42 protein-coding genes and 1 tRNA gene (1 of these 43 running past the window's edge) are annotated in these 57,671 nt (G+C 43.5%); 23 read left to right on the forward strand and 20 right to left on the reverse strand.

What is annotated here, in order from left to right:
- Window positions 1–1,121 precede the first annotated feature (1,121 nt).
- The 8 genes from ACYZZR_RS05790 to ACYZZR_RS05825 all read right to left on the reverse strand — a co-directional run bounded on the left by ACYZZR_RS05790 (window position 1,122) and on the right by ACYZZR_RS05825 (window position 12,487).
- A complete protein-coding gene (locus tag ACYZZR_RS05790; RefSeq protein WP_461533050.1) occupies window positions 1,122–3,104 on the reverse strand; it encodes a heavy metal translocating P-type ATPase in 1,983 nt (660 codons plus the stop codon).
- A 126-nt stretch (window positions 3,105–3,230) separates the two neighbouring features.
- Window positions 3,231–3,656: a Fur family transcriptional regulator gene (locus tag ACYZZR_RS05795; protein ID WP_461533051.1), complete on the reverse strand. Its 426-nt coding sequence runs from the start codon at window positions 3,654–3,656 to the stop codon at window positions 3,231–3,233.
- 19 nt (window positions 3,657–3,675) lie between these two features.
- Window positions 3,676–4,113: a hypothetical protein gene (locus tag ACYZZR_RS05800; RefSeq protein WP_461533117.1), complete on the reverse strand. Its 438-nt coding sequence runs from the start codon at window positions 4,111–4,113 to the stop codon at window positions 3,676–3,678.
- A gap of 115 nt (window positions 4,114–4,228) precedes the next feature.
- Window positions 4,229–7,519 carry a TonB-dependent receptor gene (locus ACYZZR_RS05805; protein ID WP_461533052.1) on the reverse strand — a complete coding sequence of 1,097 codons (3,291 nt, stop codon included), beginning with the start codon at window positions 7,517–7,519 and terminating at the stop codon, window positions 4,229–4,231.
- Window positions 7,520–7,792: 273 nt separating this feature from the next.
- Complete coding sequence (gene pgi, locus ACYZZR_RS05810; RefSeq protein ID WP_461533053.1) at window positions 7,793–9,436, reverse strand: glucose-6-phosphate isomerase; 1,644 nt, start codon at window positions 9,434–9,436, stop codon at window positions 7,793–7,795.
- Between the two features lie 39 nt (window positions 9,437–9,475).
- On the reverse strand, window positions 9,476–10,738 hold the full coding sequence (locus tag ACYZZR_RS05815) for a peptidoglycan DD-metalloendopeptidase family protein (RefSeq protein WP_461533054.1): 1,263 nt from the start codon (window positions 10,736–10,738) through the stop codon (window positions 9,476–9,478).
- Window positions 10,738–11,706, reverse strand: a complete 969-nt coding sequence (locus ACYZZR_RS05820; RefSeq protein ID WP_461533055.1) for a tryptophan 2,3-dioxygenase family protein — start codon at window positions 11,704–11,706, stop codon at window positions 10,738–10,740. Before ACYZZR_RS05820 ends, ACYZZR_RS05815 begins: the two co-directional genes overlap by 1 nt.
- Window positions 11,707–11,710: 4 nt before the next feature.
- Window positions 11,711–12,487 (reverse strand): DUF3108 domain-containing protein, encoded by a 777-nt coding sequence (locus ACYZZR_RS05825; RefSeq protein ID WP_461533056.1) that lies wholly within the window; start codon window positions 12,485–12,487, stop codon window positions 11,711–11,713.
- Window positions 12,488–13,089: 602 nt separating this feature from the next.
- On the opposite strand from ACYZZR_RS05825, the gene ACYZZR_RS05830 reads away from it, so the two are divergent.
- Both ACYZZR_RS05830 and bioD read left to right on the forward strand, forming a co-directional pair.
- Window positions 13,090–14,247 (forward strand): aminotransferase class I/II-fold pyridoxal phosphate-dependent enzyme, encoded by a 1,158-nt coding sequence (locus ACYZZR_RS05830; protein ID WP_461533057.1) that lies wholly within the window; start codon window positions 13,090–13,092, stop codon window positions 14,245–14,247.
- A gap of 2 nt (window positions 14,248–14,249) precedes the next feature.
- Window positions 14,250–14,873: a dethiobiotin synthase gene (gene bioD / locus ACYZZR_RS05835; RefSeq protein ID WP_461533058.1), complete on the forward strand. Its 624-nt coding sequence runs from the start codon at window positions 14,250–14,252 to the stop codon at window positions 14,871–14,873.
- 162 nt (window positions 14,874–15,035) lie between these two features.
- On the opposite strand, the gene ACYZZR_RS05840 is transcribed toward bioD, so the two are convergent.
- Complete coding sequence (locus tag ACYZZR_RS05840) at window positions 15,036–16,532, reverse strand: ArnT family glycosyltransferase (RefSeq protein WP_461533059.1); 1,497 nt, start codon at window positions 16,530–16,532, stop codon at window positions 15,036–15,038.
- A 59-nt stretch (window positions 16,533–16,591) separates the two neighbouring features.
- Here ACYZZR_RS05840 and bioA point away from each other — a divergent pair, with 59 nt between their 5' ends.
- Together bioA and ACYZZR_RS05850 are read left to right on the forward strand one after the other, a co-directional pair.
- On the forward strand, window positions 16,592–17,866 hold the full coding sequence (gene bioA / locus ACYZZR_RS05845; RefSeq protein ID WP_461533060.1) for an adenosylmethionine--8-amino-7-oxononanoate transaminase: 1,275 nt from the start codon (window positions 16,592–16,594) through the stop codon (window positions 17,864–17,866).
- Window positions 17,867–18,069: 203 nt separating this feature from the next.
- Complete coding sequence (locus tag ACYZZR_RS05850; RefSeq protein ID WP_461533061.1) at window positions 18,070–19,239, forward strand: beta-ketoacyl synthase N-terminal-like domain-containing protein; 1,170 nt, start codon at window positions 18,070–18,072, stop codon at window positions 19,237–19,239.
- An 81-nt stretch (window positions 19,240–19,320) separates the two neighbouring features.
- Here the strand turns inward: ACYZZR_RS05850 and ACYZZR_RS05855 are convergent, their stop codons facing one another.
- The 3 genes from ACYZZR_RS05855 to ACYZZR_RS05865 all read right to left on the reverse strand — a co-directional run bounded on the left by ACYZZR_RS05855 (window position 19,321) and on the right by ACYZZR_RS05865 (window position 22,888).
- Entirely contained in the window at window positions 19,321–20,064 is a 744-nt protein-coding gene (locus ACYZZR_RS05855; RefSeq protein WP_461533062.1) for a succinate dehydrogenase/fumarate reductase iron-sulfur subunit, read from the reverse strand.
- A 142-nt stretch (window positions 20,065–20,206) separates the two neighbouring features.
- Window positions 20,207–22,216 carry a fumarate reductase/succinate dehydrogenase flavoprotein subunit gene (locus tag ACYZZR_RS05860; protein ID WP_461533063.1) on the reverse strand — a complete coding sequence of 670 codons (2,010 nt, stop codon included), beginning with the start codon at window positions 22,214–22,216 and terminating at the stop codon, window positions 20,207–20,209.
- Window positions 22,217–22,225: 9 nt separating this feature from the next.
- Window positions 22,226–22,888 (reverse strand): succinate dehydrogenase cytochrome b subunit, encoded by a 663-nt coding sequence (locus tag ACYZZR_RS05865; RefSeq protein ID WP_461533064.1) that lies wholly within the window; start codon window positions 22,886–22,888, stop codon window positions 22,226–22,228.
- 181 nt (window positions 22,889–23,069) lie between these two features.
- Between ACYZZR_RS05865 and ACYZZR_RS05870 the strand changes: the two genes are divergently transcribed.
- The 5 genes from ACYZZR_RS05870 (at window position 23,070) to ACYZZR_RS05890 (ending at window position 27,850) form a co-directional block, all read left to right on the forward strand.
- Complete coding sequence (locus tag ACYZZR_RS05870) at window positions 23,070–24,362, forward strand: aminopeptidase P family protein (RefSeq protein ID WP_461533065.1); 1,293 nt, start codon at window positions 23,070–23,072, stop codon at window positions 24,360–24,362.
- A 141-nt stretch (window positions 24,363–24,503) separates the two neighbouring features.
- Window positions 24,504–24,577, forward strand: a tRNA-Ala gene (locus ACYZZR_RS05875).
- Between the two features lie 291 nt (window positions 24,578–24,868).
- The gene (locus tag ACYZZR_RS05880; protein WP_461533066.1) at window positions 24,869–25,954 is read left to right on the forward strand and encodes an aminotransferase class V-fold PLP-dependent enzyme; all 1,086 of its coding nucleotides are present in this window, start codon (window positions 24,869–24,871) and stop codon (window positions 25,952–25,954) included.
- 62 nt (window positions 25,955–26,016) lie between these two features.
- Window positions 26,017–26,304, forward strand: a complete 288-nt coding sequence (locus ACYZZR_RS05885; protein WP_461533067.1) for a hypothetical protein — start codon at window positions 26,017–26,019, stop codon at window positions 26,302–26,304.
- A 205-nt stretch (window positions 26,305–26,509) separates the two neighbouring features.
- Window positions 26,510–27,850: a tetratricopeptide repeat protein gene (locus ACYZZR_RS05890; RefSeq protein ID WP_461533068.1), complete on the forward strand. Its 1,341-nt coding sequence runs from the start codon at window positions 26,510–26,512 to the stop codon at window positions 27,848–27,850.
- 13 nt (window positions 27,851–27,863) lie between these two features.
- Here ACYZZR_RS05890 and ACYZZR_RS05895 read toward each other — a convergent pair whose 3' ends face one another.
- Window positions 27,864–30,251, reverse strand: coding sequence for an Ig-like domain-containing protein (locus ACYZZR_RS05895; protein ID WP_461533069.1), 2,388 nt, complete (start codon window positions 30,249–30,251; stop codon window positions 27,864–27,866).
- Between the two features lie 706 nt (window positions 30,252–30,957).
- Between ACYZZR_RS05895 and ACYZZR_RS05900 the strand changes: the two genes are divergently transcribed.
- The 11 genes from ACYZZR_RS05900 (at window position 30,958) to ACYZZR_RS05950 (ending at window position 48,399) form a co-directional block, all read left to right on the forward strand.
- The gene (locus ACYZZR_RS05900; RefSeq protein WP_461533070.1) at window positions 30,958–34,074 is read left to right on the forward strand and encodes a SusC/RagA family TonB-linked outer membrane protein; all 3,117 of its coding nucleotides are present in this window, start codon (window positions 30,958–30,960) and stop codon (window positions 34,072–34,074) included.
- A 4-nt stretch (window positions 34,075–34,078) separates the two neighbouring features.
- The gene (locus ACYZZR_RS05905) at window positions 34,079–35,521 is read left to right on the forward strand and encodes a RagB/SusD family nutrient uptake outer membrane protein (RefSeq protein ID WP_461533071.1); all 1,443 of its coding nucleotides are present in this window, start codon (window positions 34,079–34,081) and stop codon (window positions 35,519–35,521) included.
- 90 nt (window positions 35,522–35,611) lie between these two features.
- Window positions 35,612–36,067 (forward strand): hypothetical protein, encoded by a 456-nt coding sequence (locus ACYZZR_RS05910; protein ID WP_461533072.1) that lies wholly within the window; start codon window positions 35,612–35,614, stop codon window positions 36,065–36,067.
- Complete coding sequence (locus tag ACYZZR_RS05915; protein WP_461533073.1) at window positions 36,054–36,593, forward strand: hypothetical protein; 540 nt, start codon at window positions 36,054–36,056, stop codon at window positions 36,591–36,593. The genes ACYZZR_RS05910 and ACYZZR_RS05915 overlap by 14 nt, the downstream gene beginning before the upstream one ends.
- Window positions 36,590–37,813 carry a M12 family metallo-peptidase gene (locus ACYZZR_RS05920; protein WP_461533074.1) on the forward strand — a complete coding sequence of 408 codons (1,224 nt, stop codon included), beginning with the start codon at window positions 36,590–36,592 and terminating at the stop codon, window positions 37,811–37,813. The genes ACYZZR_RS05915 and ACYZZR_RS05920 overlap by 4 nt, the downstream gene beginning before the upstream one ends.
- A gap of 28 nt (window positions 37,814–37,841) precedes the next feature.
- The gene (locus tag ACYZZR_RS05925) at window positions 37,842–39,419 is read left to right on the forward strand and encodes a sulfatase (protein WP_461533075.1); all 1,578 of its coding nucleotides are present in this window, start codon (window positions 37,842–37,844) and stop codon (window positions 39,417–39,419) included.
- A 24-nt stretch (window positions 39,420–39,443) separates the two neighbouring features.
- On the forward strand, window positions 39,444–41,156 hold the full coding sequence (locus tag ACYZZR_RS05930) for a discoidin domain-containing protein (protein WP_461533076.1): 1,713 nt from the start codon (window positions 39,444–39,446) through the stop codon (window positions 41,154–41,156).
- Between the two features lie 18 nt (window positions 41,157–41,174).
- A complete protein-coding gene (locus ACYZZR_RS05935) occupies window positions 41,175–42,782 on the forward strand; it encodes a sulfatase (RefSeq protein WP_461533077.1) in 1,608 nt (535 codons plus the stop codon).
- A 50-nt stretch (window positions 42,783–42,832) separates the two neighbouring features.
- Window positions 42,833–45,013 carry a S9 family peptidase gene (locus tag ACYZZR_RS05940; RefSeq protein WP_461533078.1) on the forward strand — a complete coding sequence of 727 codons (2,181 nt, stop codon included), beginning with the start codon at window positions 42,833–42,835 and terminating at the stop codon, window positions 45,011–45,013.
- A gap of 29 nt (window positions 45,014–45,042) precedes the next feature.
- Complete coding sequence (locus ACYZZR_RS05945) at window positions 45,043–46,776, forward strand: DUF885 domain-containing protein (protein WP_461533079.1); 1,734 nt, start codon at window positions 45,043–45,045, stop codon at window positions 46,774–46,776.
- A 30-nt stretch (window positions 46,777–46,806) separates the two neighbouring features.
- Window positions 46,807–48,399 carry a sulfatase gene (locus ACYZZR_RS05950; RefSeq protein WP_461533080.1) on the forward strand — a complete coding sequence of 531 codons (1,593 nt, stop codon included), beginning with the start codon at window positions 46,807–46,809 and terminating at the stop codon, window positions 48,397–48,399.
- A gap of 50 nt (window positions 48,400–48,449) precedes the next feature.
- On the opposite strand, the gene ACYZZR_RS05955 is transcribed toward ACYZZR_RS05950, so the two are convergent.
- Window positions 48,450–49,205, reverse strand: coding sequence for an AraC family transcriptional regulator (locus tag ACYZZR_RS05955; protein ID WP_461533118.1), 756 nt, complete (start codon window positions 49,203–49,205; stop codon window positions 48,450–48,452).
- Between ACYZZR_RS05955 and ACYZZR_RS05960 the strand changes: the two genes are divergently transcribed.
- On the forward strand, window positions 49,131–49,301 hold the full coding sequence (locus ACYZZR_RS05960) for a hypothetical protein (RefSeq protein ID WP_461533120.1): 171 nt from the start codon (window positions 49,131–49,133) through the stop codon (window positions 49,299–49,301). The two genes, ACYZZR_RS05955 and ACYZZR_RS05960, sit on opposite strands and share 75 nt — an antisense overlap.
- A 307-nt stretch (window positions 49,302–49,608) precedes the next feature.
- Here the strand turns inward: ACYZZR_RS05960 and ACYZZR_RS05965 are convergent, their stop codons facing one another.
- The 6 genes from ACYZZR_RS05965 to ACYZZR_RS05990 form a co-directional block, all read right to left on the reverse strand.
- On the reverse strand, window positions 49,609–50,589 hold the full coding sequence (locus ACYZZR_RS05965) for a hypothetical protein (protein WP_461533081.1): 981 nt from the start codon (window positions 50,587–50,589) through the stop codon (window positions 49,609–49,611).
- A 45-nt stretch (window positions 50,590–50,634) separates the two neighbouring features.
- The gene (locus ACYZZR_RS05970; RefSeq protein ID WP_461533082.1) at window positions 50,635–51,927 is read right to left on the reverse strand and encodes a hypothetical protein; all 1,293 of its coding nucleotides are present in this window, start codon (window positions 51,925–51,927) and stop codon (window positions 50,635–50,637) included.
- A 57-nt stretch (window positions 51,928–51,984) separates the two neighbouring features.
- Entirely contained in the window at window positions 51,985–52,530 is a 546-nt protein-coding gene (locus ACYZZR_RS05975) for a hypothetical protein (RefSeq protein WP_112371380.1), read from the reverse strand.
- 59 nt (window positions 52,531–52,589) lie between these two features.
- Window positions 52,590–52,919: a DUF4870 domain-containing protein gene (locus tag ACYZZR_RS05980; protein ID WP_461533083.1), complete on the reverse strand. Its 330-nt coding sequence runs from the start codon at window positions 52,917–52,919 to the stop codon at window positions 52,590–52,592.
- A gap of 11 nt (window positions 52,920–52,930) precedes the next feature.
- Window positions 52,931–53,770 carry a hypothetical protein gene (locus tag ACYZZR_RS05985; protein ID WP_461533084.1) on the reverse strand — a complete coding sequence of 280 codons (840 nt, stop codon included), beginning with the start codon at window positions 53,768–53,770 and terminating at the stop codon, window positions 52,931–52,933.
- A 61-nt stretch (window positions 53,771–53,831) separates the two neighbouring features.
- Window positions 53,832–54,371: an outer membrane beta-barrel protein gene (locus ACYZZR_RS05990; RefSeq protein ID WP_161554510.1), complete on the reverse strand. Its 540-nt coding sequence runs from the start codon at window positions 54,369–54,371 to the stop codon at window positions 53,832–53,834.
- A gap of 238 nt (window positions 54,372–54,609) precedes the next feature.
- Between ACYZZR_RS05990 and ACYZZR_RS05995 the strand changes: the two genes are divergently transcribed.
- Together ACYZZR_RS05995 and ACYZZR_RS06000 are read left to right on the forward strand one after the other, a co-directional pair.
- Complete coding sequence (locus ACYZZR_RS05995) at window positions 54,610–56,154, forward strand: histidine kinase (protein ID WP_461533085.1); 1,545 nt, start codon at window positions 54,610–54,612, stop codon at window positions 56,152–56,154.
- 133 nt (window positions 56,155–56,287) lie between these two features.
- A protein-coding gene (locus tag ACYZZR_RS06000; protein ID WP_146746580.1) for a histidine kinase crosses the window boundary here: on the forward strand, window positions 56,288–57,671 show its 5' portion. 545 nt of this gene lie beyond the right edge of the window; only the first 1,384 of its 1,929 coding nucleotides appear in the window; it begins with the start codon at window positions 56,288–56,290; its stop codon lies off the right edge, out of view.

Raw genomic sequence — 57,671 nt, forward strand, 5'->3', positions numbered from 1 at the left:
CTCTGATACTTTTAATTCTCCCTTTTCAATCTGACTTACCAAACTTAATTTTAAATCCAAGTCAAAAACTCGTCGGGTTCCTGATTTTTTCATGTTGTATTATCTTGCGAAAAAGGGCAACCTATTTCAGGCGTAGTCAGTGATTTTGTTTTTCTGTGTTTTTGTTTTTTCGTATTGTACGAACTATACTCCCGATATTTTCCAAGTTCGAAGCCTTTTCAGAAATAAGCTGAATTCCCACGGAATTGCGTTCGCGATAGCGAAAAGAGCATGGAGTGGGCATTCAGCTGGTTCGCCGGTGTGCCGGGGAAATTTCCTTAAAGGCTTCTTGACTTTTTGCTTCGTTTTGTGTCAAGACAAAATGAAGGAAGGGTTTTTGTTGACGCGGAGACTTGGTGATGAGTTATCACTCAATAACCCATTAACCCAATAACAATCCATTAGTTCATAGTTGTTTATTATGGCCTTACAACCTTATACAGGGCGATTAGTAGAACAGCGATATGACATAAACCAGACGCTGTAGAGACGCAAAATTTTGCGTCTCCCCCATAGACGAATTAGTGTGGTGAGATTTGTTGTTGATTAGTTCGTAGTTCTTAGTGTTTTTTTGTTTTTTTGTTTTGTACGACCTACATGTCGATATTTCCCAAACCCGAAGCCTTTTCAGAAATAAGCTTAATTCCCGCGGAATCGCGTTTGCAATAGCAAAAAGAGCGTGTAGCGGGAATTCAGCTGGTTTCCCGGTGTGCCGGGAAAATTTCCTCAAAGGCTTCTTGACTTTTTGCTTCGTTTTGTGTCAAGACAAAATGAAGAGAAATAATGTGTGGAGAAGGAATATTGTGCTGTTAAAGATTCTTTAATCTTGGGGAAAAATCTTTCCCAGCCGGGTTGGTAGGGACAAGCTCAGGTTTTGCAGCCGGAGTCTCTCGAATAGCACTAAGACTTGTAATATTGGGATAGTTAGGGTTTTCAAACCCTCCGTCATACCTCCAGTATGCCACCTCCTTTCGTCTGAAGGGAGGAGTTGATTGCAAATAGGGGGGAGAGTTTTCAGAACCACATTCTGTTTGTCAGTCAGCCTAATAAACCACCAACTAAGAACTAAAAAACTATTCCTATTACCCTTTATAAGCTAGCAATCTGAGTGCGTTGATGACGACCAATAATGTAGAGCCTTCGTGTAGGGCTACAGTGGAGCCGATTCCGGTAAATCCGATGATGGCCGAGGGGACGAGAAACAGCACCATACCCATACTGATCCACAGGTTTTGTCGGATGATCTTTTTGGATTTTCTACTCAGTGCTATCACAAAGGGAAGTTTTTCCAGTTTGTCGTTCATCAATGCGATATCTGCGGTTTCGAGGGCTACATCAGAACCCGCAGCTCCCATGGCTATACCTACGGTACTGTGTGCCATAGCCGGGGCATCGTTTACCCCGTCGCCTACCATGGCGATACGAGATTCTTCCCTGCGCAGTTTTTTGATAAGCTCTACTTTGTCTTCCGGAAGCAAATCGCCGTGGGCATCGGTAAGTCCGATCTGAGTGGCGATAGCATCTGCCACTCTCTGGTGGTCGCCGGTAAGCATAATCATTTTTTGAATTCCGATTCTCCTCAGCTTTTCAAGGGTTTCTCGCGCACTTTCTCTCGGACTGTCCATAAGGGTGATGATCCCTGTAAAAACACCCCTTTTATTCACAAGCATGGCGGTATGTCCTTCTTCTTGAAAGCTTGTTATCTGCTTCAGAACAGGTTTTGGAATCACCATTTTGGTCTCGTCTTTGAACAGAGCGAGGTTTCCTATGTAAACGGGCTCTCCTTCGTATACAGCCTTGATTCCTTTGCCTTGAATAGCCTCGATATCAGAAGCTTCGGGGATGTTTTTTGTCGCAGCCAAAGATAATTTTTCAGAGATGCCGGAAACTATGGCGCGAGCTAGGGGGTGGTCACTCTGTTTTTCTAAGGCAAGTACACAGTGGAGAAATGAGATTTCTTCTTCCTGATCAAAGGCGATTAGGTTGGTGATCTGTGGTTTTCCCTGGGTAAGGGTACCGGTTTTGTCGAGGGCTATTGCCGTCAAACTACCGAGGTTCTCTAGTGCCTTTCCTCCTTTGATGAGTACTCCGGATCGGGCAGCTCTCGCTACACCACTCAGCACAGCACTTGGCGTGGAAATAGCTAGAGCGCAAGGACTGGCAGCAACGAGTACGGTCATAGCTCGGTAGAAACTAGTGGAAAAAGCTTCGTCTATTACTAGAAAGGCAAAGCAAAGTACGACGACTAGAAGTATAACGGAGGGCACAAATACCTTCTCGAATTTTTTGGTAAAATGCTGGGTAGGTGATTGCTTCGATTCGGCTTCGTTCACCAGTTTTATCATACGCGACATGGTCGAATCTCGTGATAGTTTTAACACCTTTATTTCCAAGGCACCATTGCCGTTTACGGTACCGGCAAAAACCTTGTTTGGGGTGGGAATATTGGCGAAATCAGCGGTTTCTTTACCGCTTTCTACCGGATGTTTGTCTACCGCTATACTCTCACCGGTAATAGGGCTTTGATCTACACTGCTTTTCCCTCCCACAACAAGCCCGTCTGCTGCGATTCTGCTATTGGGTTTTACTATGATGATATCGCCTATCTCGAGTTGCTCTATGGGTATTTCTTCTATAGTGTCATTTCTCTTCACCACGGCTTTTTTTGGAGATAAGTTTCCCAAGGCTTTGATGGAGTTTCTCGCTTTGTTCATGGCATAGTGTTCCAAAGCGTGGCCCAGGCTAAAGAGAAAGAGCAGCAATGCTCCTTCGGTCCACTTACCGATAACAGCCGCTCCTACGGCGGCGACAATCATAAGGAAGTCTATTTCAAATCCGCCGCGGATTATTTTTTCAATCGCTTCTTTCAGGGCGAAATATCCTCCGAAAAAATAGGCTGAGATACAACAGTACAGGGCGTAATCGCTTTGTGGAACAAATTTGTCTAACAGGTAAGCCGCAAGTAGAAATACTCCGCAGAGGATGGAAAATACGAGCTCGGTATTTTTGCCGAATACACCGCTGTGTTCGTGATGACATCCGGTGTGATGGGTATGTGACTGCATCTTGTTGTCTTTTTAGGAATCCGGGTGGTGTCGGATTGATTTACGAACCAAAATTAGGAGATAAAAGATGTAACCCGGTTGCAAAGTTCAGATGTCAGAATACGGAGTAAAGCCGATAGGAAATTTTTAAGGTGTGTTCTCTCGACAGGAAGGGCAGCGTCCTTTGATAATTACTGCCACGCTGTTTACGGCGTGGTCTTCGGGGAATTGCAACAGGGATATTTTGGTTTCTTCAAGGCAATAGGTAGCACTGCACTTCTCGCATACAAAATGAGGGTGAGTATGAGTGTGTTCTTCTGCAGCGCAGTACGGGCTACACAGGGCGTATTTTACGGCATCACTGTCGGTGTCAATCGCGTGTATGATGCCGTGTTTTTCAAAAGTTTTGAGGGTACGATATATCGTGGCCTTGTCGACGGTATCTAACAATATCTGCAGTTCGGAAAGGCTTTTTGCATTGTGGTCTTTGCACAGTTGTTCCAGGGTGAGCATTCGCACCGGGGTGGCCTTAACGCCTTTTCTTTCTATGAATGAGACCCACTTTTCAAACAAGACGATATATTTTTTTAAGCTACAACCATTGATCCCAAGGGATTCTAGCGAGTAGTAGGACGAGACCGAGGGTATAGAAAAAGGCTATTTTTCCGAATTTTCCCTTTGCATTCTCTATTTTTTTGTGTTTCGACCATCCTATGGTAATGAGTATAATAGCGAGGATGTTGGTAAGAGGATGTTCGACCAGTAAAAGCCTTGCCAGTTCGTTTTTCATCACTCCTCCAACTCCGAGTTCGGACCAGAGTGAAAATCGTTCGGAAACGAAGTACAAAACTAAACCGATAAGGAATTGTATATGTGTAAAAATAAGTGCAAAAAGACTTATGCGGAGGTCTTTGCCCATGATGTAGGGTTTGCTGTTGAAATAGCCCATAATCGCGTTGATAGCAGCGATGACTAGCATGGCAAGAGTGAGGTATGCCCAGTAAGAGTGTAAGGTTTGAACGATGCCCATGTCTTTGTTTTTAAGTTTTATCAAAAGTAGTGATTTTTGAGATAAAGACGGGTGGTAAGGGGATATAAAAAAACCCCACCCGAAGGTGAGGTTTTTATACATTGTAAAGTTGCGATTAGTTAAACTTATACCTAACGCCAACTTGTAGTTGCCAAGTTTCGTTGTAGTTGTAGTAGTAATCGTAAGATTTTGTTGGGTAATCTCCATTAACTGTTGGGAAAGAGTAAGTAGGCTCGTTGTCGGCATTTACTCCTTCATAAGTTAAGACAGCGCTATTGTTGGATATGCTATTTGATTTTCTAACACCCCATTTGCTGTTGATAAGGTTTCCTATGTTGAGGAAGTCTAAGCTCAATTGCAAGGTGTTTGTAGATTCACCGATCTTGAAGTAGTACTCTCTCAGTAATCTAAGGTCGAATTTGTGAACCCAAGGAGCGCGAGCAGCATAGGCCTCTGCGTATTCTCCTTTGTGTTTTTTCAAATATTTATCCTGCTCCATAAAGTCGAAGAACGCATCTTCATCAGCTTGACTCACAAAGTTGATGTCTCCTCTTCCTTTTGGAATATAGATCAAATCTGTTCCGATACCATCTCCGTTCATATCGTTGGTGTAGGTGTAGCTATTTCCAAAAGGAGAATATCCAGAATAGAACAAACTCACGAAGGTAGATGATTTTAAGAAGTCGTTAGACCAAGGTAATTTATAAGAAGCAGAAGCGATAACTCTACTCGGAATTACGTATTGTGAACGTTGGAGTTTAGGCAAATGAGGTCCGTTTACTTGGATAAGTCCGTTATAAGCGGAGGCCGCGTTACTACCTGGCATACCTGAAATCTCTTTAGATTCGGTATAGGTATAAGAAGCCATTAAATTCAAGTCTTTTACCGGCTCAGCATTCAAAGTGATGTTCCCTATAGCTCCCCAACCTTCATTGGTGTTAGACAGCATATATGCAGCTCTATCCTGGTAAGAAATAGTAGAGAGATCAGAAGGATACATATAGCGGTTGTCGGGTCCGCTAAAACGCTCCCATGAATCGTCGGGCTGCATAAGGTTGTAGTTCTTGAGCATCACACCGTTTAAGGTTTTGGTGTAAATACCTTCTAAAGTCACCGAGAATGGGAATTTAGTAGGGATTTGATAGTCGAAAGCCAAAGAAGTTTTCCACACTTGTGGCATTTTGAAGTTGGGATCTACACCGTTGATATCACGTGGCAAAACACCATCTTCAGGAGTAATGGTATTGGGTAATCCCAACCTGTCTATCATTTCGTTTACGTCTGTAATCATCGGGCCCGCCAAATCTGCCAAGGCAGGATGTGCAACATTTACAGAACCGTCTGCATTATAGGTAGTGGTAGCGGCATAACTTCCTTGCACCATACCGGAGTTGGTAGGCATATTGGTGAAGAATACCAAAGGCAATCTTCCGGAGAAGATACCGGTTCCACCTCGGAGTTTCATAGACTGGTCTCCTTTTATATCCCAGATAAATCCTGCTCTTGGTGAGATTTGAACATTGGCATCCGGCCAACTACCAGTATCTATATGTCTACCTGCGAAATCCAAATCGTAGATGGCATTGTTTCTGAGTATATTGTCTTCGTATTTTAAGTAATCTGCACGAAGACCTACAGAGAGTTTAAACTTGCTGTTAATATCCCATTCGTCTTGAAGATATATTCCAAACTGGTTGAAAGCAACCTCTGCGGTAGGATCGGTTTCTCCATCATAACCGTAAGTTACGGCGAAGTCTCTCGGAGCGGCTTGATTGAGGAAGTCCTCCAAGCTGGCGTATCGGTAATACCCTGTACCGTTTCTCATATAGGAGTTGTTTGCCATTTGGTGCTCATAGCTCAAACCTGCAGTAATTTTGTGCTTGTCTGCGTAGTAAGTGAGGTTGTCAACAATGGTCAAAATATTGTTGTTTACCCCATTATTCCAAGTAAACAGTTCGTAACCTGCAGACATATAGGGCTCTATATTTTGAGTGCCATCAGCGTTCAATCCATTCATGATGTCGATGAAGGGGAAGGGCGATGAGTTTGTACCACGCATATCTTCTATTTTGGTATAAGTGGCCAAAAACTGATTCGAAATTTTGTCTGAGAATCTACTGTTTAAGTCGAAAGATACTGAGTTTACAATATTATTCATCGAGTACGTAGAATTGGAGAAGGCCATGGAGTACTGTGAAATACGATCCATAGTTCTATTTCGGTATCCGGCATCTGTAGAGTTTCCGTTTGTAGGGTTCCACGCCTCATTTTTAGTGTAGTTGTATCGAACGCTCAATTTGTGTGCGTCATTGATGTTCCAATCCAGACGGATCAACAATTTTTTGTTGGTTTCGTCCGCAGGATAGCTGTCATACGATCCGGGATCGTAACCGTAATTGTCGATCAAATGGTTTCTTACGGTTTCCATATCGGCAATACTGGTACGAGAACGCATTAAATCCAAGTCTGCAACTCCGTCTTCTGAAGGTCTCCAATCTACAACTTGCCCTGGTATTTTTACAGTTTCAGCATTGACAAAAAAGAATAATTTATCTTTTATAATAGGTCCGCCAACAGTGGCTCCAATAGTAGTTGTAGATGCTTTCGGACGCTCTCCGAAGTCGGTGTCTCCAATTCTGTTACCACGCATATCCTGATTGGTATACAAGGTGTATACAGAACCTTTAAAAGTGTTGGTTCCCGACTTTGTAATGGCGTTGATACCACCACCGATAAAGTTAGTCTGACGTACGTCGAATGGAGAAACAACTACTTGAACTTCTTCGATAGCGTCTAATGAGATGGGGTTTCCACCACCAGGCAAGTTAGCACTCAAACCAAAGTTGTTGTTGAAGTTGGCCCCATCTATAGTAAAGTTGGTCGAACGTCCGTCTCCGCCCGACATACTCATGCCGTTGGCATAAGGAGAAACACGAGCCATATCTGCAATACTCCTGCTGATAGTAGGCAGTGCAGTCATTTGCTCGTTGGAAATGTTGGTAGCGGCTCCGGTTTTTTGGGCTGAAAATTTTCCCCTTTGTGCGGTGAGAATTACCTGGTCTAACTCCATGCTTTCCTGAGTTAAAACCACATTGTGGATAAAGGATGCACCCAATCCAATAGTGATGTTTTTGGTAACATTGGTGCCGTATCCCATATAGGATATCTCTACGGTATACGGTCCGCCTACACGCATCCCGGGCAGTGTATAGCGCCCGTCTTCGTTAGTAACGGCGCCATAAGTAGTTCCGGAAGGGGTGTGCGTTGCGACAACGGACGCACCCATAAGCGGTCCGAGATCATCTGTAACCTGCCCGTTAATACTGGACGTAGTTACCTGCGCAAAGGTAGTTGTTGCCACAAGAGCAAAAACTACCGTAAAAAACACATTGTAAATTGTCTTCATCTGTGAGATTTATAAAAGATTTAGTTATGCAAAATTGATGTATCTGCCTATATTGAATATTAAGTCAATGTTAAATAAGTTAACATTCAAGTGTTTTAACGCTTCTCATAAAATTACTCATTAAATAAGTGGGTTTACTTGTGGAAAGTTTAATTTTTACACATATTTATTAACATAATTTTGTGATGAAAAGTTGTATCTATAACAAAACTTCCATAACTGAGCTCAAAAAGAGGTGCTGTGAGTGTTGTGCAATGTTAAAAAGTATGCTGTTTATTGTTTGGAGGTAAAATATTTTAGTAGTTGTGTGGTAGAACTGTCGTGTACTGTATTTTCCGGATGATCTATATCGTTTAAGATGGTATTGGCCAGTTGTTTTCCGAGTTCTACCCCCCACTGATCGTAGCTGAAGATATTCCAAACAACTCCTTGAACAAATATCTTGTGCTCGTAGAGGGCGATAAGCGCTCCGAGACTTTTGGGGGTAAGCTGGTCTATGAGTATAGTGTTGGTGGGTTTATTGCCTTCAAACACTTTAAAGGGAAGCAGTTGGTCGATCTCCTCTTGGGCTGTTCCCTTGGCTTTAAATTCGGCGATGACCTCTGCTTTGGTTTTTCCGTTGAGCAGCGCCTCGGTTTGGGCAAAGAAGTTGGCCATGAGTTTGTTGTGGTGACTGCTGTCTCCGTGTAGTGACTTTGCAAAACCGATAAAATCTGCAGGAATAAGTTTGGTTCCCTGGTGAATAAGCTGAAAGAAAGCGTGTTGCGAATTTGTTCCTGGCTCTCCCCAAATCAGGGTTCCCGTCTGGTAGTTTACCCGGTGACCGCTTCGGTCTACGCTCTTTCCGTTACTCTCCATAATTCCCTGTTGCAGATATGCTGAAAAGCGGTTTAAATATTGTGTATAGGGAATGATAGCCTCGCTTTCGGCTCCGTAAAAATTGTTGTACCACAGGCTGATAAGCGCCAAAATGACAGGGATATTTTTTTCAAACTCTTCCGATCTGAAATGCTCGTCCATTTTTCTAGCACCTTCCAATAGTTGTTCGAAGTGTTCATAACCTACAGCCAGAGCTATAGAGAGGCCTACAGCGCTCCACAGTGAGAAGCGCCCACCTACCCAATCCCACATAGGGAACACATTTTCATCGGCAATACCAAATTCTGTTATTTTGGGAAGATTGGTCGATACGGCAACAAAATGCTTAGCGATATCCTCTTGAGAGCCGTGTTTTAGGAACCAGTTTTTTATAGTATTGGCATTGCTGAGTGTTTCCTGGGTTGTAAAGGTTTTTGATACTACGACAAAGAGCGTAGTTTCAGGATTGAGGCCTTTTAGGCTTTCGTAAACGTGATCGCCGTCTACGTTGCTCACAAAATGTACTCGTAGGTGATTGTTATAAAATTTCAAGGCTTCGACCACCATGGCGGGTCCTAAGTCTGAACCTCCAATACCGATATTGACCACATCGGTAAACGCCTTTCCGGTATATCCCTTTTTTTCGCCTGAAATGACAGCCTCGCTAAATGTCTTTATCTTTTTTCTCACCTCTTGTATTTCGGGTACGATATTTACCTCGTCTACCCTGATATCTGCACTTTCCGAAGCGCGAAGTGCGGTGTGGAGCACTGCGCGGTTTTCGGTTTCATTAATAAGATCACCCGAAAAATATTTTTGTATAGCATCTTTCAGTTGTACCTCTTCCGCCAATGCCAAAAGCAGACTTAAAGTCTCTTCCGAAATGCGATTTTTGGAGTAATCGACAAAAAAATCGTTCCATTGTACCGCAAACTTAGAAGCTCTTTCGGGATCGGTTTCAAAGAGAGACTTCATTTCAGTGTTGCGAGTTTCTCGGTAGTGATCTGCCAGTTTTTTCCAGGTCTGAGTTTGAATAGGGTTTATTTTCGGTAAAGGCATTGTCAATACGTTATTAAAAGGTTTGGGTGCAGAAGGATCCTATTCGGCAGAGGTGATCAATTTTTCTTGATCCTCTTCAAAAATAATATTGTCCAGTCTCGACTTGAGTGGCTCTATATATGTCAGATAACTGTCTTTGAGTTCTTTTTTGATCGGCTCGGCAGAGGGGAGGTCCTGTTTGTAGGGATCTACCTGTTTTCCGTTTTTCCAGAAGCGGTAGCACACATGCGGACCGGTAGCCAGACCGGTGCTTCCCACATAACCTATCACTTCGCCTTGTTTTACGTATTGTCCTACTTTGGCAGCTCGCTTCGACATGTGTAGGTATTGTGTTTCGTAAGTGCTGTTGTGTCTTATTTTTACATAATTCCCATTGCCGGAAGTGTAGCTCGATTTGGTAACGGTGCCGTTGGCTGTAGCTTTGATAGGAGTGCCGTGCGGGGCGGCATAGTCGGTTCCGAGGTGGGCTTTCCAACGCTTTTGTACGGGATGGAAACGTCTCGGATTATATCGGGAGGAAATCCTGCTGTATTCCAGAGGAGCCTTTAAGAACGCTCTGCGAAGCGTATTGGCCTTCTCGTCGTAATAATCGCTTACCTTGTTTACAGAGTCGGTTTGGAATTTGAAAGAGTAAAAGGGTTTTTTGTTGTGTTCAAAATAGGCGGCCTTTACATTTCCAATGCCCGCGTAGATGGTGTCGTCTATATATTTTTCTTCAAAGATAATCTTAAACCGATCTCCGCTCTGAAGTCTGAAAAAATCGACAGTCCAAGCGTAAATATTAGAGAGTTCGTATGCGACTTGGTAATCTAACTTCTGATCCATGATGGCTTCAGAGAGCGAGCTGGTGATAACCCCTGAGGCTTCTCGTTCTACTACAGTGACCGGTTTTTTGTCTTTGTAAGCCTGTATGGAATCGGCAAAGTTGATCACTACATAATCTACCTTGTTGGGTTGATATATAAAGCACTGTGGTGTTTGTAAGGAGTCTTTGCTAAAGAGCAGGGTGTAGGGCTTGCCTACGCGGAGCCCTCTCACTATGTCGTAAGTGTCTTTGGCAACCTCGGTAATCTGATACACCTTGCTGTAATCTAGGTTGTTACTGGCGAGGATTTCCCCAAAGCTATCACCCGATTTTACAGTGTCACGGCGAACGATATAGTCGTTGAGGTTAAACCCGAATTCTGTAATTTCAATAGGCTCTGAAACTTCTCTCTCTACAGTTTCTACATTTTTTTCCTTCTCCTTTTTGCAGGCCATAAAAGTGATGACCAATGCAAGCAAAGCAACTTTTTTCAACATTAGTTTCTCGAGTTTTCCGGATTAAATCTGTGCTCCACCCATTCTTTTCCCCAATCTTCCCTTTCATCTTTGCTCCAAATTTCAGGAAAAAAGATGATTTTCTGAAATCCCGGAGGTAAAAATTCCCTCCAGTTGGTTCCACCTGAGGCTGCTATAGTAGTGTCGTCTTTTCTGAGGTATCGATACGCAGATCCCAGATGTACCAGAGGCCAGTTTACATTGGCATTGGTATCTAGTGACTTCATGCTCTCTATAATCTCCGGTCTGTTCCGATCTTCCAGAGGTAGCTGAAGGAATTTGTCGTATATGGTGGCATTTTTTACCACACTTGATATTCTCATAAATCTCGGAGTATAGCGATATTCAAACTGTTTGAGCGTAAGTGTCTTTTCTCTGGTGTCTTTGTCGGTTGCGCCTTTTTTCCAGTAGATGTTTTCATAGAGTACTTCTGTAGGCGTATCGGAAGAAAAGCGATCTCTTACTGAATGATGTACCAAATTTTCCATAGGAGTGGCATACAACTCTATCATTCTGTATTGGGCCGATTGGAAACCACTGGCGGGCAGCAGCGACATGCGGAATTGCATGAATTGTTCGGGGTCCATTCCGTGAACCATAACTTCAAACGAGGTGATAAGCGCCTTGAAGTAACGATTTATGCGGTCTATCTTTTTTATAAAAAAATCTGCGTCCTGCAGTTTGTCGTCTACGATTTGTTTTTGCTCGTGTATGATTAGCTTAAAGTAGAGCTCGGTAATCTGGTGATACATGATGAAGATCTCTTCATCGGGAAAGTGAGTGCGGGGAACTTGAAGGCTGAGCAGGGTGTCCAGTTGTACGTAGTCCCAATAAGTGAGATAGCGCTGGTGTAGCAGTCCGTCGAGATAGGCTCCAAGATCCTGTCCGGAATTCTTGTACTTTTCTTCTAATTTGTGAATTCTTTCCGCAATTTCTGGTTTTATTTCCATGATTTTAATCTGCTACTACTTTGAACGGGTGTTTCAAGCCTTTGAACTCCTCGAGATCCGCCTTGATAGAACCTACCTTCAACTCGGCTTTGATGCGAAGAGGAACCTTGTTGTCGTCGTCAGTAACCCAGAGCGTAAGGCTTTCTTTCTCCTTAAAAACCCTTCCTGCCTGAACGTAGGGGCGAAACTTGATACACGAAATTTTGCCAAATTTAGTCTTTAATACTTCTTTCCCCAAGAACTTGAGCTTAAACTTGAAGGTTTTATCATCGTCATAAAGCAGGTTGAGTTCCTTTTCGAGGCCTTGCTGCATGTCTTCGGAGGTGAAGTGGTTGCGTAAAAAATACACCGCAGAGAGCAGATCGTGAATGTCGCTATCCACTGCAATGGTGGTTGTTTTCTTATGTTTTTTATTGTTTACTATAGCTTGCCCTGAGGCGTAATCGAAATCTATCTGCAAATCTTTGGTATACCCCCCTTCGTCTATCTGACGGATAAAGCGGTAAGGATGTCCGCTGTCTCTGTCAAAATAACTCTCGTAATTGTCGTCCACTTTGAAAAACAGTCTAGCCAGTCCGGTAGTGCGCCCTTTGCCTACAACGTGAAATACCTGTTTTCCTTCAAAGGATTCTTCCTCAATTTCCAATGTGGCATAGCTCGCATTAAAGATACCGTAATGTACGCGGTACTGCAACCATTCGCCAGATGCAAAGGCATTGTGTTGTGCATTGGCGGTAACCAAGAGACAACAAACTATGAAGGTTAAGATGTGAGTTCTCATATACGGGCCAAAAATTATCTGTAAAAATAATAAAATGTTGCCACAATGCCAGAAAAACAACAGGCTATTAATTTTGATCGAAAGTTGTGAAATATTGTTTTGAGCCGTGATTACACACAACGAGGGTATAGCGTTTGTGCCGTTGAAAGAGAAAGGGGTATAAAAAACGAAAGGCCCGGATATCTCCAGGCCTTTCAATTAACCAACCAAAACTTTAAATTATGAAAACTTTACTTAAAGTTACAAAAGGGCACCACCCCTTTTGCTGAAGCAAAGATATGTCAGAAAAACACAATTGGAAATGCTTTTAAGAAACTTTAACGCAAAGGGGGGCAAAACAATAGTTTTTGTTAACGAAATTTAGTTTATCCGCAAAGAAAAACGATGCAAATTAACATGTTGTTATACTTTGTCAAGCCGCGTTATATAAGGGTTAATCTACGAAAACGTTTTCGTAGATTTGACGGAGATCAATTTGTGTTGAAACCCTAAATCGAAAAGCGGATTTTGAATTTCAAAAATAGCGTTTTTGAGGAAAATAACCGTGCTAAATCGTCTGTTTTTTAAGCCTGTGCTGTGCTGCTTTTTTATACCTTTGACTTATGTCATTACCTGAAAAACTATACAGGAGATTAAAAGATCGTGAAGAACACAATGCAATCCGGTCTTTGCCCCTACTTTTGGAAGGAGTGGATTTTTATTCTAACGATTACCTCGGACTTTCGAAAAACACTTCTCTCTTTTATCGGGCAGCTGATCTCGTAGAACGGCTCGGTAGACCTCAAAATGGAGGAACGGGTTCGCGACTTTTGTCGGGAAATCACGCCTGTTATGGCAGGGTAGAAGAAAAACTTGCCAAATTTCACAAGGCAGAAGCCGCTTTGGTGTTCAATTCGGGCTATGATGCCAATATCGGATTGTTTTCCAGTGTGCTTCAACGCGGTGATGTGGTGTTGTACGACGAATTGATACACGCCAGTATACGCGATGGGATACGTATGGGGCAGGGAAAGGGCTTTCGGTTTAAGCACAACGATATAGACGACTTGGAATCGCGTATTCGAAGGGTGAAAAACAATGCGGAACAACCCGTCGAAGGACATCTGTTTATTGTAACCGAGTCGGTGTTTTCTATGGATGGCGATATTCCTAACCTGGATAAGATGACCGCGCTTGCCGAACAGTATGGTGCATTTTTGATAGTAGACGAGGCTCATGCGATAGGGGTTTTTGGGCAGAGAGGAGAAGGATTGGTACAGGAACTCGACTTGCAAGACAGGGTATTTGCTCGTATTGCAACCTTCGGAAAGGCGGTAGGATGTCATGGCGCAGCTGTGCTGGGTTCAAATAGGTTAAAGGATTATCTCATCAATTTTGCACGTAGTTTTATATACACTACAGCTATGCCTCCTCATGCCCTAGCTGCGATTATGGTTGCTTATGACGAGATGACAGCAGCTGTGCGAAACGCCTTGATACACAATGTCGATTTCTTCCGAAGGCAGGTAGAAGTATTACAGCTGTCGTCCTGTTTTATAGAAAGTCGCTCTGCGGTACACTGCTGTGTGATTCCTGGAAACGACAGGGTGAAACACTTGGCACAGGAGCTGGAGAGACAGGGCTTTTTAGTTAAACCCATATTGTCGCCCACAGTACCTGAAGGTAGGGAACGACTGCGTTTTTGTCTTCACAGCTATAATACAGAAGAAGAGATCTCGACAGCCCTGCATCTGCTTTCTGAATTGCGTAAAAAAATTTAAACATGAAAAAGAAATTTTTTATTACCGGAATATCTACCGAAGTAGGTAAGACCGTAGTGTCGGCTGTGGTAGTCGAGGCGCTAAAGGCCGATTACTGGAAGCCCGTACAGGCGGGTGATCTGGATTATTCAGACACACATAAGCTGTCTGCGCTTATTTCCAATTCAACAACAAAAACTTACCCCAATGCCTATGCGCTGAATACGCCTATGAGTCCGCATGCGGCTGCCGATATAGATGGAGTACACATAGATGTAGGGGCAATATCGGAACCCCAAACTGACAACCATCTGGTGATTGAAGGTGCGGGTGGGGTGTTGGTGCCCTTAAATGAAAAGGATACCATTGCAGATCTAATCAGGCCAGACCATAAGGTGCTTTTGGTCTCGAGAAATTATCTGGGAAGTATTAATCATACATTGCTGACAGTAGAAGCACTGAAGCGTAGAAATGCGGATATAGCGGGAATTGTTATCAGTGGAGCAGAAAACCCGTCGACCGAATCCATTATTGAAAAAATGAGTGGAATCCCCATAGTTTTTCGCATATCAGAAGAGAAGCACTTTGATCGAGAGGTAGTGCGCAACTATGCTTCCCGGTTTTTGCCAGTGCTCGAAAGACTGTGAGGTTGGGGTTGATTAGTTCATAGTTCTTAGTTTGTAGTTTTTTAGTTTTAGGAGCATTGTCATCACGAGGAAGCAACCCTAGGAGCTGACGTGGTGATATCAGCCAGTAGACTCAGACTACCCCAAAAGGGTTTTGTTATTGAAGGTGCTCTTCCACCCAATTTACTTAAGTCGGTAAATTTCGGCTTCTCCTATTTTTTTTATAAGGTGGTATCGGCTGTTGAGGATGTTTTTGAAATAGATGTTTTGCGCGGTGTTGTCATTTAAAAAAGGAATCTTTCCTTTTTCGGTTACGATGAGTTCAGGACTTATCTCTGAACAGATATATTTGAGTTCTTCTATGCTGTTAAGACGAGGATTGTCAAAATAAGGGTAGAGTTGTTCGCGTTTGAGATTGGTGGGATGGGTCACCGATTTAGTAGGAGGGTACTCGTCTGTAAGCCAGTAACCAATATGGTTTTCCAGAAAAAAGACCGACCTTACATCGCCTATGTTTTTTTCGATATATTCCGAAACCTCAATGCCTTCTCCGTTGTAGGGAGACTTTCCGTCCAATATTCTGTTGCCCACATGGTAATATTCCCGCAAGGGTTCAAACTGTATCAGAAGCATAACTACAAGGGCGATAAAAGGGATGATTTTTATACTGTTGAGCTGTGAAAAATGACTGACTACAATAGCTAGAGGTAGAATTAGGAAGGGATATAGTTGTATGAGGTAGTGGCTGTTGACTTCCCCGGATTGGACAAAGGAGAACATAACTCCAAAAATGGATAGTAATATATAGGTATAGTTTTGGCAGCGTTTTGGGAAACACTTCTTTTTGTGGTTGAGCAGTATAAGAATACCGGTAATAAAGATAAAGGGAAGCAGATCTACAAAGGCATCGATATTATTTGCCGGATTTGGGGTGTCGTAGTGAAGGGGAGCGAGAATCACCGATTCCCACCACACTTCGAATAGTCCGCTGAAATAATAAGGAGCGGCGGTACACAGCACAGGAATAATACCACCGATAGCATAGTAACAGCCCGTTTTTATAGCCGCTGCGAATCCTTTGTCCTTATACCTGAAAAATACTATACCTAGACCGGTAAAGAATATGGGATAAGCGAGGTTGAGCTTGGTCATAGCTGCGATGCCGAAGAGAAGACCGGCAAAGAAAAAATGCCTGTTGCGCGTGGCCTTGATTACATACCAAAAACCGGGAATAGCAAAGAGCATAGATAGGTGCTCGGTCATTACTCCTTGTATGTTTCCAAAGAGACTGGATAGAAAAACATAGAGCATTCCACACCAAAATCCGGTCTTTTTTCCCGACAAACGATCGCCTATTTTAAACAAGAAGAGCGATGTAATAGCAATGCCAATAGTGCCCGCAAGGCGAATAGCAATAAAACTCTTTCCGAAAATTTTGATGACCGCCGCAAAGAAAAGAAAGGCCAATGGAGGCTTGAGATCCCAGAGATAGGTATAAGGAAGATGGCCTTCTGCCCATGATTGCCCCATCAGGATAAATGTGCTTTCGTCCCGATCTATATAATCCCGAAAAAAGAATGGAAAGCGGATAAAGAGTGCAACTCCCAGAAATATCAGGAAGATATACAGTAGTCTTATCTTTTGATAATTAAGGGAAATCCCTTGTTTAAACAGCTTCAAAATTGGCTTGGTTTAACGACAATTCTCATCTTTGCAAGATAATACAAAAACCGTTTCTCATGAAAAATATTTCAACACGCGATAAAAAACACCTGTGGCACCCACTCACACAGCACAAACTACATCCCGATACGGTTGCTATAACCAGGGCCAAAGGAGCCTTGTTGTACGACGATGAAGGCAAGGAATACATAGATGGTATAGCTTCGTGGTATACCTGTGTGTACGGTCATTGCCACCCCTATATCGCAGAAGCGGCATACCGACAGATGACACAGTTGGATCATGTGGTGTTTAGCGGTTTTACACACGAACCGGCAGTACGGCTCTCGGAAGCCTTGATGGAAATATTGCCCGACAATCAGCAGAAACTGTTTTTTTCCGACAACGGTTCTACAGCTTCCGATGTGGCGATAAAAATGGCTTTGCAGTATCATTTTAATCAAGGCAGAAAGCGCGATGTGCTCATCGCTTTCGAAGAAGGATTTCACGGCGATACTTTCGGGGCGATGTCTGTTTCGGGATTGTCGGTGTACAACGGTCCGTTTTCAGATTTCTTCCTGAATGTAAAGCGCATTCCCGTACCGGATGGGACGAATAGTGGAGAGGTGATAGAGCAATTCGAAGAGATACTGCGTACCGAAAATGTGGCTGGATTTATATACGAACCTCTAGTACAAGGGGCTGCAGCTATGAAAATGCACGATGCGGAAGGATTGAATACCCTGATCAGACTGTGTAAAGAATACGATGTGATTGCCATAGCCGATGAAGTGATGACAGGATTCGGTAAAACAGGAAAGAATTTTGCATCGGAGTATATGGAGCAATTGCCAGATATAATCAGTATGTCAAAAGCCCTTACCGCCGGAATGCTACCTATGGCGCTGACTAGCTGTACTCAAAAGGTTTACGACGCTTTTTACAGTGACGATATAAGCAAAGGCCTCTTTCACGGACATACGTATTCGGCCAATCCCGTAGCCTGTTCGGTAGCTCTGGCGGGAATAGAACTGCTGAGGTCCGATGAAATGCAGGAGAATATCAAAAGGATTACAGCATCACATCGCCGCTTTGACGAAGTGATTAAAAAGCATCCTAAAGTAGCTCGAACACGGCAGCTCGGGGTGATCTACGCCTTGGAAATAAAGGTGGATACAGAGCGCTATGGGGGACTGAGGGATAAATTGTTTCAGTTTTTTATGGAAGAAGGAGTATATCTGCGACCACTGGGGAATACCGTTTACATTCTTGCTCCCTATGTGGCGACCGATGAACAATTGCAGAAAATATACAATACTATAGAGCGCGCATTGAATAGTGTTGTGGATTGATTTCGGCTTTCAGCCCGCAAAATATGCTTTGGTTTTTTATCCCCAGAGCGTTGCCCTAGGCTGAATTGACAATGGCTTTCAGCCAATATTCTTTTTGTCGTTGATGGTTTCGCCCTGAAAGGGTAACCAAATTGAGTGTTGCTTTTCAAGCTGTTTTAATCTTTTACGGAAAATAAATTGATTACTTTTGACACTAAAAGACGGTGCAGAAACCAATTTCTATCACAGCCATATCTTCTATTTCGCCATTAGGTATTGATTCAGTTTCCGTATGGGACAATTATCTCAATTCCGGTCACTGTATTGCAGAGAGAGCTTTTGGTGAAGACAGGGCTTTTGTCGCCTCTTTGTCGGAAGAGGCGCGTCAGCTTATAGCGGAATTGAGAAATGAGGATCTCAAGTACAGGAGCCTTGACGATTCGGTGCTGTTTGCCTTATATGCTTCTCGCAAAGCCATAGCGATGGCCGGATGGGACAGGGGGAGTACTTTTGGAATCAACATCGGTTCTTCTCGGGGAGCTACTGGTTTGTTTGAAACCTATCACAAAGATTTTTTGGACAGAGGAAAGGCACATACGCTTTCTTCACCTACTACTACTTTGGGAAATATATCATCTTGGATTGCCCACGACCTTCAGAGCAGGGGTCCTGAAATATCGCATTCTATAACCTGTGCTACCGCCTTGCACGCTGTACTCAACGGAGTGGCATGGCTGAGGGGAGGGATGTCGGATAAATTTTTGGTTGGGGGTAGTGAAGCCCCGCTGACATCTTTTACCATAGCCCAAATGAAAGCGTTAAAGGTATACGCGAGGGAGATGCCTGATGATGGTTATCCTTGCCGGGCGCTGGATATGGAGAAGCGGTTGAACAGTATGGTGTTGGGAGAGGGTGCTGCAGTAGCTTGTCTTGAAACGGGAAAACAGGATCGAGCACTGGCCTATATCGAAGGGGTGGGATATGCTACTGAGATGTTGCAACACAACACTTCGATTACGGAAGATGCCGATTGTTTTCAGCGATCTATGAGAATGGCTTTGAGTGGGGTAAATCCGGAGGAGGTAGATGTGGTCGTTATGCATGCTCCGGGTACGATTAAAGGAGATGCTTCAGAGCGCAATGCCATAGAAAAGGTATTTGGAGAAAAGCTTCCGGCACTTACCACCAACAAGTGGAAGATAGGACACAGTTTTGGGGCATCGGGTATGTTGAGTATGGAATTTGCCGTACAGATGCTGCAAAACGACAAATTTGTAAAGGTGCCTTTTTCTGGAGAAGAAAAGATTCCCGAGAATATTCAAAGGATTTTGGTCAATGCAGTCGGATTTGGAGGAAATGCCGTGAGCATACTACTCGGATCGGTGGATAAATAGGATTGTATAGGATGTAAAAAGGGGAAAAACCGTTCTTTAAGAATGGTCTTTCCCCTTTTTAATTTTTGAGACTGAGCTCTTTTATTTAATACTCGCTTTGAGGTATTCTCGGTTCATACGAGCGATATTCTCCAGCGATATTCCTTTGGGACATTCAATTTCGCAGGCTCCGGTATTGGTACAGTTTCCAAATCCTTCCAAATCCATTTGTTTTACCATATTCAGCACCCTATCAGTAGCCTCTACACGTCCTTGAGGAAGAAGGGCAAACTGAGAAACTTTGGCTGAAGTAAACAGCATGGCACTGGCGTTTTTACAAGCGGCAACGCAGGCACCACAACCTATACAGGTCGCTGCATCAAAAGCCTTGTCTGCATTGTGTTTTTCTACGGGAATTCCGTTGGCATCCTGTGTATTTCCGGAAGTATTTACCGAAATATACCCTCCGGCATGTTGTATTCTGTCGAATGCAGAACGATCTACTACGAGGTCTTTGATTACCGGGAATGCTTTTGCGCGGAAGGGTTCGATAAAGATGGTATCCCCATCCTTGAATTTACGCATATGCAGCTGGCAGGTAGTGATTCCTCTACCCGGACCATGAGGCTCACCATTGATCTGAAGTGAGCACATACCGCATATTCCCTCTCGGCAGTCGTGGTCGAAAGCCACAGGCTCCTTGCCTTCGTTGATAAGCTGGTCATTGAGTATGTCCAGCATCTCGAGAAAAGAGCTGTCGGGTGAAATGTTCTCTACCTGGTATGTTTCCATGGCGCCTTTGGCATTTGCGTTTTTCTGGCGCCATATTTTTAGTGTGAGATTCATTTGTTATTTCATTATGCGTTATACTGTTGCCTGAAGCCTTGTGCTTCATCGTCCGAAGCCTTACGCTTCTTCTATAATCTTAAGCCCAGTTCTACTCCCTTATTATTGCTGGGGGGGGTGGAGACGCCATGCATGGCGTCTCTTACTTGTAGGAGCGGGTTTTTAGTTCTACGTTCTCGAATTTCAGGTCTTCTTTGTGCAGGACAGCCTCGGAGGGTTTTCCGGTGTACTCCCATGCGGCTACATAGGTGTAATGTTCATCGTCTCTTTTGGCTTCTCCTTCTTCGGTCTGATATTCTTCTCTGTAATGTCCTCCACAGGATTCGTTTCTTTCGAGAGCATCCCTTGCAAAGAGTTCACCGAGCTCTAAGAAATCGGCTACTCGACCTGCTTTTTCGAGTTCTTGGTTAAATTCTTCAGAGGTTCCCGGTACGCGAACTTCTTTCCAGAACTGTTCTCTAAGTTCGGCAATCTCGTGGATGGCTTCGCTCAGTCCTTGTGCATTTCTAGCCATTCCCACCTTGTTCCACATAATGTGTCCCAGTTTTTTGTGGAAATAGTCTACAGAGTGCTTACCGTTGTTGTTTATCAGCTTATTGATACTGTCTACTACATTTTTCTCTGCCTGATCAAACTCGGGGGTATCTGTCGGTATGGGTCCTGTACGTATATCATCGGCCAGATAGTCTCCTATGGTATAGGGGAGTACAAAATAACCGTCTGCCAGTCCTTGCATCAGTGCCGATGCACCGAGGCGGTTGGCTCCGTGATCGGAGAAGTTGGCTTCTCCTATGGCGTACAAGCCAGGCACGGTGGTCATCAAGTTGTAATCTACCCAAATACCTCCCATGGTATAGTGTACCGCAGGATATATTTTCATAGGAGTTTTATAAGGGTTGTCGTCGGTGATCTGTTGATACATATCGAAGAGGTTGCCGTATTTGGAGGCGACTACTTCTTCACCGAGTTCAGTAATTTTTTCTTTAGAAGGATTGTGAATACCTCTGATGTGGGCCTGTTCATTTCCATATCGTTCAATCGCTGATGAAAAATCGAGGAAAACCCCTTCGTTAGTACTGTTGTTTACAATACCAAATCCCGCATCGCAACGCTCTTTAGCAGCTCTCGAAGCCACGTCTCGCGGCACGAGGTTACCGAAAGAAGGATATCGTCTTTCCAAGTAGTAATCGCGATCTTCTTCGGCTATCTCGGTAGGTTTCAGCTTTCCTTCGCGAATGGCTTGGGCATCTTCTATCTTTTTCGGAACCCATATTCTTCCGTCGTTACGCAGTGATTCAGACATCAGAGTCAGCTTAGACTGCTGGTCACCGTGAACGGGAATACAGGTAGGGTGTATTTGAGTGTAGCAAGGGTTTGCAAAGTAGGCTCCTCTTTTGTGTACTTTCCAAGCTGCTGTGGCATTAGATCCCATAGCATTGGTAGAGAGGAAGAATACGTTTCCGTAACCACCGGTTGCAATAACTACTGCGTGAGCGGAATGCCTTTCTATTTCTCCGGTAATGAGGTTACGAGCAATAATACCTCTCGCTTTTCCGTCTACAACAACTACGTCGAGCATCTCGTGACGGTTGTACATGGTTATTTTTCCTTTGGCGATCTGCCTATTCATAGCGGAATAAGCCCCTAGCAACAGCTGTTGTCCTGTTTGTCCTTTGGCGTAGAAGGTACGAGAAACAAGTACCCCACCAAAAGAGCGGTTGTCGAGCAGTCCGCCGTAATCACGAGCAAACGGTACTCCTTGAGCCACACATTGGTCTATGATGTTTCCTGAAACCTCGGCCAAACGGTATACATTGGCTTCTCTAGAGCGGTAGTCTCCTCCTTTTATAGTATCGTAAAACAGACGGTAGATAGAATCGCCGTCTCCCTGATAGTTTTTTGCAGCGTTGATACCACCTTGAGCGGCGATAGAGTGTGCTCTTCGGGGGGAATCCTGATAGCAAAATGCTTTTACATTATACCCCAGCTCTGCAAGAGTAGCGGCGGCCGATCCTCCGGCCAATCCTGTTCCTACGATAATAACATCTATCTTACGCTTGTTGGCTGGGTTTACCAGTCTTATATTGTTCTTGTGATTGGTCCACTTATCGGCTAAAGGGCCTTCCGGTATTTTCGAATCTAAGGTAGCCATAATCGTGAATTATAATGAGTTGAAATAATGGAAAAGCGCTATAAAAATAAATCCTAGAGGAATGATTATAGCATAAGCTTTTCCGAGTTTTTTAACCGCTGGAGTGTACTTGTTGTTAAAGCCCACAGACTGAAATGCGGAGCTGAAACCGTGTAGTAGGTGTAGAGCCAGGAAAACAAAGGCCAAACAATACAGTCCTACACGTATAGGGTCGTGAAACTTCACCACCATTTCGCCGTAATATCTCCCCGGATCTTCGGGTAGGGCGTGAATGTATTTGTGAGCGATTTCGGGAAACCAGAAATCGTAGAAGTGAAGTCCGAGGAATGCCAGGATTACGATTCCACTAAAAATCATGTTTCTGGACATCCACGAGGAATTGGCCCCGCCGTTGTACTTTACGTATTTAACACTTCTCGCACTGTTGTTCCTCGCCTCCAGTATAAAGCCCATCACGAAGTGGAATACCACTCCAAAGATAAGTATAGGTTGCATAAGGTACTGGATAAACGGATTGGTTCCCATAAAATGCGACAACTCATTAAAGGTGTCTTCACTGCATACAGAACTGAAATTGATAATAAAATGTTGCAGAAGGAACACTAATAAGAAAAGTGCAGAAAGAGCCATTGCTACTTTTCTCGCAATGGAAGATTTTATAATCCCACTCATTGGTTTTATGATTTTTTAACAGTACAAAAGTACAGCGGAAGAAAGATATGGGCAAACTTTGTTTCCGCTTTTCCATTGAATTTAGAATGAGTATAAAGAAGATAACAGCTTGTTTAGAGCTTAAATTCATAATTTTGTAGAGAGGCGATAATGCCTTGAAATCTTCATAAATAAATTCAGCATGAAATATCATCCCATAGATTCGGATCTTTTTGTGAGAAACCGAGCTAAGTTTACGGCTAAAATGAAATCTGGTAGTATCGCTGTGTTCAACAGCAATGACATTTATCCTATCGGGGCAGATAGCACCATGCCTTTTGAGCAGGCGCGTGATCTTTTTTATCTCTCCGGTGCCGACCAGGAGGAGACTATACTGTTGTTGTTTCCCGATGCGATCGATCCCAAGCACAGAGAGATATTGTTCGTTCGGGAAACTAACGAACACATAGCGATATGGGAAGGGGCCAAGCTCACCAAGGAAAAAGCCTATGAGGTAAGTGGTATTAAAACGGTGTACTGGCTTACAGATTTTGAGAAGGTGTTTTTCAATTTGATGACAGAGGCCGATACTGTGTATTTTAATACGAATGAACACTACCGCCAATCGGTGGAAACTCAAACGAGAGAAGACCGCTTTATAAAGTGGTGTAAGGAAAAATTTCCCGCTCATAAATGGGAGAAGAGCAATCCCATACTTCAGAGTATCAGAGGAACTAAGGAACCGCAGGAAATAGAGCTGATCTCTCAGGCCTGTAAGATTACCGAAAAGGGCTTTAGAAGAGTTCTGGAATTTGTAAAACCGGGTGTTTGGGAATATGAGATAGAAGCGGAGTATATGCATGAATTTCTCCGAAACCGTTCCAAAGGATTTGCCTATACCCCTATAATTGGATCGGGATTCAGCGCATGTGTGCTGCATTATATAGAAAACAACCAACAGTGTAAAGACGGCGATATGCTGTTGATGGATGTAGGTGCCGAATACGCCAATTACGCCAGCGATATGACGCGTACCATTCCCGTAAACGGACGCTTTACTGCCCGACAAAAAGAGGTGTACAATGCCGTATTGCGCGTAAAAAAGGAAGCGACCAAAATGCTGGTTCCGGGAACGCTGTGGGCAGAGTATCATCAGGAAGTAGGGAAAATTATGACCTCTGAGTTACTCGGACTGGGATTGTTGGACAAGGCCGATGTTCAGAACGAAAATCCCGATTGGCCCGCCTATAAAAAATACTTTATGCACGGTACCTCTCACCATATGGGACTGGACACCCACGATTACGGTCCGCTCAAAACTCCGATGCAGGCCAATATGGTATTTACTGTAGAACCCGGAATTTACTTACCTGAAGAAAATATGGGGATACGCCTGGAAGACGATGTAGTGATACAGGAACAGGGAGAACCTATAAACCTGATGAAAGATATTCCGCTCGAAATCGAGGAAATCGAAGAGTGCATGAATAAATAGTCGGAAAAGTAACTGTGAGATAAGGGGCCGGTTTATCACCGGCCTTTTTTAATTTTTTTATACCGCAAAACAAAAAAAATCCGTAATATTGCCCCTCGAAACGGAAAAGCCTGATATAAAGCCTTTCCATATCGTCATAACGGGGATGTAGCTCAGTTGGCTAGAGCGTTTGACTGGCAGTCAAAAGGTCGTGGGTTCGAATCCCATCTTCTCCACTTTATAAAAACGCAACTAATTTATTTTTAATTGGTTGCGTTTTTTGTTGTTTAGGCATTGCGCATGAATTGCGCACTTAACTTGCAGATAGCAAAAAGATTTCTGTTTTCAAGCTCTTTTTTTTAGTTGTCCAAATATTCAAATATTTGCTAATGTTTTATTATAGGAAAGAATGGATAAGGGTGTTGAAAGGGAATTATATAAAAAGGTACATTTTTGAGATAGCCCTTAATAGATACTGGCGATAGGAAATATTGATTTGTAAGCTAATGTAGATTATATTTACACCTATGGATCGATCACTTTTTCCCATACTTCGGGATTATACTTATTTAAATACGCCGGCGTCGGGTATTCTGGCGAAGCCTATTCTGGAATGGCGTAGGCAACACGATGAGGCCTTTGCACAGGGAGGGAGTCTGTTTCGGGAAGAGTATGAAGCTTTATCGCAGCTGACTAAGATGGATATGGCTCGCTTTTTCAATGCCCGGTCTACTCAAACGGTACTCTTGCCCAATTTTTCCTTTGGTTTCAACACACTGCTTGGCGATCTGGCCGACACTCATCACTACTTGTTGCTGAAAGACGATTATCCTTCAATCAACTACACTGTAGAGCGACAGGGATTGAAGCGGACGTATGCAACAGTCGACGAACATCTGGAAAGCCGAATAGAGGAGGCTGTGGCCAAACATCATCCTACGGTTTTTGCTTTTAGTATAGTGCAGTATTTAAGCGGTATAAAGATCGATCTCGCTTTTTTGAAATCCTTGAAGCGACAGTACCCCGGCCTGCTTATTGTGGCCGATGGGACGCAGTATTGCGGAACGGAGCCATTCGACTTTGAAAATTCGGGCATCGATATACTGATCGCAAGTGGTTATAAGTGGATGCTTGCAGGCTATGGCAATGGATTTATGTTGGTAAAGGACGAGGCAAAAGTATTTCTTTATCCTCCCGAAAAGCAGCAGAATGTGCCCAAACCGCAATTACAGCACCTTCTGGGCAAGGATGCTCTTTCTTTTTCTTTTGAGCCGGGACATCAGGACACTCTGGCTATGGGAACTTTAAGAGAGGCGATTCGCATGTTTGGCGAAATGGATTTTGCAGCCGAAACGGAGCGACTTAGAAAGCTTGTCGAGAGGGCTAAACAAGAGTTTACAGCACGAGGACTCCTCACCGATGCGGTGGTTAACCGTAAGCTATCGCACGGTACATTTTTTAATCTGAAGGGTGATGATACTCTCTTTGATACACTGCAAACTCAGCGTATTCTTTGTGCCCGTCGCGGACCTGGTATCCGAGTGGGATTTCATATTTTTAACAATGAGGAAGATTTGGCGAGTCTGTTAAGTGCTATAGATCAGAGGAGATAAATGTACTACAACCGATACTCTTACCAAGCAGATACTTTGCAAGCCTCACTTTTACGAGTCAGATGCTTGTTGAAGCCGAATACAATCATTTTGATTTTCAAGATGCTCAATACTTCGGGAGGGTACGGTATGCCGACGATAAGAACGGTTTTTTAGGAGCTGTTAAAAGAGCATTTCCTGCGGCCGATGAAAAGCACCTGGTAATTTTGGTGCCTAAAAAAGGCGACTTCGAGTCCCGCTTCGGATATATGCTTCCTTGGATTTTCGGTTCTTTTGGTATCGGTGCCTTAGTCGTATTGACAATGATTGCAATTCTCGGTTTAGACAATAAAGAGCCGGAAAAAGAATGACTTTATAAGTATTGGTGTATTACACCATTTTTTCTTAGATATAGACAAAAAGAGTACTGTAATTGTCAAATAAAATCTTACTTTGGCACCAAGTTGCTCCTGACATATGTTGAAAAACTATCGAAATATAATTTGTGTTATTTTGTGCTTTCAGTGCTTTGTATTAAGTGCGCAGGATTACTCTCGCAAGCAAATAGACAGTTTGTTGCAGAAAGGAACTAGAGATTTCAGATTAGGTGGAGAATACGATGAAATTATTGAGTGGAATATCAGACTTGTAGAAATTTCGGAAAAACGGAATTATCCTGAAGGAGAGGTACAGGCTTATATCAATATTGCGAGTGCTCTGAGGATTATTGGAAAGTATGACAAGAGTATAGATTTTTTAAATATAGCCAAATCCAAGGTAAAAAAACTTAGAAATCCTCTTTTAAAAGGGAAGGTTCATTCTGAATACGCACAGATCTATAACGGAATGGGGCTGTATGGCCTAGCGCTAAAGAACAATTCGACCGCATTGACCTATGCTAAAAAGATAGCATCTTCCCCCCAAAAAAGAAATTATTTGGCTTATATATACGGGTGTAGAAGTGTGTATTTAAGAAATATAAATCTTCCAGACTCTTCCCTTGTCTATCTTCACAAATCGGCAAAACTTCGGTTTAAGCCTATCAATCTTTCTAATCTGGCCAATCATTATTTGAGGCAGATGGAAAAAAGGGATCTCGACTCAGCATTTTATTATCTGAAAAGTGCCTGTTCTATAGTTGAAAATGGCAAAGCGACCATTTATGAAAAAGCTGTAGTAAACAGGACCTTAGGTAGTTACTATTTTGAAAAAAAGGATTACCAAACAGCAATCACTTATTACAATAAAGTTCTGGAACTGACAAAAGACCTCAAGGTATCCACGACACGCACAAACACCTATGAGTCATTGATTCGTGTATACGATATTCTAGAGGATAGACAAATGGAGCTTTTGTACCGACAGAAGCACAAGGTTTTTACCGACAGTATAGACAGATTAAAAAATAAGGCCATTAACGCTTCTCTCGACTTGTTAATGGAACAGAAGGAAAGGGAAAATATCTCCTCTCATAAAAGATTATACGGGCTTGCCTCACTGATAACGTCTGTTCTTATAGCTGTACTGGGCATATTATTTTACAGAAACCGAAAAAAGCACCGCCTAATAATAAAGCGAGAGAGGGAAAATTTGTGGCTGAAGAAAAAGATGGATAAGGCATTTGATGAGGTAGTAGAACTGGCCAAGAGAAATGACCCCGCATTTGCCGGAAAGTTTCAGGAAGTATACCCGGAATTCTCTGAAGGACTGTTAAAAATGAAACCTGCCTTAACCCCTTCCGAGTTTGTTTTGTGCGCCTATATATGGTTGAATTTTTCTTCAAAAGAGATCGCAACATATACTTTTGTCACCCACAAAACAGTACAGGTAAAAAAATACAGGCTCCGAAAAAAGCTGGGCATCCCCACCAATGTAGACCTATATCACTTTTTTAAAACCTTTAATGAGGAAAGCTAATAGATTCTGTCTGTCACTTTCTATTAATCACACGCGAAGGCAGCATCGGATTGGTTATTATCACACAGTTTTTTACCGTGACCGTCACTTCGTTGCTCGGCACAGATTCGCAACTTTGTCCCCCAGCTTGGGTGGCGATAGTTATTCTTCTGTACTTAGTAGCTTTAAAAATAGAGCTAGGCTGATATGTTGCAGCATCAGCTCCCGTTATGGTGGTCCAGGTATTTCCGTCGTCTTCAGAATATTCCCAGCGGTAGCTGATGGTTCCAAAACCACTTCCGGCATCTCCCGAATTGATTAAATTCGGGACTGTATTACTGCATATTTCTCCTCCTCCCGTAATACTACCCGGTTGAGGAGTCTCCAATACAATAACCTCTATCTCTGTCAATTCACTTTCGCAATTACCATTGCTTTGAGCAACATAGTAGGTAGTGCTGCCGGGTACAGAAGTATTGGGAGTAAAAGGTATGGATGATGGTGTTCCACCTTCGTTCAGGTACCATATTAATGTATTGCCCGGATCGGCATTGGCGGTTAGCGGACTGGCAGTATCGCCCTGGCAATAGTATACCGGAGTATCTACAACAGGAGCCTGGGGCTGTGGGGCTATGTTTACCGAAGAACTGTTATTTCCTCGGTTTTCCTCAGGTTCTATATTTGTGGGGTCTGTTCCACCTTCACTTATCAACTCTACGTCTGCGGTGTTGGTGTATCCGGAATTGGATTTTATGGTAAACCTGATCGGTGGGGCGGACATACCGGAGCGCAGTGTACCATTGCCATTTAAAGTAAATGTATACGTATTGCCACTATTGGTACGCGACCAGCCACTATTGCTTATACTGCTGATGCTTGTTCCAGCAGGTAATGTTTCGATCACTTTCACCTCATTGGTACTGCTGTACTGCAAATTGTTGGCTCCTACGTTAGAAACCGTCAAAGTAAATTCATTTCCGTTTGCGATGTCCAAGCATTCGTCGTCGGTATATTTCTCAACAACTAGATCCACACCTTCGGCATATACCGGAGTTCTTACATTGGCAGTATTGTTGGCCAAATCGGGATCGGTAATCTCGTCATTGCTGATGGTAACTGTATTTTGCAACAAGTTGCCGACGGGGATTTGCCTGTCCAAAAATCCTTTCACGGTAATCAAGCCTGTACTGTTGGCCGGCAAGCCTACAGATCCGTTAAAATTTCCCGAACTGATTGGAGTACCGGAAGTAGGAGTCGGTAAATTGGTAGTGGTAAAACCGCTGTGGCTAATGTTGGTGATATGAAACATTCCGGGAGGAATGGGATTTCCTATCCCGTCGGTCAGTTGGTCTTCTACCTGAATATTTGTAAGTGCTGCCGGGGTGTCGTTGGTCACTTCTAGTATATAGGTGATTTCATTCTCATCTCCCGATCCCGGCACCGAGCGCAATACATTTTTATCCGCCAGTTTATTCGCTCTTATATTTCCGGGTGTGGTGATTAGGATGTTTCTAATTTCGTGATAGTTAAAACCAGCACCTGTGGAAGCGGCAAAGCCTACCTTTAACAGTTCTGGTGGAACATCTGAAGTCTCATAACTGATGAGTTCAGTAAATTCTCCTCCCTGAGAAGTAGCCCAACGAACGGTAATATTAAATCGTCCGGTTCCGGTGGGAGTAATTTCGATTTGTACCCGTCGGTAAAACCATGAATAACTCGGACGCGAATTTACTCTGGTGTTATAATCAATCACATCTTCTCTGGCATTTCCCTGCATATTTAATGCGTCCGTAATACTGCCATTCCCTCTAATGGTAACTCCTTTCAAGTAGCGGTTGGTATTGAGATCTCTAGGGTTAGGCGAGGTGGTCGGTCCTCTTAAGACTATAGAGTTGGGACTTACATCGGGAGAACCTCCATTTTTATTTTCAGAACGAGCTACAAAGTTACCATAGGCGTCAAAACCCACCCCTACATATCCACCGGTAAGCCCGGGAACATCGGGGTTTGGGTTGGTGCTGTTAGCATATCCCAACGAACCGCCATAGGCGCCTAGAGCAAAATTTCCAGGACCATAAGCAGCGTCAAACAAAAAGATACTAAAACCGTCAGCTCCGTTGTAAGTATTATCATTTTGATCTCGCCACATCGTATATTCAAAATCCACTAATACCCCAAGCGTTGATGGAAAGGATTTGTTGATATAGGCATAGCCTTTTTGATTGGTTGTAGCTTTCGTCAGCCGCAACCATCCCGCATTTACCGGATCGTCAACACCCGAGGTCAGGTAAGCGTTGTCCCCTATAATAATATCGGGAGAGCCATTGCCTCTAAAATCGTTGGTAATGGTAAACTGAGCAGATGCGTTTAAAGCGCTGAACAACAAAATAGCGCTAGTTACTATCAATCTTATATCCCTCATCACACAATCTATTAAATCAGTTTGCAATTTTACATTTGGGTTTTCCCTCTGTTCCGTATACATTTTGGTTGTATTTATACTTTAATAAAAGCAATGGCAGGAAAGGGGGGTGATTCTATAGCACATTGCCGCTATAGAATTGTCTTGCCAAAGAGCTAACCGAGGTAGTTGTTTTATCGTTTGTGATTCTTGGATAAAAATAGATGTAGCACTTGTATTTCCTTGATATGCAACCCCCTACTTTCGATAAAATACAATTTTATTCGACCATGTGTAGTAGTAAAGTGAGTTGTTGCCAGCAAACAGCACAATAGTATCACTATATGCTTTTATTTATCAATTGTTTTTTTTCTGTATTGGCTACATTAGCGGTACCAAAAAACGTAAACCAACTGAGATTATGAAACCAAACTACAACTTCTATTGTTTTGACCTTTGCCATTGTATGTATAATACAATTATCTCATATCCGGGCAGGGGATCTTTTTGGGAAAAACGCGAATAAAAATGAGAGTCGGGAGATAGACTTGGTATTTCGATACCATATGTAGCCCGAAATCTGTCTTGTAAACATTACACAAAAATTTATGACCGGTATTTTTAAATGGGTTTTCCGACTATGTCGTGTTATTCTGTTTTTGCGATACTTCGGTTTCCGTGGATTGAACTGTTTAAAAACCTTTTAGTCATTCAAATACATTAACTTATGAGAGGAAAAATCACAATAGTCTTATTGTCTTTCGGTCTTTTGTTGACACAACTTGTCAATGCTCAGGAAAGAACAATTAGCGGGGTAGTAAAAGATGTAGACGGTGTGCCGCTACCCGGAGCGAGTATTGTTGTCCAAGGAAAAGGCACGGGAGTTCAGACCGATTTTGACGGGATATATACCATCGATGTGGTAGTGGGAGATGTGTTGGAGTTCTCCTATGTCGGGATGCAGAAACAAAGTATTACAGTAGGTAGCTCAAACCGGATTGATGTTGTTTTACAGCACGGGAATGAGCTGGATGAGGTGGTTGTGGTAGCGTATGGTAGTCAAACCAAAAAATCCTTAGTAGGATCAATTTCCTCACTGGGAGCCGAAACTATAGAGGGACAACAGCTAACCTCGGTAACTCAGGCACTACAAGGAACGGTGTCTGGGGTGAATGTTATAACTTCAGGTGGGCAACCGGGAGCCAATCCAACGGTGAGGATACGAGGTGTTTCTTCAATCAATGCCAATGCTGGTCCGTTGTATGTGGTGGATGGAGTACCCTTTAACGGAAACCTAAACGCCATCAGCCCAGATCAGATAGAGAGTATGAATGTTTTAAAAGACGCTTCTTCTACGGCTTTATACGGTTCGAGGGGGGCTAACGGGGTGATACTGATTACTACCAAAAGGGGAAAGTTCAACTCTAATCTACAGGTGACCGCAACTGCAGTTACCGGATTCTCTTCGCCCGCAGTAGAGTTACACGAAGCTGAAGGCGCTGAAGATTATTTGCGTCATTTCTGGGAAGCGAGGCGTAACACCTTTCAGTATATAGATGGTCAATCTGCAGAACAAGCTGGGCAGAATGCAGCCAACGGTATTATCGACGAACTGGGGTATAACCCTTATAATGTTGTGCAACCCATCGATGGAAATGGTAATATTGTAGCAGGAGCCCAATTGCTGTGGGATACCGATTGGAAAGATGCCCTCATGAACAGGAGCGCTTTGCGCAACGAGTATTCTTTGGGAATACAGGGAGGAGGCGATAGCTATAGCTACTTTGTATCTCTCAATTATCTGGATCAGGAAGGGGCCATGAGAAATTCAGATTTCCAACGTGTTTCTACGCGGGTTAATATAGATAGCAAGCTAAAAGATTGGTTGACCTTCGGACTTAATACAGCCATTACAACCTCAAGGTCTAATAATCCCACTCAATCTGGAAATGCTATGGGCAACCCCATCGGTTGGGCATATAATGTAGCTTCTATTTACCCTATCTACAGAAGGGATCCCACGGGGGCCTACGTATTGGATGCCGTAGGCAACAGACTTTATGATTACGGAGATAACGGTACTGAGGTCAACGGTTCGCGACCACTTAATGGAAATTACAATGCTGTAGGAATGTTGTTTGACGATAAGAATATCGATAAAAATACCAATATTATCACAAATGGTTTTATGGATATAAGGTTTACAGATTTCCTGTCGTTTAAAACCAATATATCGTACGAAAACTTTCTTTTCGATGGTTATGCTTACTCCAATCCCTTCGGAGGCTTTGGTGAAGGTTTAGGAGGAAGGGTTATTCAAAATAGGAATATTACCACCACCTTAAATATCAACAACAACCTTAGGTTTAGTAAAACCTTTGGTGATCACACCGTCAATGCCAATGTCATTTTTGAAACTTATAAGTACAAAACTGATCCTATGGGAGCTACGGGAACCGATTTTTTAGGAGATATTTCCGTACTTAACGGTGCTGCGACTCCAACCAATGTAAGTGGGTATATAGGCGAGGAGCGATTGACCTCCTACCTCGGAAGAGTAGGGTATAACTACAAGAACAAATACTTTATCGAGGGTTCATTTCGGCGTGATGGTTCTACAAAATTTGCATCAGATCAGCGCTGGGGTAACTTCTTTTCTATAGGAGGATCTTGGGTCATATCAGACGAAAACCTCTTAAAAGATAATCCTACAATCGATTTGTTAAAATTAAGGGCTTCCTACGGAGAATTGGGGAACAACAGTGGTTTTGGTCTCTTTCCCTATTTGCAGGGGTACACTACAGGAGTCAGTAATTTAGAAAATAAGGGAGTACTTCTCGGAAGTGTTACCGACCCTCGTCTTACATGGGAAACCACGGCGATTACTGATATAGGTTTGGACTTCGGGTTTTTAAACAACAGATTGCAAGGTACCATAGGTTATTTTAATAAAGAGTCTATAGACCTGATTTATGCCAAACCTTTGCCTGGATCTACTGGTAATCTGAGCATTACTACAAATATTGGTTCTATTAGAAATTACGGTTGGGAGTTTGAACTCAATGCCGATATTATCAGATCTGATAAGCTCATATGGTTGGCCGGAATAAACCTGAGCCAGGTAAATAATGAAATTACAGAGCTCACTCAGGAATCGGTAATAAGAGGAAATAAGAGACTGGAAGAGGGCAGATCCATTTTTGATTTTTATATGAGAGAATGGGCTGGTGTAGATCCAGAAGACGGTTATGGTATGTGGTTTTACGATATTTTGGATGCCGAAGGAAAACCTACCGGCGAACGAGGAACGACCAAAACTTTTGCCGACGCAGGTAGATATTACGCAGGATCTTCTCTGCCCGACATTACGGGCGGATTTAAAACCAGCCTTCAATTAGGGAATTTCGATTTTCATACACTGTTTATCTTCTCTTTTGGAGGTAAGGTATACGATAGCAATTACGCTCAGCTCAGTGCGGGCTATAAGGGCATAGGTAGCCCAAATGGCGTAGGTATAGGTACAGATCGATGGCAAAAACCTGGTGATATTACCGATGTTCCCTTGTATTTATTTGCATCTAATCAGTTTAACGGACAGTCGACTAGATTTCTGTTCGATAACGACTATATCAGGATGAGGGCGATTACACTGGGCTACACCTTGCCAAAAACGATCCTAAATGACATTTTTATAAATGATGTTCGGTTTTATTTACGAGGAGATAACCTGTTTACCTGGCAGAGTCACAAGGGTATAGACCCCGAGCAAAGCCTTGAAGGGGTAACGGATAACAGGTCTCCCCAGTTAAAAACAATAAGTCTTGGAGTTAACCTTAAATTTTAAACCGATGAAAAAGTTATTGAATTTTAGCATATACACATTCACTGTATTGATGGCTCTGACAAGCTGTTCCGAGGATTTTTTAGACGATCCCCAACCTACACAGCAGGTTTCTGAGAACGTGGTGTTTGGCTCTGTAGATGGAGTTGAAGCCTTTATCTCTGGAATCATACGAGAGGGAAGGGGACGATTTGACGGTCAGTCGACTTCAAATTTATCCTCCTATTATGTGGCGAGAATATGGAAAGGAGACGATATGATGTTTCTGGGAACCGGATTTTGGAAAATAGATTACGATTATACGGGAAGAACGGCAGATAATATGAGACCGAGATTTATCTGGAACTTCAGCTATCACATGATCAACCAGATCAACAATCTTATCAACGGTGTTGAGGCATCACCAGCTTTATCCGATAGCGAAAAGGCATACTATTCGGCCAAAGGTAAAGCGCTGCGGGGATTTTACTATTTTCAACTTGCATTGGAATTTTCAAAGGCCTATTCGGTAGACCCTTCATTTCCTGCAGGTCCTATCTATACAGAGCTCACCACGGAAGGGAAGCCTATGAGCAGTTGCCAAGAAATGTATGATCTCATTGTGAGCGACCTGACCTTTGCTGTTGAAAACCTGACCTCAGATCGGTTGGGTAAATCCTACGTCAACAAACAGGTAGCCGCAGGCATACTGGCCAGAGTGTACCTTACTATGGAAAACTGGGAAGGTGCGGCAGAGATGGCCAACCTGGCTTACGACAACGATTTGGCCGGTTCTTTTGCACCAGAACTATATGGCGATGGCTTTTTAGATATCAACAATCCCGAATGGCTATGGGGTTACGATCAGACCCCCGACCAATGGGTTTCGGCTCACACTCCGGCAGCTTGGACTGATATATTGAGCCCTGGCATGGGACTGGCTCCTTACAAAGTGGGATATATGAATGTAAACTTTACCAATTTGTTTTCTGCAACCGATATACGAAACCTCTTTCAGATTCAAAATGCAAATGTCAATAACGTAAGACATATGACCACTACCAAATTTTGGTTCGACAAAGAAAACCTGGACTACCCCATCATAAGAAAACCGGAAATGGTACTTATAGAAGCTGAAGCTAAGTTCAGACAAGGACCGGCATTTGAAGCTGAAGCTCACGACCTTTTGTACTACCTCCAAAAAAACAGGGATCCCAATGCTGTAAAGTCATCGAATACAGGAGGCGATCTGGAAGAGGAGATATTGCTAGAAAGGAGAAAGGAACTCTATGGGGAGATCGGAGTGGAATGGTTTGATGCCAAACGCTTACAAAGAGGGATTGTCAGAACATCTAATCATCAGATACAAATGACCATAGCGCCCAACGATATTCTGTTTGTCATGCAAGTTCCCGAAAGCGAATACGACGCAAATGACAATATAGATCCATCAGTTAATAACGATCGTTGATGGAGATAGAATGTTTTAAGGTGAGTAGAAGAGCTGTTGTTTGTAGAGGTGTAAAAGCGATTAAGTCAAATAAATTATTAATCTGTCAATATGAAAAGAGTTCTTGTAGTATTAGGAATACTTTTGTTTATCACCCACACCTCCCAAGCGCAGTGGAACACTAATGCCAATGGAGATGTATACACGAACTCCAAGGTGGGGATAGGGTCTCAAAATCCTGATTCCAGACTTACTGTAAACGGACGAATACACGCCAGCGCTGTTAAACTCACCCTGGAAATCCCAGCAGACTACGTATTCCAGAAGTACTATACCGGAGAATCTGTTTTGCAGCCGGGATACACTGTGCTTTCTCTCGATGAAGTTGAGAGTTTTATCAGAGAAAATCACCATTTACCCGGCATCCCTTCGGCTAAAGAATTACGAGAAGAGGGTATGGATTTGGCGGAGATGAACAATCTACTCCTTCAGAAAATTGAAGAACTCACTCTCTACGTGCTAGAGCAGGAAAAATTGATACAACAACTGATCAATGAAGAAAAGTAATAAGATGGTGAAGTATGCTGCAAGCCTCCTTTTTTTGGCTATGACCCTGCAACAGGTAGAGATTTATGCTCAGCAATGGGAAGTCGATGCGGAAGATTATCTGTTTGTCACTAAAGGAAGTCGTATAGGAATAGGCTCTGAGCATCCCGATGCAGAACTCACCGTAAATGGTGAGATTCGAGCTACAGCCTTTAAAGTGAGCAATGAGATTCCCGCCGACTACGTATTTCAGAAGTACTATACCGGTAGCTCCGAATTGCTCCCCGATTATACGATGCCGACTCTAAAAGAGGTGGAAGACTTTGTTAAAACCCATCATCATTTACCAGGTATTCCCGCGGCTGAAACGATTAGAAAAGAGGGGCTAGATGCCGGAAAAATGACCAATATGATCTTACAAAAAACGGAGGAACTAACCCTTTACTTGATGGAACAACGCAAAAAGCTAGAATATATTAGACAACAGCGCAAAAAACAAACCTCCTCCAAGGTTTCACCTTGTGAGATAAAACTCCAAAAAAGATGAAAATATCTTTGAAAACAACTACTGCGATTTTAATGATAACGGTCGTGGGAACTATTTTTTTCAAGCTGTTTGCCGGCAAAAATGAAGCTGAGAGCACAGCACTCTCATTTGATGAATATTCGGAAACCCAGCCTGAAGGTTTGATGGATTGCAGCTTTGTTCCAGTATGTGGGGATGGGTATACCCCCTCACCGGTAGAATACAATACCAACATCCCGGGAGGGGATTATCAGAATGGCCCTTTTACCGAAGATTACTACAGTTCATCTTCAGAAAAGGTGATAGGCGTTTATGTGGTTGCAGACTATTCGGTATATCAAAACCTAAACGACGAGGTAGCTACTGAACGCTATATTAGGAACATTCTTTTCAAACAGGTAGCGGATATCTATGCATCTGAAAAAGTAAATCTTAAAATAGAGGAAATAAAGATATGGACAAAGCCAGATCCGTTTACGGGAGATACGGCGGGTAAAAAACTGAAGAGTTTCAGCAGTTACTTAAAGAATTACAACCCGGATTACAGTGGCAATATAGCCGTATTGCTGTCGTCGGTAGTAAAGGGAGGGGTAGCGCGCAGAGCTGGAGAAGATATGTACAAGGCCCCCAATGGAAATAACCGTCCCAAGTTTCAAAGAGCATTGGTGGCAGGAGGGGTCGACCCCAGCGATGAAGCGCGATTGCCCGACTGGTCTAACGGGGTACACATATTGGCACACGAGCTGGGGCACAGTATGGGGTCGGCGCACACTCAAGGATGCTTTTGGAATGGGAATAACACTGCCATAGACGGTTGTAAAGAACCAGAACCACTTAACAATGACCCTTGTTCCAGACCTCCGGTACCGGCGCCGAATAAGGGAACTATAATGAGTTATTGCAAAATTCTCAAATGCAGTGATGTAGGAGTGAATTTCAGTCTTGCTTTGGGTCCGCAACCGGGAAACCTCATCAGGAAAACTGTAGCAAATACTAGCTACGATATTGAAAATATCCGAGTTAGTGATAAGTACATAAGTATAAATCAACCTCTCGGAAGCTATGATGTGGAGCGAGAAAATGTGTACAGAGCCAGCCGGAATATTGAGCTGAGTGCGGCAGTAGACGGCAATGCCTATATTTCTGTGAGTGCAGCGGAAGTAAATTTCAAACCTGGATTTGAAATGACTGCCGACAAGGGAAAGCTACACGCCTATATAGGAAATTACAAACCTTTTTGATTTGCGTAAGTTATTCAATATAAACGATATGAAAGCATGTGTTTTTTGTGTATTGGGCGCTCTGTTTTTAGCTGGATGCCAATCGTCGACTACCGAAAAAAAGGAAGCCCCTCAACGACCTAATATACTTCTCTTATCTATAGATGATTTGAGACCCGAACTCGGATATTACGGCAATGAAGAAATAATAACTCCCAATATTGACGCTCTGGCCGCTTCGTCTATGACTATGCTAAACACACATTGTCAGTCGGCAGTATGCGCTCCTTCGAGGGCGAGTACTATGTTGGGTTACAGACCCGATTCTACTCGAGTATGGTATTTGGGAGACGAGTTCAGAAAAATAGATCCCGACGCCGTGACCATGCCTCAGTATTTTCACAAAGAGGGGTATTACACGGTAAACATCGGGAAGATATTTCACAATTTTATGCCCGATTCCGTCTCATGGGACGAACCCGATTTGAGACCTTATCCCTACAACACTGAGCCTCATCGCTACAGAGATGGCGAAACTTATTGGTACACTGAAGAATCTAAAGCGATACAGGAGGCGACGAGAGAGAAATTGCTGTCAAAGGTAAACAGTCCGCGTGAGTTGTATGCAGACGGTTGGAATCACGGCCCGGCCTTGGAGGCAGCTGATCTGCCCGACTCAGTTTATATAGATGACAAACAAACCACTCTAGCCTTAGAAACACTAAAAAGGATAAAAGACAAAAAGCAACCTTTCTTTATGGGGCTCGGCTATTACAGACCACACCTTCCTTTTGTAGTTCCGAAAAAATACTGGGATATGTATCCGGAGGGATCTATTTCCCCGCCTGCTAATCCGAAACTGCCCGAAAATGCTCCGATAATGGCTTCGAGTTCCAACTACGAGCTGCGCGCTTACCACAACACACATAAAATAGGAAGACCGGAAGAAGAACCCCTTCCTCAACAATATGTAGACAGTTTGCGAAGGGGGTATTACGCCAGTGTTTCTTTTATAGATGCACAGATTGGCCGGATAGTAGAAGGTTTAAAAGCCATGGATCTTTACGACAATACCATTATAGTGCTTTGGGGAGACCACGGTTGGAAAATAGGAGATCACAACGGTTGGGGTAAACAGACCAATTTCCGTATCGATACCCAAGTTCCACTTATCATAAAAGAAGCTAATCAGCAACAAGGGAAGAAAATAACAGCTCTGTCGGAGTTGGTCGATCTCTTCCCTACAGTATGCGATCTGGCCGGAGTGCCAAAAGCTGAATATTTTCAAGGAACTAGTCTTACCCCACTCTTTAAAAATCCGGAATTGCCGTGGAAAGACGCCGTTTTTACCCAGTTTAGAAGAACGAAGAAGGCATCTAAAGACGGAAACGAATATATGGGGTATTCTATGCAAACTGAGAGATATCACTATGTAGAGTGGTATACCTGGGACAATGAAACCAAGACGAGAGGAGATTTTGTCGCTTCAGAACTCTACGATCACAAAGAGGATTTTTACGAGACCAAAAATATTGCGGGATATCCCGAAAATGAGGCATTGACAAAACATCTTTCCGAAAGCTTAGCAAAAGGCTGGAGAGCCGCTATACCAGAAAGTGAACGGTAAAAAGTCATACAATGATAATTCACAATGAAAAGATTTGATACAAATTTCACCAAAATACTCTTGGACTTATTTGTGGCACTTTGTGTGTCCGCAAATATGGTCTCCTGTTCTTCCGAACCCGATGTAGAGGAATTGATAGAGGGTTTTGAAGATCAGCCAATTGACAATTGCGATCCTGACGAGCCCTATACCGTAAATAGATCCAATCAAAAACCGCTCAATGTGGTCTATTTTATACCTTCCGACTTTGTAAGTGTGTACGAAGCCAAGCAAAATACGGTCAGATCCAATCTGAGCAAGGCGGTGCTCTTTGCTCAGCAATGGTACAAAAAGCAGATGGAACTGGGCGGTTATCCCGATAAGACCTTTGCCCTGTTTACCAGGTATTCCGATACAGATGTACGCATTATTCCTGTTTACGCAGAAAACACCAGCGATCAATATGACAGCAACAAGGTGAGGATAGAGGTGGCCTCCTATCTCCAAGGCCATCCCGATGAAGCGGGTGGAGCACACACCCTTATTGTATGTGATGAAGCTACCGGCTTTGCCAACAATGCAAATAACAGGATGGTAGTCACCAAGTCTCCTGACGATTACACCATGGTAAACACCGGAAAAACACTGGATGGGTTGGCCTTGTTGAACGCGTCAAAATACGGTGCTTTGCTCCACGAACTTGGACATGCATTAAACGCTCCTCACATAGCTCACAAAGCTTCAGATAGTCCATATCTGAGTATGATGGGAGGTGGTGGCGCTAATCGATGGGATGCGGGAGGTCATGAAGATAAGGTGATGTTCCTCCCTTCTACCTTAGCCATATTCGATGTTTGTGAAGCCTTTAATAAAACGGATAATGGCATCGACTATTACGCCGTACAACCCAAAGTGAAAATGGTGAATTACAAGGTTGAAAAGGACAATAGTATACAGGCTACCAAAGCGAGTTTTACATTTACCTCAGATATTCTCCCGAAACATCTTTATGTCAGTATGGATGCAGAACCGTCGGTTGCAAACCAAAATTACGACGCAATCTCTTTTACCGCAGAGATAACACCAACTGGAAACCCCGATGAATACAAAGCCGAACTGGAGATGCCGTATTCCGAGTTTTTTAACGGTTACAACCTTTACGGGTCTAAACTAGACAACGACATAGTACTGGCGGTTAACGTATTGACAGAAAACGGATTCAGGGAAATTCCGCTTCAATACAGTTATACGATATCTTCAGCCACTCAGCCTGAACCGGATGACAATATCAACAGGGAGTTTGTCGGCTTTTCTAATCGCTCTACCTGGTCGATCTCTGCCAACAGCACAACGCATGGTCAGCCGGTAGCTCAGGGTGCTGATGCTATGTTCGACGGCAACCTAAGCACTTTTTGGTTTTCAGACTGGCCTACGCAGTCAGCTTCCGACACTCCGCATATCATCGATATAGATATGGGGGTGGAAAATACCTTTAGCGGTATTTATATGTACTCTATGAGGAATCCCAATCCGCAGTTCAGACCTAAACATATTTTGGTAGAACTGAGCAGTGATAATATTACCTATACCACTGCGGCAGATTATACCAAGCCGGAAAACGGCATTGAGACCGAAGTGTTGTTTGGCAGTGAGCAAACAGCGCGCTATATCAGAATTACCGTAGACGAGGTCTATACCGGTAATGGAGTGGAAAATTTGACCATTAACGAACTCGATATCATTACAGAAGCCCCATAAGACTAAAAAATAAAAGACATGAAAATACCAATTTCTTGTATACTGCTGTGTACTGCCTTTGCGGTATTGAGTTCCTGTAATGGCAGTAGCAGTAAAGTTTCGCAGCTAAAAGACAGAACAGAAGTAGATACTCAAGATATGATGTCTCAACGACCTAATATACTGTTTATTCCCGTTGACGATTTGAGACCGGAGTTGGGATGCTATGGCAATGAAGTTATCAAAACCCCCAATATAGACAAACTTGCGAGTCAGGGGGTGGTTTTTAATCGCGCATATTGTCAACAAGCGGTCTGCGCACCTTCGCGTACCAGTCTGTTGACCGGATTAAGACCAGATTCTACTCAGGTATGGGATTTGTACACCAATTTTAGAGATCATATGCCGGAGGTAGTAACACTGCCGCAATTTTTTAAAGATAAAGGCTATTATACAGTGGGCTATGGAAAGACTTTTCACAACATCTTTCCGGATACCATTTCTTGGAATGAAAAACTGCATTCAGACGGCTTTCCATTCGACCCTGATGCGGTGTATGTAAATACAGACAACCTCATTATTCAAAAGGAAAAGGAAATTCAACTTTTAAAAAAAGGGAAAGCTCAATTTGATCATTACGGCTTTATCTACACTAAAGCCAAGGCCTTTGAAATAGCCGATGTAGACGATGATGCATATTACGACGGTGCTCAGACCACTATGGCTGTCAAAAAGCTACAAGAACTCAAAGACAAACAGCAGCCTTTCTTTTTATCCGTCGGATTTTACAGGCCTCATCTTCCGTTTAACGCTCCTAAAAAATACTGGGATATGTACAAAAGCGAAGATATTCCCTTGGCGACCAATCCTTATACTCCAAAAGACAGTCCTCTTTTTGCTGTACACGGCGATGCTGAGTTGCGGGCGTATACCGGAAGTCACGATTTGCCCAAACCACAAGACGATCCACTAGATGAGGAACGGCAGAGAGTGCTAAAACACGCTTATTACGCCAGTGTTTCTTATATCGATGCACAGATAGGAAGGTTGTTGGACGAACTGGATCGTTTGGGACTTAGAGAGAACACCATTGTTGTACTTTGGGGAGACCACGGGTGGAAGCTTGGCGAGCACAACAGTTGGGCAAAAATGTCGAACTACGAAATAGATACCCGAGTCCCACTTATTATCAGTGGAAAAGGAGTTGAAGAAAAAGGAGGAATCTCCAATTCCCTAACCGAATTCGTAGACGTTTACCCCACACTTTGCGATATGACAGGATTTGAAATCCCGAAATACTTACAAGGCAATAGTCTAATACCCTTGCTAAAGGATACTGAGGCGAAGGTAAAAGATGCAGCCTACAGCCAGTTCTTGCTCGGACGGTTTGGCCCTGCCGAATACAGAAAGCAAGAGCGAATGGGATATGCTGTCCGAACAGACCGCTATCGCTATGTAGCTTGGTACGATTGGGATAAAAAAACAAATACTAAAGGCAAGCTTATTGCCAGGGAGCTCTTCGACCACAAAAATGATCCCCAAGAAAATATCAATATAGCCAACAATCCTGCAAATAGCGAGTTAATCGCGCAACTGCACAAAGAGTTGGGTAAGGGATTTAAGCTGAATGGTACATCAACCCAGTAATATATTGACTAAATCAAAAATAAAACGAGTTCAACTATAAAATGAAAGTAGTGAAAAAACTGTTATTAATCGTATTCGGACTGCTAGCTACATGGTCTGGAGCACAAGAGGTAAAACTGAATATTGAGAATATTACCAATCGCACCTTTGCGGGTAAAAGTATCGACGCAGGCAGGTGGATAAAAGAAAATCAGTATGTAAAGTTGGAAGATAAAGCGCAAAAACTGGTCTGTTATACCGCCGGTTCAAAAGAGCAAAAGCTGTTGGTTTCGGTTGCCGAATTGATCGGTGAAAGCCAGGGGAAAATAAGAAATTATACTTTTTCAGACGACAATACCAGGCTGATTGTCAATCTTAACCTCAAAGGTAAAACACGCAGCTTCCTTGTCAACCTGACCGATCGCAGCAATACAGAGTTGCAACTTGGTAAAAAGATAAAGGGTAGCAGGAGTTTAAAAATATCTCCAGACAACAAAATGCTCTCATTTGCGTACAAATCGAACCTGTACGTTTATGATATAGACGACAAAAAAACAATACAGTTGACTACCGACGGCGATGATAAAATTGTCAATGCTACTGCTCCTTTCCGCATGGCGAGTATACACAGTACTCGTAATCACTATTGGAGTCCTGACAGTAAGTACATCGCTTTTAACCATTTCGATACCAACGGGGTTCAGATGTACAAGATTATCAATAATACCGATTCTCTTTACCCTGCGGTAAAGGAATTTCAATATGTTAAACCCGGCAATACCATCCCGGCTGTAAAACCAGCTGTGGTGGAGGTTGCCACTCAAAAGATCAGCTGGCCGGATTTGGGTGATGACTACCGAGATTCTTATATCACTCACTTTAATTGGAATCCCAAGTCAGGTAAGCTGTATATACAAAAGCTAAATCGCAATCAGAATGTCATGGATATTTATGCGGTCGAAGCAGGTAGCGAGAAGACACAAAAAATCTATACCGAAAAAGAAGATACATTCCTGGATGCTTTTCAACTGGTTTGGCTCAATGGAGGATCTGATTTTCTTTGGATCAGTGAAAATGACGGTTGGAGACATCTGTACAAAATCAGTTCAGACGGCAAACAAAAAACCTGTGTCACTCCAGGCGAATACGATGTGTTCAACAAAACACAGATCAAGGCCGACCCTCAAAGCAAATGGGTGTACTTTCACGCTTCTCCCGAAAACAGTCTGCATCTGTACTTGTTCAGAGCTAGCTTAGACGGAAGAGGAAAACTCGAGAGGATAACGCCCGAAAATGAATCAGGAACGCATAATTACGATATATCGCCTGACGGAAAATGGGCGTTCCACAATTTTTCGCGATTTGATGTTCCGCCCAGCCTAACACTGATAAAAATACCCGGACATAAGTTGGTGGAAGCCATAGAGGATAATGCAGCCTTGAAAGAGAAAATCGCGGAGATACACCCTTCTCCGGTTACCTACTCTGAAATAGAGATTGAAGATGGTGTAGCACTGGATTCGTGGATGATACAACCGCCTAATTTCGATGCTTCCAAAAAATACCCTGTCGTATTTCACGTGTACAGTATGCCTGCAAACCAAACTACGGTCGACAAGTGGAAGGGACAGAATTACTTCTTTTATCAGTTATTGGCTAAAAAAGGTTTTATCGTAATGGGGATAGACGGTCGTGGAACTCCGGTTCTCAAAGGGAAAAAATGGAGAAAATCGATTTACCTCAAACACGGTATACTACCCGCCGACGATATTGCAAAAGCGACTGAGATTATGGTGGCGCAACGCCCTTATATCAATGGAGAAAAGATCGGGGTATACGGCTGGAGTGGTGGCGGACTTATGAGTCTCTTACTGGTATTGAAACACCCTGATGTTTTTAATACAGCTATACCAGGTGCCTACTTGTCTCACCACAAGTACTATCACGCCGGTTTTACGGAAAAGTATATGGGTACGCCACAACAACATCCGGAAGCCTATGAAGAAACCGCTGCCTTAAATTATGTAAAAGGTCTTAAAGGTAATTTACTACTGGTACACGGTACCGGAGACGATAATGTACACTATCAAAACACAGAGGTACTTATCAATAAACTCATACAGGAAAAGAAGATATTTTACGTACTTCCTTATCCTAATCGCACTCATAATATTGAGGTGATAAAAGGCAGTCGTTATCACCTGTTTGAAACTTATCTGGATTTTTTTAGTCAACACTTGCTCGAAGAGTAGTAGGTTTTCGTCAAATAAAAAACACGATTATGAAAAGAGTTTTTATCGTCATTACAGTCATTCTCGTTCTTTGCGCATGCCAGGAGGAGAAAAGTGAGAGTGGAATAAAACAGGGCTCGCAATCGTTGCGACAGCTGATAAACAGCTATCACAATCACAAGGGATTTGACCGCGAACAATACCCTCTTGGCTTGTACACAAAGGCATATTACGAGTCGGAAGCGCAGTTTGCTCGGGAAAAATTGGAAGAGCTGTCGAAAATAAATGTTGACGAATTGAATGAAACCGAACAAATATCACAGAAACTGCTGGCTTTTAGTTTGCAGGATAAGGTGGATTTTTTCGAGTATGAACGATATTTGAATCCGATAACTTCCAATACGGGTTTTCACACCAGTTTGCCGTATCGAGTAAAGCCACTTACAAACTACAGACAAGTAAAGCGCTACTTGAATCAACTGAATGCTATTCCCGTATTTGTGGATCAGCACGTCCAAAATATAAGAGAGGGGTTGCAAAAAGGAGTCTCACAGCCCAGAGTGATTTTTGATGGCTATGAGTCAACCTACAACGATCATATAGTAACTGACTATAAGGATAGTTTTTACTATTCTCCTTTTAAAGATTTGCCCAAAACCTTGACCGATGCTCAAAAAGATTCTGTGCTAAAAGCAGCGAAAACAGCTATAGAAACCAAAGTCGTTCCTCAATTCAAACGCATTAAAACCTTTTTTGAGACTGAATATTTTCCGAATGCGAGGACTACGCTGGGAATATCTGAATTATCTGGAGGAGAGGCCTATTATCAGAACAGGATTAATTTTTACACAACTATTCCCAACTATACGGCAGATGACATCCACAATATAGGATTGAGTGAGGTGAGCAGGATAAAGGCAGAGATGGAGGCAATTGTTGCTGACTTGGGTTTTAAAGGGAGTTTTAAGGATTTTCTGCAGTTTTTGCGAACTGACCCCCAATTTTATGCCAAGACTCCCGACGAACTTATGATGCGTGCACGCGATATAGCCAAGCGTGCGGATGCTCAACTCCCCAGGTTTTTTAAAACACTCTCTCGCAAACCATACGGTGTAGCTCCAGTACCCGATGCGATGGCTCCAAAATATACCGGAGGGCGCTATATCCCCACTCCTAGCGAAAGTACAGATCCAGGCTATTACTGGGTAAATACCTACGACTTGCCCAGTAGAACACTGTATACCCTGCCCGCTCTGACCGCACACGAAGCTGTTCCCGGACACCACTTACAGATTAGTTTAAACAGAGAGTTGGGCGATAGTATTCCCAGATTTAGAAGAAATTTTTCGGTCACTGCTTTTGTAGAAGGTTGGGGACTGTATGCAGAGACTTTAGGGTGTGAAATGGGATTGTACACCACGCCCTATGAGGAGTTTGGAAAACTCACCTACGAAATGTGGAGGGCTTGCAGATTGGTGGTCGATACTGGTATTCACGCCAAAGGGTGGACTCGCGAACAAGCGGTAGACTTTATGGCATCGAATACTGCTTTATCACTGTTGGAAATAAATTCGGAAACCGACCGCTATATTTCCAATCCGGGACAGGCATTGTCTTATAAAATAGGAGAACTCAAAATAAGAGAACTCCGCCAAAAGGCAGAGCAACAACTGGGGACGAAGTTTGATGTCAGAACATTCCACCAAGTGATCTTGGAGCAAGGTACAGTAACCCTGCCAATCTTAGAACAAAGAGTAAATCACTATATAAGAGAACAACAATAATAATCATCTAATTTTCTGAAAATTTATGCGATGAGTACAAAAAACAAATTACGACTAGGCAGCATATTTGTCGCTTCCTTGATATTTTGCACTGTAATTTCCTGGAAGTCGGAAAAACCTCCTGTTTTAGAGAGGCCAAATGTTTTGTTTATCTCCATAGACGACCTCAACGACTGGATAGAGCCCCTCGGAGGGCATCCTCAAGCTATAACTCCCAATTTTAATCGGCTGGCCAAACAGTCGGTTCTCTTTACCCATGCTTATACGGCCAATCCCGCTTGTAATCCATCGAGGTCCGCTATTTTATCGGGTTTAGCTCCGCAGACTACAGGGATGTATTCTAATTATCAGGATTGGAGAGAGGTCATTACAGATTATCGCTCGTTGGGAGGATATTTTAGGGATAATGGATATTACTCAGCTGGTGCGGGAAAATTATATCACTATTCTCAGGTAGATACCACAGCATGGGATGAGTATTGGCCCTCACAGAAGAAAAACATGCCTCGGGATTTCCCAGCCAACGCATTTACCCCTGAGGACAGGAAGAAAAAAAACGAGAACAAGACGATATCTATGCCTATGTTTGAAGATATGTACGTCGCTTTTGATTGGACTCCTCTTGCCGTAGAAGACTCTTTGATGGGGGATTACAAAAGTGTAAAATGGGTGTCCGACAAACTCAGTGAAGACCACGAGAATCCTTTTTTCCTCGCCTGTGGAATCTATCGTCCACATATGCCTTGGTATGTGCCGAAAAAATATTTCGATATGTTTCCGTTAGAGTCGATTCAGCTACCAGAAGTTTTGAAGAACGATTTGGACGATATCGGCGATCGAGCTATAGATATCGCGCACAGAGGGGGAAATTATCACAAACACGTGCTCGAAGCTGGGCAGTGGAAAAATGCAGTACAGGGATACCTGGCCTCAATCGCCTTTGCCGACGCTATGTTGGGCCGTCTGCTAGACGCTCTTGAAAACAGTAAATATGCAGACAATACGGTAGTCGTACTTTGGTCAGATCACGGTTGGCAACTTGGAGAAAAGGAGCATTGGAGAAAATTTGCCCTGTGGGAAAACACCACCAAATCCGTCTTGATGATGCACGCGCCTAAGGGTACACCCGGCATACCTGAAGGATCTAGCAATGGTCGGCACTCCAGCCGCATTGTGTCGCTGATGGATATTTACCCTACATTGCTCGATTTGTGTGGCTTGCCACCCAGTAAACGAGTGGACGGTAGAAGCTTGGTGCCGCTGCTTAGGGATCCCGAAGCTGAATGGAATTATCCAGCCATTACCACTTATGATTTTGGTGAATTTTCAGTGCGTACCGAAAACTGGAGGTATACCCGATATATCGATGGTAGCGAAGAATTGTACGACCATACCAAAGATGAGAACGAGTGGATCAATCTCGCCAGTCTCCCGGAATATAAGTCTGTCGTAGATAAAATGAAAAGCTATATTCCGGAAAATCCGGCACCTTTAAAAAAGACATCGCTAAAAATGCTTCCTCATTTCGTGCCTCCATTCAGATCGGAAAAGGAATATGAGGAGTGGTTGGAGCACGGAAAAGACAATAAGTACTTACTCGATAAATACTGGAATCAAGAGTAGATCTATCGCTGTTGTTCTTTAGTTGTTTAGCCTTTCGGAAAACCGGAAGGCTATGTCATTTTCAGTCCCCTGTCGTTTATGTCATTACTGTCCCTAAGCTTTCTGTATACAGATGGAGGCACTCCCTTTACTTTTTTAAACTGCCGGTTGAAATTGGAGAGATTGGAATAGCCTACATCGTAGCAAATATTTTCTATAGTATTTCTCTTGTCGAGAAGTAATGTACAGGCCGATTCTATGCGCAATTCGTTTAAAAACTCAATATAGGTTTTTCCGGTGTGCAATTTGAAATATCTGCTGAACTGCGATTTGCTGAGATTGGCAATCTGGGCTACATCTTCAACCCTGATGTTTTTTTCGAGATGGCTGAACGTAAAATTCAGGATATTGTTAAGCCTGTGTCCGTCCTTTTCCTCAATGGAAAACTTGTATATACTGGAATTGATAAATCTTTTGTTTGCTTTTCGTATGGTTGACAGTATTTTTAAAAAACGGATGATCAATTCTTCTTCCCTCACATGCGACATTTTCAGAATCTGATCATTTACCTCTTTCCTTAAACCTCCGGAAAGCGAGATCCCTCTTTTGCAATTTTGAAGCAACGAGCCGATATTAGTCAACTCCGGAATGTTAAAAAACTGTTTCCCAAAGGTATTCCTGTTAAAAAAGAGTGAAACGGAATATACTCCGCCCGATTTTGAGGAGAAATAGTTTTTCGAACTCTTCATGAGATGGGGAATATTGGACCCCAGGATAAAGACATCACCCGGTTTAAACCGGACCATATCATTTCCATGGTACAGGATCCCCTCCCCTTTTTTTATCGCGGTAATCTGGAATTCCGGATGATAATGGAGGTGGTCATAGAAATGCGGCCCCTTATCGATCTGAACTCTCAATGAAGATTGTTGTGATTTTGGTATTTTAAAGGGGATCGCATGTATTTGTATTGAGTCGACCATGATATTCACAAAAACATAGAACAACCCAAATTTAATATCTAAAATATTTGCTTTTATGCTGATATTGCGATTGTAGTATTTTTGTAGTACGATGTCATGAAGGAATATCCGCAAACTCAGAAAGATCATCGTGATCCCCGAAACACGAAAAAACCCCCATAAAACCGGTGTTTATGAGGGTTTTTGTTTGAGCTGACCATTCCGGAAGGGAATGGCCGGCAGTACTGTGCCCTGTAACCCTTTTTTCTTAATCTTTCAGTCCGAACATGGATTTCGCATCGTTATAACTCACCTTGCTCCAGTCGGTATTTTTGCCATGGTCCCGTCCCGATGAGCCGGAAAGCGCTCGTTCCGCCGGAATAAATACCATACGTATTTGAAAACTGGGCACTCCGCCGGTACCACTGGTTCTCTCAATATAAACCGTAACACGGTTGTTTGTAGCAACATCCCAACCTGTGAGACTGTATTCACTGTTGTTTTGATTGAGCACTGCAGGGAGTTGGGAGACCGGCATTGCATCATTTTCCCTGATGTATACGAGCATGGTGCCATTTCCGTTCATTAAAAAGTCAGATATTGATGTTGCACCGGTAAAGGTCCTGAAATTAGCCAGGTGACTGCTGTTAAGTGTCCAGTATCTATGGCCATTTCCTGATGTGCTGCTGAAATTAGACCCGCTCCCCCCCTGGTATGAAGTATACCACGGTGAAGATATGACATTCGCCGTACCGGGATCTCCCTTGTCCCCCTTCGGTCCCCTCAGGTTCACGCCGGTCCCCCAGCCGTTATTTGTCTTTGGCCCGTATAATAAGGCGGTTGTCGTCAGGAAATAGAAATCACCCGCTTTCCCCGTGGCAGATGTGGGTACTGTTGTCCCGCTCAGGATCTGGCTTCCGTCCTGTCCGTCCTGTCCATCCTGTCCATCCTGTCCATCCTGTCCGTCTTCACCTTTCAGATCAATGGCACTTCCCCAGTCCTGCCCGTTTTTTGGTCCGAAAAGCATACTGTTTTGCAGGTTGATATAAAAATCACCTTCCATACCGTCTGAGGCCGTAGGCGGCTGATTGCCGTACAGTAACATATTGCCATCAGTTCCGGGAATACCTTGTGCCCCGGTTTCTCCTTTTTCTCCCTGTGGTCCTTCCGGCCCCGTGTCGCCATCACAGGACGAGAGACTAAATATCAGGCACAATGCCCCTGTCAGGCTGTAAAAAAATGTTTTCATGATTGTTATTTTAGTTATATAAGCTGATTAATAACCGGGAGCAGGTTAATTCCCGGTTTTTTTCACCACGACAATATCCCCGGCATATCCGTTGAATTCCTGATCGGACAACCTGACCGCTTCGCCATTTTTCCAATACGTAGCCGATCTTTGTTCCATATATTCTACCCCTGCGACATATACTTCACCATCCAGAACAAAGATGCTGTTTGCTTCTGCACGGTATGAAGCGTCTGTCAGGTCTGTAGCTTCCCCGTTTTTCCAATACCGGGCTACTGCTACCGTTCCTGTTCCGGAAGACCGGGGTATCTGTTCCCAACCGGCCACATATACATCGTTGTTTTCTATATATATGGCGTTCGCTTCAGAATTCTTTTCTCCGGCACCCAGAACGACCCTTTCGCCATTCTTCCAATATTGGGCGATCGTCGGCCCGCCGTAGGCATATCCGGCCACATATACATCACCATTTTCAGTCACGGCCATGGACGTGACTTGTCCTGGACCTCCTTCCAACGGTATACCGGTACCGTTCTTCCAGTACATCGGTGCCCCGTCCAGTATACCTGCCATATAAACATCATCCCCCTTGACGACAATGGGGCCTCCATCAGTTGAACCCAATGCTCCGCTTGCTACCGTAACAAGTTCCCCGTTTTTCCAGTACACCACAGAGATGACAGATCTCGATTCTTTTTTAATCCCTCCTACATAAACATCGCCATCTGTAACACAGATATCAAACGCTCTGGCATAGCCATCGGAACCGGTTAATTCCTCATGAATGTCGTCTGCCCAGTAGAAAGCAGCGGCACGGCTGGAAGAATATATTCGTTCACCTGCAACATGTATTTTATCATTCACTACGGCCATACTGTAGTACATCATACTGCCAAGTGCTTCGTGATTGAATGCCGCGGCTTCCCCGTTTTTCCAATAGAGAGGTCGATAGTCGTTTAATGAAGTCCCTTCCTCTCCGAGGACATAAATATCCACATCGGCAGGCTTTTCCTCAATGGTAATGGTTAAGGGGGCACTGTCTTTATAACCCGTTTTCCTTGCCTGTACGGTTTTTGTGCCTGTTTCGTCAAACACGTGCTGATAACCGGCTGTTCTCTCACCGTCAATGTAAAGATCGGCATCGGAGACAGATTGTCCTCCGGCGGTTACTTCAAATAGTACTGTCGAACCGGTTTCTACGGTGGTCCCGGCTGTAGTAAGTTCCAACTGCTGTTGATCTTCGTTTCCAAGGGTATCATCAGGATCGTCTTCACTACAGGAAAGCATGATCATGGCCGCGGTTAAAAGGGCCAATAGGATAATAGGTGTTTTTTTCATGATTATTTCTATGGTATTCGTTAAACGAACAGAACCGTATAAAAGACAACTGCCATACTAAGGTGCAGCAGAAACTATGGTTCCCGTTACCTTAACAGGCTCACCGTTCTGTCCCGATTTGAATGTTCCTTCAAACTTTAAGGTGTACGATGCGCCCGTACCCGATGCTCCGGCAAAAGTGATATCATGTTCCTTATAGTGTTCTATCGTCATATCGATTTCTCCTGCCGGAGTATATTTATGCTCGCTTCCCCATTCACCGAAAACCAGGCCGGGACCACTTCCCTCAAGGCCTGGTTTATTATTTTCGTCGAGGGTAAAACCTACTCCCACCTGAAATTTTCCGGCATCGAGGAGCGTCCCTGCCAATACCTTGCTGCCGGTCTCATCACTGTATTCCACCAACGAGAACGGCCAGAAAACCCCGCCCTGCGATTTGGCAACTCCACCGGTATAGGTTTTTCCACCGTCTATGACGATGTGATACGTGTGCTCATCTGCCCCCGTATCCGTTTTTTCATTTTTATCATCGCTGCCGGAGCAAGCCACAACGAGACATAGAGTGACGATATACATGGCTGCATGTACTACTGTTTTTCCCATAATTGTAATTTTTATTCCGGTTGCCCGGTTATGTTAATTTCTGTTATTCTCCTTCTTTTTCACAGACCTTTAAACCACTGCGCGTATTTTTCACCCAGCAAGGGAATGGGCTTTTGTTTCGCATTCATGGCATTCATAAGTCCTGCAATCCACATATAGAGCAATAGAAAACTGCCGAGAATGGCAATAATCCATCCGAGGATGGGAATAATATTTACAACGCTCAGTATCAGCCCTGTGACTGCCAATCCTGCAGATTGCCTGATATGATAGGAGGTAAGCGGTACCCTTTTTTCCCTGTTTGTGATAAAAGCTATAATCAGGCCGACGATGGTCATATAGGCGATAATAGCCATGGTCTTTTCCTTCTTGTCCGTTTCCTGTGGCATAATCCTGAATTTTACAATCCTTTTTTATAGTCCCTGGTGTCCAGTGTATAACCGGAAGGCGACAGTTCCAGGCATTCCATGGTAACGTGCTGTTTTTTGCCCGTTTTCTCTGTGATTTCCATATACATGATCAGACTGTCCGGATCAAACAGACCTTTTAACTCCCCGGGTAAGATCTGCTGGCTTTTTTCTCTGTCAAAGAGGTTAAGTTGCACCCCTTTTATCTGTGTGTAATAAAAAATGATGACATTTTTGTGGTCCTCCAGCTGTTTACCCTTGCAGGAGTGCCCTGCAATGATTTTGTCGGGAAGGCTGGTAATATTGTAATCCAGCAGGTTTGTGTCATTCGGAATGTCGTCTTCCCCTTCGCCGTCATACCGGGTAGATGTCGTGCTTGCCATTTTATTGCCGTTAACACTTATAAACGAATGCATAGCCCCGGCTTTTGAGTCTGATATGGTAAACATCTCCATGCCCTGCCGGTTCATTTCCATTCCGGTATAGGAAACGTCAGGGGCCAGGTAATAATTAAGTACGACGTCTGCACCCGTTTTCTCTCCTGAAACCTTCATCACATACCGGTGTGTAAAAGTATAGGTGTCAGCGTATGTAACATCCCTGTGGGCGTTAGCGCCCTGTCGTGGTTTCTTCTTTCTCTCCGGTTTGCCATCGACGGCATCGTCAATACCTTCTCCCACTTTTTCGGAGATCTTCTGGTCGGTCTTGTTCAGTATTGTCCGTTCCACAGCTTTGCCTGCGCGCTCTCCTATTTTTTTTAGCAATTGCGCATGAGCAGGCAGTATAAGCCCTATGGCGATGACCGTGAAGACTGTTTTTTTGATCAGATCCATAATTTTGTTTTTTGCAGCGGCGCAGTATATTGCACCGCTGCCGTTTGAATTGCCGTGCTTGTCACAGCGAGAAATTATACGCTGCACGTACTGCAAGGAACCCCATACCCGAGCCTCCTTGTGACAGCCCCTGATAACGGGCTGACAGGTCGATATCCCCTAACATATACCCGATTCCTGCAGCATAGCCAAATGAAGTTTCCGAAGCCGATCCGCCAAAGCTGCCCCAACCGGTTGTTTCCGTCTCCAGTTTTACCTTATTGCTGGAGAACCCTATTTGAGGCTCTACATACAGGTTGCCGAAATGATGCCGGTATACGGCAAAAACCGGGATAATCCCCAGAGAACCGCTCAGGTTTTCGTCGTATTCATCTTTGAGTCCGAACCGGATATACCCCAGGGTAAGACCTATCTGTCCGTTCTCACTGATGCCGTACAAGCCTTTGACGGTGGCACCAAATCCCATGTTATAGACTTCTCCGAAATCTCCTGTGGGAAGGGCTATATCCACACCGGCATTGATGTTGATATCGCCTTTCTGGGCGTATATGCCCGTTGAAAAAGCAGCAGTACACAAACATGCAAATAGTAATTTTTTCATTTTTACTGTTATTTAAATGATTTTTGGTTTTGTGGTACAAGATTAAGGCTTGTAAAGACAGGGGGCAATAGGGAATGAGTATAGGGGCTGTTCCGTTTAGTGCGTATAAAAAAGGACGGATAATCAGGAAAAACCTGCAAATACTCTCTCAAATCCCTTAAAAACTAATTGAAGTTGCCCTGAAGTATGTATTTTGGATTATCTTCGGGTTTTAGCTATTTCTTAAACCGGGCAGGTGATGAAATTTTATACCATGGTCATGAAAGACCAATCCGTAGCCGCTTTCACCATTTCAGACTCTATGGGGGTGTTTTTTTGCGGTGCCATAACCCTGCTCTTGTTTATCATCTTCGTGGTATATCTCAAAACATCTGAAAGGATCTACCTGTACTACAGCCTGTTTCTGCTCTTCAGCCTGTTCTACGGGTTTGCGATGCTTCGGGATATAAGCGGGTTCGACAACCTGGTTTTAAATTATCTCCGGGGGAAAACCCGGTATATAGAGCCGTTTACCATACTTTCCTTTTCGTGTTATATCTTTTTCGCCATAGCCCTGGTCAATATCAGGCGCCAAAACAGGATATTGTCAAGGCAATTACATGTTTTTGGTATGGTTGCAGTAATATATTCGCTGCTTTATTTTGTATTTTACCCCTATATAGCATCTCATCACCTGTTTATATTTGTGGGTACCCGGATCCTTATTTTCTCCCTGTGTTCTTATTTTCTGTACCGTATCTACAGGAAAATCCAGTCGCCGGTAAAAGGGTTTTTTATTGCCGGGAGCCTTTTTTATCTTGTGGGTTCCGTGATAGCCTCCGTGCGGTATAGTGACCTGGAAGTGCCTTTCCGTGCATTTTACGATCTTTCCTCCACGTCGTATTTTCAACTGGGGATTTTATTTCAGGCTCTTTTTTTCGCGTTGGCCCTGGGCGAACGGGTTGTGTTTCTTCACCAGGAACACGACAGGGGACAAAGAGTGCTGATCGAGCAGCTTTCTGTACAGGAACGTGTAGTCAGTGAGGCAAACAGGCAGCTGGAGGAGGAAATACAGCTGCGGGTGAATGAAATTATAGCGATCAAGGAGGATCTCCAGGAACAGGAGCGAAAACGACTGGCTGCTGAGTATGAACGGAACCTGATCCGGTCTGAAATACAGGCAAAACAGGCACAAATCAATCCGCATTTTATTTTTAATAACCTCAATGCTATCAAATACCTGATCTTACAGCAGGAAAGCGGGAAAGCCATCAAATACCTCGTGAGGTTCAGCCGGTTTATAAGAGCGGTTCTGGACCGGGCAGAAGAAGATATAATCCCCCTGGAAAGAGAGTTGATGATGGTTTATGACTATCTGGAGCTTGAAAAAAAACGGTTTAATGACGACTTTACATTCCGGATTGAAAACCACATTGACAATTCCGGGTGTTATATCCCCCCGCTGTTGTTGTTGCCCTTTATAGAAAATGCCATCTGGCATGGGCTTCTCACCAGTGAAAAAGAGGAAAAACAATTGCTTATCACTGTCGGAAATACGTGTCCGGGGATCAAAATTACCATCGAAGACAATGGAGTAGGACGCGACAGGATATTATCGGGGACTTCAGGGAAAATACAGGGTTCCATGGGAATCCCGCTGACCCGGGAAAGAATAAGGCTGTTTAACCACAATAATAACGACAAAAAGATAACGCTAAACATCGTAGACCTGAAAGACGAATACAATAACGCTTTGGGTACACGGGTAGAACTGCTCCTGGATTTTTACGAGAAACCGGAATAAATTAAAAAACGATTTGAAAGAACAGGTGGATATAAAATACAAAAGAAAATGCTTTTGGGTTGGGTGTTTAAGGAATGCTATTCTCTGCTTCCTGTTTACTCCCATCGTATCAGCGCAATCCAAAATAGACAGTTTGTACGATAAACTCGCGGCCGAACATGAGGATTCGGCACGCGTAGTGGTTATGATTGAATTGTCCCGGGAGCTGCATCGCATGTCCCGAAACGATGACGAAGATCTCCGCGTAGCTATAGAGGCTATGGAAACCGCAGAAACACAGTCTCCCGTGCTGTATGCCCGTGCCGTGGATAATCTGGGATTGCTCTACCGCTTTTATCAGCAATACCGGGAAGCTATTACGCTACATGCCAGGGCGTATGAATTGATAGCTGATCTGGAGGGGCATGCTGTCGACAAGATGCGGTATGCCAACAATGCAGGAGTTGCCTGCCGGTATAACTCCGACTACGATATGGCTGTTACCTATCACATGAAAGCACTTCACCTTGCCGAAAAGGAAAACAATACACGGAATATCGAGATCGCCTGTAACGGGATAGGGAATACGCTTATAGCCATCCCGGGTAAGGAAGAAGAGGGGCTTGCCTACCTGGAGAAAGCACTGGGCATGGCAAAGCAGGTGGGAAACCAGCGGGGGATAGCAATTCAGAACCTGACGATCGGAGGATATTACGATCAGTTGGGGCAGCACGATAAAGCGCGGGCCTACTTCGGTGAAATATTGAAAATTAACGAAACGCGGAAAGATGCCAAAGGGAGGGCCATGGGGCTAAAGGCATTGGGAGAAAGCTATCTGGCGGAAGGCACAGACCTGGAGAAATCAGCACGTTATTTCAATGACGCCCTAACTGTTTTCAAAGAGATAGGCGACCGGCAGCAACAGGCGTATACCTTACTCGAATTAGGCGATTTGAATTCGAGAAAAATGAATTATGCCCGGAGCCTTGCTTTATTTGACCAGGTCAATGAAATTGCAGAAGACCTGAATGACAAGGCGCTTCTGCAATCAACCTCAGAAAAAACATCAAGGATATATGAGGCCCTGCACAATTACCCCCTCGCTTTGGCCCATTATAAAAAAGCGAGGGATTACCAGGACAGTATTAACCTCACGAACCAGATGGTACAGATCTCTGCGATAAGCCGGCGGTACGACCTGGATAAAAAGGAATCGGAAATAGCACTGTTAAAAAAAGAGCAGTCCATCCAGGAAATGCAGCTCGAAAGGCACAGTAGCAGGCTTAAGAGCCGGGGGATTATCATCGTGCTGCTCATTGCTCTGTTTGTAGCATTGCTTATAGTGCTCTTCCTGCAGAAAAAAAACCGCAATGCGAGAAAGAAAACAGAAGAATTGCTGATTGAGGCGGAAAGTGAACGTCTTAAGGCGGTATATGAAAAAAACCTTGCAGAAGCCGAGATCCTGGCGAGCCAGATGCGGATCAACCCTCACTTTCTGTTCAACTGCCTGAATTCGATCAAAAACCTTATTCAGCATA

It is taken from the genome of Sinomicrobium sp. (genome assembly GCA_029266035.1).
In the GTDB taxonomy this organism is placed as follows: domain Bacteria; phylum Bacteroidota; class Bacteroidia; order Flavobacteriales; family Flavobacteriaceae; genus Sinomicrobium.

Coding starts and splice junctions, on each gene's coding strand:
- ACYZZR_RS05790 (WP_461533050.1), bottom strand. CDS start 3,104: ATGCAGTCACATACCCATCACACCGGATGTCATCACGAACACAGCGGT.
- ACYZZR_RS05800 (WP_461533117.1), bottom strand. CDS start 4,113: ATGGGCATCGTTCAAACCTTACACTCTTACTGGGCATACCTCACTCTT.
- ACYZZR_RS05805 (WP_461533052.1), bottom strand. CDS start 7,519: ATGAAGACAATTTACAATGTGTTTTTTACGGTAGTTTTTGCTCTTGTG.
- pgi (WP_461533053.1), bottom strand. CDS start 9,436: ATGCCTTTACCGAAAATAAACCCTATTCAAACTCAGACCTGGAAAAAA.
- ACYZZR_RS05815 (WP_461533054.1), bottom strand. CDS start 10,738: ATGTTGAAAAAAGTTGCTTTGCTTGCATTGGTCATCACTTTTATGGCC.
- ACYZZR_RS05820 (WP_461533055.1), bottom strand. CDS start 11,706: ATGGAAATAAAACCAGAAATTGCGGAAAGAATTCACAAATTAGAAGAA.
- ACYZZR_RS05825 (WP_461533056.1), bottom strand. CDS start 12,487: ATGAGAACTCACATCTTAACCTTCATAGTTTGTTGTCTCTTGGTTACC.
- ACYZZR_RS05830 (WP_461533057.1), top strand. CDS start 13,090: ATGTCATTACCTGAAAAACTATACAGGAGATTAAAAGATCGTGAAGAA.
- bioD (WP_461533058.1), top strand. CDS start 14,250: ATGAAAAAGAAATTTTTTATTACCGGAATATCTACCGAAGTAGGTAAG.
- bioA (WP_461533060.1), top strand. CDS start 16,592: ATGAAAAATATTTCAACACGCGATAAAAAACACCTGTGGCACCCACTC.
- ACYZZR_RS05855 (WP_461533062.1), bottom strand. CDS start 20,064: ATGAATCTCACACTAAAAATATGGCGCCAGAAAAACGCAAATGCCAAA.
- ACYZZR_RS05860 (WP_461533063.1), bottom strand. CDS start 22,216: ATGGCTACCTTAGATTCGAAAATACCGGAAGGCCCTTTAGCCGATAAG.
- ACYZZR_RS05865 (WP_461533064.1), bottom strand. CDS start 22,888: ATGAGTGGGATTATAAAATCTTCCATTGCGAGAAAAGTAGCAATGGCT.
- ACYZZR_RS05870 (WP_461533065.1), top strand. CDS start 23,070: ATGAAATATCATCCCATAGATTCGGATCTTTTTGTGAGAAACCGAGCT.
- ACYZZR_RS05880 (WP_461533066.1), top strand. CDS start 24,869: ATGGATCGATCACTTTTTCCCATACTTCGGGATTATACTTATTTAAAT.
- ACYZZR_RS05885 (WP_461533067.1), top strand. CDS start 26,017: ATGCTTGTTGAAGCCGAATACAATCATTTTGATTTTCAAGATGCTCAA.
- ACYZZR_RS05895 (WP_461533069.1), bottom strand. CDS start 30,251: ATGAGGGATATAAGATTGATAGTAACTAGCGCTATTTTGTTGTTCAGC.
- ACYZZR_RS05900 (WP_461533070.1), top strand. CDS start 30,958: ATGAGAGGAAAAATCACAATAGTCTTATTGTCTTTCGGTCTTTTGTTG.
- ACYZZR_RS05905 (WP_461533071.1), top strand. CDS start 34,079: ATGAAAAAGTTATTGAATTTTAGCATATACACATTCACTGTATTGATG.
- ACYZZR_RS05910 (WP_461533072.1), top strand. CDS start 35,612: ATGAAAAGAGTTCTTGTAGTATTAGGAATACTTTTGTTTATCACCCAC.
- ACYZZR_RS05915 (WP_461533073.1), top strand. CDS start 36,054: ATGAAGAAAAGTAATAAGATGGTGAAGTATGCTGCAAGCCTCCTTTTT.
- ACYZZR_RS05920 (WP_461533074.1), top strand. CDS start 36,590: ATGAAAATATCTTTGAAAACAACTACTGCGATTTTAATGATAACGGTC.
- ACYZZR_RS05925 (WP_461533075.1), top strand. CDS start 37,842: ATGAAAGCATGTGTTTTTTGTGTATTGGGCGCTCTGTTTTTAGCTGGA.
- ACYZZR_RS05930 (WP_461533076.1), top strand. CDS start 39,444: ATGAAAAGATTTGATACAAATTTCACCAAAATACTCTTGGACTTATTT.
- ACYZZR_RS05935 (WP_461533077.1), top strand. CDS start 41,175: ATGAAAATACCAATTTCTTGTATACTGCTGTGTACTGCCTTTGCGGTA.
- ACYZZR_RS05945 (WP_461533079.1), top strand. CDS start 45,043: ATGAAAAGAGTTTTTATCGTCATTACAGTCATTCTCGTTCTTTGCGCA.
- ACYZZR_RS05950 (WP_461533080.1), top strand. CDS start 46,807: ATGAGTACAAAAAACAAATTACGACTAGGCAGCATATTTGTCGCTTCC.
- ACYZZR_RS05960 (WP_461533120.1), top strand. CDS start 49,131: ATGGGGAATATTGGACCCCAGGATAAAGACATCACCCGGTTTAAACCG.
- ACYZZR_RS05965 (WP_461533081.1), bottom strand. CDS start 50,589: ATGAAAACATTTTTTTACAGCCTGACAGGGGCATTGTGCCTGATATTT.
- ACYZZR_RS05970 (WP_461533082.1), bottom strand. CDS start 51,927: ATGAAAAAAACACCTATTATCCTATTGGCCCTTTTAACCGCGGCCATG.
- ACYZZR_RS05975 (WP_112371380.1), bottom strand. CDS start 52,530: ATGGGAAAAACAGTAGTACATGCAGCCATGTATATCGTCACTCTATGT.
- ACYZZR_RS05980 (WP_461533083.1), bottom strand. CDS start 52,919: ATGCCACAGGAAACGGACAAGAAGGAAAAGACCATGGCTATTATCGCC.
- ACYZZR_RS05985 (WP_461533084.1), bottom strand. CDS start 53,770: ATGGATCTGATCAAAAAAACAGTCTTCACGGTCATCGCCATAGGGCTT.
- ACYZZR_RS05990 (WP_161554510.1), bottom strand. CDS start 54,371: ATGAAAAAATTACTATTTGCATGTTTGTGTACTGCTGCTTTTTCAACG.
- ACYZZR_RS05995 (WP_461533085.1), top strand. CDS start 54,610: ATGAAATTTTATACCATGGTCATGAAAGACCAATCCGTAGCCGCTTTC.